We start from the raw sequence: 57671 nt of genomic DNA, 5'->3' as shown, positions 1-57671 counted from the left end.
CGGGCTTGACCTGCCGGTGCCGAAGAATGTCGGCGAGGAGATCGCCCGCGTGCTCACCATCTTCCGTGAGCTGCGCTCGGGCGCCACCGCCGACGGCAAGGTGACGCTGAAGACGCCGTCGGGCTCGCTGTCCACCGCCGAGGCGATCGCCACGATGGTCGGCGGCCTCAGTCAGGCGGCCTGGTTCGACGACGGCAAGCTTCATGCCGCGGGCCTTGCCTCGAGCCTTGTCGGCGCCATCGTCAAGGATCCGGTGCAGGACAAGGTGGTGCTGGAGGAATATCTGGAGACGGTGCTCAAGAAGCGGCCGGACTATGCCGGCTATTACGCGGCGCTCAACGCGGCCATCTGAGCGATGACTGAGGGCGGCATCAGCTATTTCGGCATTCGCCATCACGGGCCGGGCTCCGCCGAGAGCCTGGTCAAGGCGTTGCAGGAATTGCGGCCCGTCGCCGTGCTGGTCGAGGGGCCGGTGGACGCCACGCCGCTGCTGCCGCTGCTCGCCAGCCCCGACATGAAGCCGCCGGTGGCGCTGCTCTGCTATCCCGAAGATGATCCCGCGGCAACCCGGTTCTGGCCTTTCGCCGAATTCTCGCCCGAGTACCAGGCGGCGCTGTGGGCTGTAGCCAACAAAGCGGCGCTTCGCTTCATCGATCTGCCGTCGGCGGCGCGGCTGGCCGAGAAGGCGGCTGAAGGTGCGACGGACGCCGATGGGGCCGAAGCGGAGGCGACGGAAGAGCAGGGCGAGGAGGCCGAACGCATCCGAGATCCGATCGGCACCCTGGCGCGCGCCGCCGGCTACGAGGACGGCGAGAGCTGGTGGTCGGATATCATCGAGCAGAATCCTGCACCCGGCCCGATCTTCGCGGCCATTGCCGACGCGATGACGACGCTGCGCGACGGCGAAGGCGCGACCGGCAGCTTCGAGGCGATGCGCGAGGCACATATGCGTCTCGAGATCGCCGCCGCGCGAAAGGAATTCGACGGACCGTTGGCCGTCGTCTGCGGCGCGTGGCACGTGCCGGCCCTTCGGGCGGCGCACACGCAAAAGAGCGACCAGGCGCTGCTCAAGGGCATCGGCCGACGCAAGACCACGATGACCTTCGCGCCATGGACCGGACCGCGCCTCGCGCTGGGCTATGGCTATGGCGCGGGCGTCGTCGCTCCCGGCTGGTGTAAGCATCTGTGGGCGACGCGCGGGCGCGATGATGCCTCGGTCCTTTGGCTGGGGCGGATCGCCGCGGTGCTCAGGGGTAAGGGCCATATGGTTTCCACGGCCTCTCTGATCGAGGCAGAGCGCTTGGCTCGCGCGCTCGCCGCCATCCGCGACAGGCCGAAGCCCGGCTTCGAGGAATTGCGCGACGCCTCGGTCTCAGCGCTCTTCAACGGCGAGGCTTTGCTGTGGAAGATGGTCGAGGCCGAGCTGCTGCTCGGCGCCGATGTCGGCGAGATTCCACCCGACACGCCGCTTGCCCCACTGATCGATGATCTGCAGCGCAACCAGAAGGCGGCCCGGCTGAAGCCCGAAGCCCTTGAGCGGGAACTTTCCGTAGACTTGCGCAGCGAGAGCGGGCTCTTCCGCTCGACATTGCTGCACCGGCTGAATGTGCTTGGCGTCAACTGGGGCCGGTTGACGGATGCCGGTCGCAGTCGCGGCACGTTCCGCGAGCGCTGGATGTTGGCCTGGCAACCGGAATATGCGGTTCGCCTGGTCGAGAACCTGGTCTATGGACCGACCATCGAGAAGGCCGCCAATGGCCGTCTGATCCAGATGATCGGCGCGGCCGCGACACTGGATACGCTCGCCACACTCGTGCAAAACGCGATCACGGCGGGGCTGAGCGAGGCGTCCGCCGCCGGGCTCGCGGCGCTGGAGGAAAAGGCGGCGCACAGCAGCGAGTGCCTGGAGCTGCTGGCCTCGGTGCCGCCGCTGGCCGACATCATCCGCTACGGCGAGGCGCGCAAAACCGAGACCGAACGCCTCGCCGGCCTCTTGGAACGGCTGATCATCGAAGGATCGATCGCGCTGCCTTATGCGGCGCGCGACCTCGACGCGCAGGCCGCCGCGGAGTTGATGGCCGCGTTGCGCAAGGCCGACGAGGCGATCAGGCTGGTCGAGCCGGACGAGCATGTCCTGGAGGCCTGGCGCAACGGTCTGGCTGCCGTGCTCGATTCATCGCGCTCAACGGCGCTCGTCGCCGGTGGCGCCGCGCATCTGCTCTACGAGCACGGCCGGCTCTCCGCCGAAGCAACCGCCAATCTGCTCGCAAAACGTCTGTCGCCGGGAACGCCCGTTGCCGATGCCGCGGCATTCTTCGAAGGCTTTTTCAGCGGCGCCGGCCAGAGGCTGATCTATGACGAGGGGTTGCGCGGCGCCGTCGATGCCTGGTTGGCCTCGCTGGAAGAGGAAGCTTTCGTGGCGCATCTGCCGCTGCTGCGCCGCGTCTTTTCCAACCTCGACAGCATGGAGCGCCGGCGCCTGATCGAGGCCGTGCTTGGCAAGAGGGCGAGCCTGCCCACCGGGCTGACGCCGGCGCCGGACGGCGGCGAGGCTTGGCGCAGGCATTTTGCCCTTCTTGGAAAGCTGCTCGCAGGGGAGCCCCGCCATGGCTGACGAAGCGACTGGGCCGGAGCTCGATCAGACGCTGGACAATCGGGAGCGTCGCTGGCGGCTGGCGATCGGCGCCGACGAGGAGACATCGTCGGCGCTCTCGGCCGAGGATCGGCGGCTGTCTGCGGCGCTCGACGCGCTCTATGGCGACGGCAGCGGCGACACCGCCGGCGATCCGCGTAAGCGGCGTGGCGGGCTTGGCCGCTCGGCGCCGCGCGTCGCTCAATGGATGGGCGACATCCGCTCCTTCTTCCCCGAGCCGGTCGTGCAAGTCGTGCAGAAGGATGCCTTCGAGCGGTTGAACCTGAAGCAGATGCTGATGGAGCCGGAATTCCTCAAGGCGATCGAGGCCGACGTCAATCTCGTCGCCGACCTGATCTCGCTGCGCTCGGCAATGCCGGACAAGACCAAGGACATCGCGCGCTCGATCATTACCGATATTGTCGCGAAGCTGATGCAGCGTCTGGAGCAGAAGACCGCGGAGGCGATCCGTGGCGCGCTCGATAAGTCGCGGCGCACCAACCGCCCGCGCCAGCGCGACATCGACTGGCCGCGCACTATTACGGCGAACCTTCGCCACTACCAGCCGGACCACAAGACCGTCGTGCCGGAAAAGCTGGTCGGCTTCATGCGCCGCCAGCGGCGGCTGGTCGATCTCGACGAGGTAACGCTCTGCGTCGACCAGTCCGGCTCGATGGCAAGCTCGGTCATCTACGCCTCGATTTTTGCCGCCGTGATGGCGTCACTGCCAGTCGTGCGCACCAAGCTCGTATGTTTCGACACCGCCATCGTCGATCTGACGGAAGAGCTCAGCGATCCGGTCGAGGTGCTGTTCGGCGTCCAGCTCGGCGGCGGCACCGATATCAACCAGGCCGTCGCCTATTGCGCCGAGCGCATCGAGCGGCCGGCCAAGGCGCATTTCATCTTGATCACCGATCTCTACGAGGGCGGCAACGGCAAGGAGCTTCTGCGAAGGCTGGCGACGCTGGTGCGGTCGGGCGTCAACGTGGTCGTGCTGCTCGCGCTTACCGACCAGGGCCGCCCCGGCTACGACCCTTCCATGGCCGGCTCGGTCGCGGCGCTGGGCATTCCGGTCTTTGCCTGCACGCCGGATCACTTCCCCGACATGATGGCGGCGGCGCTGCGTCGCGAGGACATCGGCGCCTGGGCAGCAGGGGTCGACATCAAGCTCGTTCGCGCCGACGCGGAAGAGCCAAAAACGGATGCGTGAGGCACGCGCCTGGCTTTAGACTCTATTTGTTCGTGCGCATTTTTTGCCGCGGATTGATGCCGCCGCTGGCCGTTGTGTCGTTCTCGACGTCGCCTTCGGTCGTGTTCTCGCCGAGCTCGAGATCATCGCCTTCCTTGATGCTGCCCTTTGACGTTCCGATGCCTGGATTGTTTTCCAGATCGGCGTCGCTCGGTTTGCGCGATTTGAGATGCTTGGTGCTCATGGCAGGCTCCTTCCAAGATTTGCTGGATGAGGAACTGATTGGCCGAAGCGAATGTTCCGAGCGCGTTTGGCCGCCGCCCCGTTTCGAAACTCCGACTTCGTCAAAGTCCGAACGGATAGGTTTCGGGTACACCGGTCCTGGCATGCTCCGGCCCAAGCGGCGTCACCGCTTTCGTCTTGTCGAACCAGACGAAGGCGTCGAACTGCCTTGGCAGCGAGGCATCGGCATAGTGGCTGCGCAGTTCGGTTTCCGGCCTGTAGATCACGCCGATGAAGCGCTCCAGCCGCCGCTCCAGTAGGCGATGCCTCAGTGCGGCGTCGCGGTCCATATCGAGCAGGAACCGCGACACCCCGCTGTCGTGGCAGAGCCGTTCGTAGCTGTCCGCATGCGAAGGGCGCACCCGCATGACCTGCATCGGATCGTCCCAATCGGAAGCCGCGGCCACGGTTCCGGAATGGGTGCCGAAGCCGATCAGCGCCACTTGGTCGCCAAAGCGCTCGCGGCAGAGCTGGCCGATGTTCAACTCCTGCCTGATCGTTCCCATCTCGGTGAAACGGGCATCGCCGATATGCGAGTTGTGGGCCCAGACGACGGCCTTTGACTCCGAGCCGCGCGCCTCGAGTAGATGCTCTAGCGTCTCGAACATGTGCGTGTCGCGGAGATTCCAGGATTCCGCCCCGCCGTAATACATGATGCGATAGTAGCGTTCAGCGGCTGCGATCAGCCTTGCGTTCTGCGTGGCATCGAGAAAGTCGGCGCCGTCCTGTCGAGCGTAGTCGAGCTGTCTTGCAAGCAGCTCCTGACATTGCTCCAGCACGGCTTGTTCGCATTTGCGATAGCCGGCGGTGAGCACGGCGCGCCCGTATGTGGAAGGCTCTTTCTGCCACGGGGTCAGGCAGCCATAGCGTTGCCGCGCAGCGGCGGCGGCTTCCGGATCGACCTGGTCGAGATAGCGCAGGACGGCCGCAATCGACGCGCTCATATTGTAGATGTCGAGACCGTAAAAGCCGGCCCGGCGGTTTACATCGTCGAGGCCTCCATTGTGATCCCGCATCCAGCCGACGAATGCGTCGACATCGGTGTTGCGCCACATCCATGTGGGAAAGCGCTGGAACGGCGGCTCTGCGGCCGCGCGCGGCGGCCGATGGCGGACATGGCGGTCAATGGCCGCAGCATCCGGCCAGTCCGCTTCAACCGCGACGATGCTGAAGCCATGCTTTTCGATGAGCCGGCGCGTGATCGCGCCGCGCGCCGTGTAGAATTCGGAGGTGCCGTGACTGGCCTCGCCGAGAAGGACAACACGCCGGTCCGCGAAGCGGTCGAACAAATCGCCGAAGGCCGGGTCTTCGAAATCCGGCAGCGGCTCGGCGGCGGCCGCGATCATCTCCGGCAGGCTTCTTTCGCGCGGCTGCGGCGTGACCACAGCCGGTCGATCGGCTCCATATCGAGGCCGTTCCGCCCAGCCTTGTTCGCCGATGAGCGGAACGAACTGCACGCCACCGAGGTCTTCTTCCTCGTAGGTCGTTGCGCCGGTTCGGGTGACCTTCAGCAGCCGCTGGTCGTCGACCTCCTTGCCGACGGGGATCACCAGACGGCCACCGACATCGAGCTGTTCCTGAAGCGCCAGCGGCGCGCCGGGACCGGCTGCGGCCACCAATATGGCATCGAACGGAGCGGCGTCGCTCCATCCCTTGGTGCCGTCGCCGGCGCGAACCTCGATATTGTCGTAACCGAGGCGTTCGAACCGCTGCCGGGCGATTTCGGCGAGCATCGCATGGCGCTCTATCGTGTAGACGCGGGCCGCAACACGACTCATCACCGCCGCCGCGTAGCCCGAGCCCGTCCCAACCTCGAGAACGCGGTCGCCAGGATCGATCTCAGCGGCTTCGATCATATAGGCGACCATGAAGGGTTGCGAGATCGTCTGACCCTTGCCGATCGGCAGAGGGGTGTCCTCATAGGCGAATTCCTCGAAATCGGGGTCGACAAAGACCTCGCGTGGAACCTCCCGCATGGCCTCCAGAACCCGGCGGTCATGAATTCCACGCTGGGCGATCTGGACATCGACCATCCGGCCGCGCGTCAGAGAAAGTTCGGCCATCAATGCCTACCGATCATGGACAAGTACCATCTTGCCCAGAACCATCTGCGGGCGGGAAAGTTTCATGTCCGGGACGATTTCAAGCATCCTCCGTTACGACACTAGAACGGCTTCTCGCTGATCACCTCGAAGCGCTCGACCGCGCAATGCTCGCCGACAAGCGTCAGCACGTCGGTCGAAGGTGGAATAGCGTCGGGCTGCTTCCACAGAATGTTGAAGGAATAAACAAAGCGCTCACGGTCTGCGTCGTGCTCCATGCCGACGAAGCGGGCACTGTAGCCAAGCGGCCGTACCATTTCCTGGAGGTCGGGCGGCGCGTTTTTCGGCCAGGAGACCGAAAGGATTGCCTTGTGATCGCGCCGGATCTTGAGGTCGACCCATTTCAACGCCTGCAGTGTCACCAGCGTCAGCACGGTTGCGATCGCGCCGAGGCCGTACTGACCGCCGCCGAAGGCAAGGCCGATCATGGTCATGATCCACATCGTGGCGGCGGTGGTGACGCCGGTGACCAGATCGCCGCGCCGCAAGATAGCGCCGCCGCCGATGAAGCCGACACCGGTGAGCACGCCGAGCGCAAGACGCATCACATCCATGCGTACGAAGGAGTCTGGTCCTTTGCCCGAGACACCGAGCAGCATGTTGGCCTGGACCATTGCGACGCAGGCCGCAAGGCCGACCAGGATGGTCGTCCGCAACCCGGCGGAATGACCGCGGGCCTCGCGGTTCAGGCCAATGAGGAAGCCTGCAAGCACCGTGACCAGCAGCCGCGCGACGAGGTCCGGCCAGGTCGGATGAAGCGGCATGTCGCAGCAAAGCGGCGTGAGCATGGTCCGTCGGGGCAGCCTAAGCGCACCCTCCGTTGCGTCTGGAATGCTCAACTAGGCTTGGCCGCTGATGGTTCCCTGGCCGCTACTCCATCATGCGCGAATCGCCTCACCGGACGGCAATGCTCAGCACCAGCGCCAGCACGACGATGCCGACCAGTCCGGCGATGAAGATGATGCGACGGGTGCGCGTGCGCAGGATGATTTCGCCCTGTCGCGCATCCTGCCCGGAAAACACCGGACCTTCGCTGTCGCGGTCCTTGCTCATGGTTGTCTCCTTCCCTGTGAGCGGGCACGGGAAGCGTCAGAGCAGGAACCGTTTTGGCCGGCATGAAGTTCCGCCACGCGGATGCTGAGGCGAGGGCAGGGCCGGCTACCGCGACCGGCCGAAAACCGGCCGCGGGAAAGTTGGCTCAGCCGAATTTCGGGTCGAGGCTGCCCGATTTGTAGCGCTTGGCCATGTCGGCCAGCGGGATCGGCTTGATCTTCGAGGCATTGCCGGCGGTGCCAAACTGCTCGAAGCGCTCCTTGCAGAGCTTCTTCATCGCGGCCATGGCCGGCGTCAGATATTTGCGCGGATCGAACTCGCTGGGGTTCTCGGTCAGCACCTTGCGGATCGCGCCGGTCAGCGCCATGCGGTTGTCGGTGTCGATGTTGATCTTGCGCACGCCATGCTTGATGCCGCGCTGGATCTCCTCCACCGGCACGCCCCAGGTCGGCTTCATCTGGCCGCCATATTTGTTGATGATCTCCTGCAGTTCCTCCGGCACCGACGACGAGCCGTGCATGACCAGATGCATGTTGGGCAGGCGGCGATGGATCTCCTCGATCACGTTCATCGCCAGCACCGCGCCATCCGGCTTGCGCGAGAATTTATAGGCGCCGTGGCTGGTGCCCATGGCGACGGCCAGCGCGTCGACATGCGTGTCGCGCACGAACTGCTCGGCCTGCACCGGATCGGTCAAAAGCTGGTCATGGCTGATCGCGCCCTCGACGCCGTGGCCGTCTTCTTGCTCGCCGCCGCCGCTCTCCAGCGAGCCCAGCACGCCGATCTCGCCTTCCACCGAGACGCCGCCCCAATGCGCCATGTCGACGACGCGGCGCGTAATGCCGGAATTATAGGCGTAGTCGGCAGGCGACTTGCCGTCCTCCTTCAGGGAGCCGTCCATCATCACCGAGGTGAAGCCGTACTGGATCGCGGTGACGCAGGTCGCTTCGTTGTTGCCGTGGTCGAGATGCATGCAGACCGGGATGTCGGGATGGATCTCGACCAGCGCGTCGATCAGCTTGGCCAGCACCACGTCATTGGCATAGGCGCGCGCGCCGCGGCTGGCCTGCAGGATGACCGGCGACTTGGTCTCCTCCGCCGCCTCCATGATGGCGAGGCCCTGTTCCATATTGTTCATGTTGAAGGCAGGCACGCCATAGCCATGTTCGGCGGCATGGTCGAGCAATTGTCTCAGTGTGATGCGAGCCAACGAATAGTCTCCCGTATCTGGTTCGAGCCCGTGTTTGAAAAGGCCGCCCGGGCGTCGGACGGCCCCTTTGCTTCTGGCCGGATTTCGGGCCTGCCGCAACCGTTTGAACCCTTTTCGGCCGCAATTCTTGTTGCAGTGCTGAAATCAGGCGCTTTCGGACTTAGGCCGCGATCTTTGCGCGCGCGGCGAGGATTTCGACGCAGGCTCTCGCGGCTTCCTTGCCCTTCACGATGAAATGCTCATGGAAGAAGCGGTGATGCTCGGCGCTGTCATGGTAGTTGTGCGGCGTCAGGACGGCCGACAGCACGGGCACGCCGGTCGCGAGCTGCACATTCATCATGCCGTCGATGACGGCGCTCGCCACGAAGTCGTGCCGGTAGATGCCGCCATTGACGACGAAGGCGGTGCCGAGGATCGCGGCGTAACGGCCGGTCTCGGCAAGCGTCTTGGCGTGCAGCGGAATCTCGTAAGCGCCCGGCACGTCGAAGACCTCGACGGCAAAGCCGCCGAGGGCGGCAAGCTCCGTCTCGAACGCCGTCACGCATTGGTCGACGATATCGGCATGCCAGCGCGCCCGGATGACGGCGACATGACGGACAGTATGGTCTTTAAGGAAATGCTGATTCATGGGTCCTTCCTTCCGTTTCGAACCAGAATCAGGACGCACGACGCAAAAACCCGGCCCGCGCCAGCGAGCCGTCTTGCGTACGTTCTCTTCCATCCGGACTGTAACCGTCGGCTCCGGAATCGCACCGGATCTGCTGACCTTTCCGTTTACGCGGAAAGCGCTCGCGGGCTTGGGTCGAAACCCTTACCGCCGGTGGGGACTTTCACCCCGCCCTGAGAACATTAACGCAGGTTTTATGAGAGAGCAGGGTGGCGCTGTCAATTGGCGACTAGCTAATCTCCCCCCTCGAGGCGGAGATGCCCGGCAGGGCAGAGGGGGCGCGAAAGATCGCGGCGGGACAGGATCAAGGTTCCTCGCCCCACGAATGTGGGGAGAGGTGGCTCGGCGAAGCCGAGACGGAGAGGGGAGCGCCCTACGAAGGCCCCTCTCCGTCCGCTTCGCGGCCACCTCTCCCCGCCTTTGGCGGGGCGAGGAACCCAAGCATAGATACGTCGGCGGACAGTGCCCCCACCTGTCCTGCCGGACATCTGCCCACGAGGGAAAAGATCAGCTAGTCACCCACGCTCCGGGAACATCGCTTTCAGCCCCTCGCGCGAGGCCTTCGCCACGCCGCGCTCTGTAATGAGCCCTGTCACCAGCCGCGCCGGCGTCACGTCGAAGGCTGGGTTCGCCGCCGGTGTCGCATCCGGTGAGACACGCACCTGCGCGACCTTTCCGTCGGCCGTCTTTCCCCAGACCAGCGATACCTCGTCGCCCGAGCGCTGCTCGATCGGGATTTCGGCGAGCCCGTCGGCCACTGTCCAGTCGATGGTGGGCGAGGGCAGCGCGACATAGAAGGGCACGTCGTTGTCGGCGGCCGCGAGTGCCTTGAGATAGGTGCCGATCTTGTTGCAGACGTCGCCATTGGCCGTGGTGCGGTCGGTGCCGACGATCACCATGTCGATGTCGCCGCGCTGCATCAGGTGGCCTCCCGCATTGTCGACGATCAGCGTGTGCGGCACGCCGTGCCCAGCCATCTCCCAGGCGGTCAGCTGGGCGCCCTGGTTGCGGGGCCTGGTCTCGTCGACATAGACATGCACCGGAATGCCGGCTTCCGTCGCGAGGTAAATCGGCGCGGTGGCGGTGCCGTAGTCGACCGTCGCCAGCCAGCCGGCATTGCAATGGGTGAGGATGTTGACGCTCTCGCCCGGCTTCTTCTTCGCCGCGATCTGTCTGATGATCGCAAGCCCGTTCTCGCCGATGGCGCGGTTCAGCCCGACATCCTCATCGGCGATCTCGGCGGCCCGTCTGTAGGCCGCTTCGGCACGCTCTGCAGGCGCGAGCGGCTTGAGGTGCCGGCGCATCTCGTCCAACGCCCAGCGCAGATTGATCGCCGTCGGCCGTGTCCTATGCAGCGTCTCCCACACCGCGTCGAGCGCTTCGTCCGATGGGTCGTCCATCATTTGGATGGCGACGCCATAGGCCGCGGTGACGCCGATCAGCGGCGCGCCGCGCACCCACATGTCGCGGATCGCGGTGGCGATGCCGGTGACGCTTCCGATCTTCTCGATGCGGAATTCATGCGGCAGCCAGCGCTGGTCGATGATCTCGACCGAGCACTTGTCGTCACTGAGCCAGATGGTGCGATAGTGGCGTTCGCCGACGTTCAAAGGCTCTTCTCCTGTTCGATCAGCGCGGCCAGCTTGTTGACCTCGTCGATGCTGTGGATCTGGCGCCGGTTGACGGCGATATGGCGGCCGAAGCGCAAAGCCTTGGCTTCACATCTGGCGCGCAGGTCTTGATCGGCAATGGTCTCGAAATCGGCATTGTGGGCGAGACCCAGGATGCGCCGGTGCACCTCGATGCCGGCAAAGCCGAGCAGGTCAGTCCAGATGGAGTGCAGCATGTGGTCGAGCGCCTGCTCGGAGCCGAGCAGATCGCCCTGATCCTCGAACAGGCTCCTCTGGTAGAGGATACCGGTGCGCTCGGTCCGCCACAGATGCGAGAACTCGGCGCGGAAGGTCGCCCAGGTCTCGGCCGTGACGCCGAGCAGATAGGCGCGCATGGAGTCGCGGCTACCTTTTTCCTCGTGGCCGCGCTGCGAGAAGAAGGCCATCCAGAAATTGGCAAGCAGCATGCCGACATCGAAGGCGATCGGGCCGTAGAAGGCGAATTCCGGATCGATCATCCGGGTCTCGCTGTCGGTCACCATGATCGAGCCGGAATGCAGGTCGCCATGCAGCAGCGTCTCGGCATTGGCGGCGAACAGATGCTTCAGCCGCTGCGCCTCGACCTTGAGGTCGCGGTCGGCGCGCAGCTCGGCGACCAGGCCGTCGAGCTGGGGTGAGGTATGCCGGTTCATCTTGGCGTCGAAATAGGGATCGGAGAACACCAGGTTCTCGGTGATGTCGCACAGCTCGACATTGTCGGCGAACAGCGCAAGATCGGCCTTGCGCTCTTTCGTCACCATCGACAGGTCGGAGCCGCGGAACAGTGTGCGCGCCATGAACAGGCCGATGTCGCGTGCGATGTTCGGCAGTTCGCGGCCGTCGATCAGCGCCCGCCTGAGGATGATGTGCGGCGGCGCCAGATACTCCATGACGATCAGCGCCTGGGTCTCGTCGAAATGGTAGATCGCCGGTACCGAGCCGGGCGCACGGCGCTCCTGCCTGGTCAGCGCATGATATTCGAAGAAGGAGCGTTTGAGCGGCAACGGCCAGCTGTCGCCGACCAGCCGCACATAGGGCAGCGCCTGCTTGACCACCGCGGCACCCTTGTCGCCTTCGACGATGAAGACGAGGTTGAGATTGCCGTCGCCGACCTCCTGTACCTTCCAGCGGCTAGTGTCCTTGCCGATGCGCTCGGTCAGCGCCGCGGTCTCGCCAAGGCGCTTCGGCAGCGTTTCCGCCGACAATGCTTCGAAGTTCCCGGTCATGCTCTCCCTCCTGCGCGTGGTTTCCGACGATAGCGGAGCCACAGCGGCGGGGCCAAGCTAGGAAGCGCTCTGGCAAATGTCAATCGTGTTGACAATTGCCGAATGAGCCCATAGCGTCACGATCCGGGAGGAATGGATGGGCGCAGATGCCGTGTTCCATGTGGAGGGCCTGAGGAAATCCTTCGGCCAGAACGAGGTGCTTGGCGGCATCTCGCTCGACCTCTTTGCGGGCGAGGTGACCGTGCTCATGGGCGCCAACGGCGCCGGCAAATCCACGCTGGTCAAGATCGTCAGCGGCGTCTACGAACACGGCGCAGGCTCGATGCGGCTTGCCGGCAAGGCCTTCGACCCGCAGACACCCGCCGAAGCCATCCGCGCCGGTGTCGTCACCGTGCACCAGAACATCAATGACGGCGTCGTCGCCGACCTCGACGTCGCCACCAATCTGACGCTCGACCGGCTAAGCGGCAAAGGCGCGTCGTTGCTTTTCAAGCCTGCCAATGTCCGCGCCGAGGCGAGAGCCGTCGCCGACCGCATGGGACTTGCCATCGACCTCAAGGCGCGCGTCAGCGACTTGTCGTTGGCGGATCGGCAGATGGTGGCCATCGCCCGCGCCATGGCGCATCGGCCCAAGGTGCTGATCCTGGACGAGCCGACCTCCTCGCTGTCGAGCGCCGAGGCCGACCGGCTGTTCTCGCTGATCGACCGGCTGCGCGGGCAAGGTGTCGCCATCCTCTATATCTCGCACCGCATGTCCGACATCAGGCGTCTCGCCGACCGCATCGTGTCGATGCGCGACGGCATCGTCTCCGGCGTCTTCGACCGGAAGCCGCTCGACTATGAGGGCGCGGTCAACGCCATGCTCGGCCGCAAGATCCATCTCGACAAGGTGGTTGCAAGAAGCTCGGCCCGAGCCGTCTTCACCGCCGAAGGCCTGCGGCTGGCGCAAGGTTCGCGGCCGATCTCGATGACGCTCGGCGCCGGGGAGGTGGTGGCGATCACCGGCCTGGTCGGCGTCGGCAAGACGGCTTTGGCGGAAACGCTGTTCGGCGTGCGCAGGCCGCTCGCCGGCACCATGCATATGGACGGCAAGCCCTACGCGCCGGGCTCGGCGCGCGAGGCGATCGCCGCCGGCGTCTTCCTGGTCGCCAAGGACCGCGCCGCGAGCGGCATCGTCGGCGGCTTCAACATCGAACGCAACATCAGCCTGCCGTTCCTCAAACGCATGTCGGACCTCGGCGTCATGAAGAAGCGCGCCGAGCGCATCGCCGCCCGCCGCCAGATCGACGAGCTAGGTATCGTCTGCCGCTCGGAGAAGGACGAGCTGTCGGCGCTCTCCGGCGGCAACCAGCAAAAGGTGATGGTGGCGCGCTGGATGTCGCAGGCCTCGCGCCTCTTCATCCTCGATGAGCCTTTCCAGGGTGTCGACATTTCGGCGCGTCGCGACATCGCCGCCAAGCTGAGGGCAAGCGCCGACGGCCGCGCGACGCTGATCTTCGTTACCGAGCTCGACGAGGCGCTGGAGACCGCCGACCGCATCCTGGTGATGTCGGAACACACGATCGTCGGCGAGCACCGCAACGATGACATCGATCTCGACCGGCTGCTGGCGGAAGTGGCCGGCGGACCGCTCACCAGCGCAGCGTGAGATCGCAGGATGACGAGACTCGGGAGTGCAGGCATGAGTTCCAGTTTGGCGGGCAAGGCAACGGCGCGGGAGCGTTCGATGACATTGCGCGATTACGCCATCCGCTACGGCTTCATCGTCCTGCTGGTCGGGCTGATCGCCTATTTCGCGGTCGCCGCCGACGGCTTCGCTTCGCCGCAAAGCGCCGTCTTCATCTTCCAGTCGGTGGCCATCACCGGCGTTCTGGCGCTCGGTGTCACGGCGACGCTCGTCGTCGGCGGCTTTGATCTCTCGATCGGCTCGGTCGCCACCAGCGCCATGATGGCGGCCTCCTACGCCATGGTCGTGCTGGAGCAGAACGCGATCGTCGCCGTCATCACTTGCCTTGTCATCGGCGTCATCGTCGGCCTGATCAATGGCTGGCTGATCGTCTATATGCGCGTGCCCGATCTTCTGGCCACGCTCGGCATGATGTTCCTGCTGCTCGGCCTGCAGCGCATCCCGACGGAGGGCCGCTCGATCGCCACCGGCATGACCATGCCCGACGGGTCGGTCGCCAACGGCAGGTTCTCCGAGGCGTTCCTGGCGCTCGGCCGCCACCGCATCGACTTCTTCATCCCGAACCTGATCCCGGTCTCGGTCGTCGTGCTCGTCGTGCTCGCGCTGCTTATCTGGTTCTTCCTCGAATACACCCGCTTCGGCCGCATGATGTATGCCGTCGGCAGCAATGAGAGGGCGGCCGAACTCGCCGGCGCGCCTGTCAAGGCATACAAAATCTGGGCTTATGTCATATCGGGAGTTTTTGCCTCGATCGGCGGGATTTTGCTCGCCGCCCGGCTTGGACGCGGCGACATCGCCTCGGGTAATAATCTGTTGCTCGACGCTGTCGCCGCCGCGCTTATCGGCTACGCGGTGCTCGGCGCCGCCAAGCCCAACGCCTTCGGCACGGCCGTCGGTGCGGTGTTCGTCGGCGTTCTGCTGCAAGGCCTGACGATGATGAACGCGCCTTACTACACGCAGGATTTCGTCAAGGGCGCGGTGCTTGTCGTCGCCCTTGTCTTCACCTTCGCCCTTTCCGGCAGGGGCAAGAGATAGTTTCGACCGGGGCATAACAAATGGAGGAAAACGAAGTGAACATCACAAGAAGACTTTTGGGGAAGGCGGCACTCGGCCTCGCCAGCGCGGCGCTGCTGATGCAGGGAACGGCGCTTGCCGCGGACCGTCCGGCGCCGTTCGACAAGCCCGGCGTCAAGATCGCGCTGGTGCGCTATCTGTCGACAGGCGACTTCTTCCAGGCCTATCTCTCCGGCGTCGAGGCGCAGGCCAAGGCGCTCGGCGTCGACCTGCGCGTGCTGGACAGCCGCCAGGACGCAGCGCTCCAGGCCGACATGGTCGACCAGGCGATCGCGCTTGGCGTGCAGGGCATCATCATCCAGCACGGCCTGACGGAATCGATGAAGGACGCCGCCCAGCGCGCGGTCGATGCCGGCATCAAGGTCGTCGCCTTCGACGTCAATGTCGAGAACCCGAAGATCCCGCAGATCGAGCAGTCGGACAAAGACCTCGCAAAGCTGGCGCTCGAGCAGGCGGTCAAGGACAATGGCGAGAGCTGGAAGGCCGGCTATGTCTATGTTGCCGGCATCGCTCCGCTCGACCGCCGCAACGAGACCTGGGTGGAGGTGAAGAAGAAATATTCGGGCATCAGCGAGGTCGCGCAATTCGGCACGCTCGACAATCCGATCGCCAACTCCGTCGCCAATCAGGCGCGCTCGGTGCTGCAGGCGCATCCCGATATCAAGGTGATGTTCGCGCCCTATGACGAGTTCGCCAAGGGCGTGAAGATCGCCGTCGACGAGGCGGGGCTGAACAAGGCCATCAAGATCTATTCGGCCGACATCTCGACCTCGGACATCGCCGCCATGCGCGAGCCGGACAGCGCCTGGGCGGCGACCGCCGCCACCAACCCGGCCGTCGTCGGCCAGGTCTCGGTGCGCGCGCTGGCGCAGCTGCTCGCAGGTGAAGATCCCGGCCACAACGTCATCGTGCCGCCGACGCTGATCACCCAGAAGGAGCTGATCGACAAGGACATCAAGAACATGGAAGACCTGTCGGCCAAGCTGCCGCAGTTCGCCCATGCCGATGTTGCGATGCCGGCCTGGATGCCGAACCCGAACGCCAAGTAAGGTTCGGACGGTCGCAAATGAAGAGGGCGGTCCAACGGGCCGCTCTCTGCCCTTTCAGCCCGCCCAAGGCGGTCTATCGCTGCCAGAAGGGCAGCTTGGCGATCTCCGCCTCGACCTCTTTTCTCGTCAGCCCGATGTCGTCGATCAGATGCGGATTGTCCGTCGCCATGCGCTTGAGCTCGAAGCGGAAATAGGCCTGCTTGCGCCGCTCGGCGATAAGGCTGCGCAAGGCCGCCAGGCTGAAACGCCCGCGCCTTGAGTGCATTGCCGGTGCCGCCGCCAGACACATAGAGGGCGTGAAGCTATCGTTCATGGCAACCTCCATCGAATGAGGGGTTTTGAAAACCCTCGACCTGATTGAGATTGCAGTGTGCCGCAGCCGGCCGACGGCGTAATTAAGCCGCCCCAAATAGTTCTCAAAACTTCCAAATCGGCTAGAGCGGTTCACCGTTTCACGAAAACGGCGAACCGCTCTATCCCTTTGTTTTTACGCAATTCCGGACGGAAAACCGCTTCACACTTTTCCTGGAATTGCTCTATAGATCGCCGCATGCAGGGATCGCGCTTTGCTTTCGGACCGTTCGTGCTTGATCCGGGCGCGGGAACGCTGCTCCGGGGCGATGTTCCCGTCGCCGCCAGCCATCGCGGGCTGAAGCTGCTGGAGGCGCTCGTCGCGCGTCCGGGCGAAATCCTGGCCAAGGCCGAGCTGATGGATGCGGCCTGGCCTGGCATGGCAGTCGAGGAAGGCAATCTCACCGTCCAGATCGCGCAGCTCAGGAAGCTGCTTGGTCCGGCGACCGGTGGCGGTGAATGGATCGCCACCGTGCCGCGCGTCGGCTACCGCTTCACCGGCACCGTCGAACGGCCCGATGCCCCACGCAAACCCTTGCCGCTGCCCGACAAGCCGTCGATTGCCGTGCTGCCCTTCGTCAATCTGAGCAGCGATCCCGAGCAGGACTCTTTCGCCGACGGCCTGACCGAAGACCTGATCACCGATCTCTCCCGGATACCGGGCCTCTTTGTCATCGCGCGCAACTCGGTCTTTGCCTACAAGGGCAAGGCCATGGATGTGCGCGCCATCGCCGGGGAGCTCGGCGTGCGATACCTGGTGGAAGGCAGCGCCAGACGCGCCGTGGGGCGGGTGCGCATCAATGCCCAGCTGATCGATGCGCTGAGCGGCGAGCATCTCTGGGCGGAGCGTTTCGATCGCAGCCTTGAGGACATTTTCGCCGTCCAGGACGAGGCGACGGCCAAGATCGTCGAGGCGCTGCTCGGGCGGCTGCGTGCATTGCCGGAGCGCAACCGGCCGAAGAGCCTCGAAGCCTATGATCTCGTCGTGCGGGCGCGAAAACTGTTCGACGAGTCGCCGCAAATGGCGCGCGAAGCGCATCTGATGCTGACGCGCGCGGTCTCGCTCGATCCGGACTACGCCGAAGCCTATCGCTGGCTCGCCATGAACCATTGGATGGGCTGGGTGCATTGGGGCGAGCCGTTCGAGCCCGCCCGCAGCACGGCCCTGGAACTGGCGCGCAAGGCGGTGGCGATCGATCCCAACGATGCCGGTTGCCGCTGGGTCTTGGCGAACCTTCTTGCCTATGAACGCGATTTCGAACGGTCCGAGGCGGAATTCGCCAAGGCGATCGAGCTCGATCCGAACGAGGCCGATATCTGGGCGACATTGTCCGATATCGACGTGCTGGGCGGGCGGATAGACGAGGGCCTGGCGCACATCCGCAAGGCGTTCCGGCTGAACCCGTTTCCGCCGAGCTGGTATTATCTGACGCTCGGCCAGGCGCAATATGCGGCCCGTGACTATGAGGCCGCCGTCGAGACGCTGCGTCGCGACGAGACCTACCGCACGAGTTCGCGCCGCTTTCTGGCGGCAAGCCTGGCGCAGCTCGGCCGTCTCGACGAGGCGCGCACCGAGGTCGCGCTGTTCCTCGTCGGCAATCCGCATTTCTCCACGCAGCGCTGGGTCGAGACGGAGCCGTTCCGCGACGACGCGATGCTTGAGCATTTCGTCGACGGCTTCCGCAAGGCCGGCCTGCCGGAGTGATGTGGCGACATGGCCAACTGGCCGCTGCCGGGATTTCGTATCCTCAGGTCTTTTTCACCGGCCAGCGCGCGCCAGCCCATGCGCCACCAGACGGTCGATGACCTCCGGATAGCTGACGCCGCTCGCCGCCATGGCCTTGGCGTACATGCTGATGTTGGTGAAGCCGGGAATGGTGTTGAGTTCGTTGATCAGGAAGTTCATGTCCGGCATCAAGAAGAAGTCGACGCGGGCCATGCCGTCGCAGCCGAGCGCCCTGAACGCCCTTGCAGCCGCGTCGCGCATGGCATCCTCGACCTTCTGCGGCAGCTCGGCTGGCACGATCAGTGCCGCGCCATTCTCGTCGATATATTTGGCGTTGTAGTTGTAGAAACCGTGGCTCTCCGCGGGCACGATCTCGCCCGGCCGCGAAACGAAGAGTTCGCCCGCGGGGCTCTCCAGCACGCTGTATTCGATCTCTCGGCCACGGACGAATTCCTCTGCCAGCAGCTTGCGGTCGTGCCGGAATGCTTCCGTCAGCGCGTGGTCGAATTCCTGGCTGGCATTGACCTTCGCGACGCCGACCGACGAGCCCTGCCGCGCCGGCTTGATGAACAGCGGCAGGCCGAGCTGGTCTTCCAGTTCGGCGAGCGGAGGCGCGGCACCTTCATTGATCGTCACCGAGCGCGCCACAGGCAGTCCGGCCGCTTTCAGCAGCCGCTTGGCGATGTCCTTGTCGAGCGCCGTGGCGGAGCCGAGGATGCCGCAGCCGGCGAGCGGCACGCGTGCCACCTCGGCCACGCCCTGCACCGCGCCGTCCTCGCCATGCAGGCCGTGCAGGACCGGAAACAGGATATCGATGGGAGGCAGGTCGTGGGGCACACCGCCGGCAGGGATCGCCAGCACCCGTCCATGGCCGCCCGGCACCAGGCAGAGCTGCGTGCCGGCCGACGGCGTCGCCAGCGCGCCGCCCTCGAAGCGGCTCAGCAGCCATTGCCCTTCGCGGGTGACGAAGATCGGCACGGCATCGTATTTCGCCGGGTTTAAGGCAGCCATGACGTTGGTTGCTGAAAGCAGCGACACTTCATGCTCGGCGGAGCGCCCGCCAAAGAGCACGCCAATACGAAGTCTTTTCGCCGCCATCTGGAGTTCCACCAATGATCAGGGTTGGAGCCCCGCATGCGAACACGAGGCGCCCTTAAACTGGCTGACCAATACGCGAAGGATTGGTGTGGATTTTGACGGGTTCGAGCAGTTCTTCAGCAGAAGCGTCAAAGGCCTTCGGTTCAAACTGCGTCAAGACAAGGGGACATGGAGCGGCTCGTCGTTTCGCGAAAACGATGAACCGCCTTTACATCCTCAGCGTAGCGCAGCCGCGATGTTGCCGCCGTCCACCGTTGTCACATTCGCCGTGGTGCGCTCGGCCAGCGCCTGGTGCAGGAAGGCCTGCGCGACGTCGTCGGCCGTCACTTCCTGTCCCAGCAGATTGCCGGACATGTACTCTTTCTCCGAGACGCCGCGCGCGCCGGAACGGCTGGCGATCATCGCGTCGGTCAAGAGACCCGAGCGGATGCGGTCGGCATTGACCGCATTGGAGCGGATGCCATAGGCGCCGTAGTCAAGCGCATACTGCCGCGACAGGAACAATGTCGCGGCTTTCGGGATGCCGTAGGCGCCGAATTTCGGGCCGGGATTGATCGCTTGCTTGGAGGTGTTGAAGAGGAGCACGCCGCCCGTACCCTGTTCCAGCATGATGCGTACCGCATTCTGCGCCGCCGACTGGTGGGCGAAGAAATTGAGCTCGAAGCTTTTGCGCAGCGTCGCGTCGTCCAATTCGCCGATGCGGCCTTCCCAGGCTGCACCCGCATTCGAGACCAGGATGTCGACGCCACCATAGATGGCGACCGCCTTGTCGAAGGCGGCGCGCATCTCGGCCGGCTTGGTGATATCGGCGCCGACGCCGATCGAGTTGTTGCCGGCCGCCTTCGCCGCTTCCGCTGCCTTGGCTGGGTCGAGATCGACGATCACGGCATGCGCGCCGTTGGCCGCGAACAGTTTTGCCGTCGCGGCGCCGATGGCGCCGGCGCCGCCGGTGATCAGCACCACCTGGCCGGTCAGCGGCTTCGGCTTGTTCGAAGCGAGCTTGGCCTGCTCGAGCGACCAGTATTCGAGCGGGAAGAGGTCGGCCTTGGAGAGCGGATGGAAATTGCCGATCGCTTCCGCGCCGCGCACCGCCTCGATCCACATCTCGCCGACATCAGACGCGATTTTGGCCTCCTTCAGCGTGCGGCCATGGCCGAACATGCCCAGCCCCGGCACCAGTGTCAGGCGCGGCATCGGGTCGAGCATGGTACGCTTGACATCGTCCAGCGCGTCATTGGTCTCGAAATAGGCGGTGTAGTCCTTGACGAAGGCATCGACATGGCTGCGGACGGCGGCCTTGTAGTCGCCGAGCTTGTCCATGTCGGGCGCCGGTACCGCCATCGGTCCGGTCTTGATGCGGATCGACAGGTCCGGCGTCGAAACGCCGCGCCCGGCCAGCTCGGCGATCTTGGCGGAATTGATGAAGTCGACGATCGCGTCCGAGGTGCGGAAGTCGCTGATCATGCGGTCGAAGCGGCCTTCGCCGCGCGCTACGGCAACGGCGCCGCGCAGCGTCGGCGCGATGTCGCTGGGCTTGGCGAGCTTTGCCGGCAATGCTGCCTTGGCCGTCTGCGGCTTGCCGTTCTTGGCCACATAATCCTCGGCCATGGTCACATAGTGGATCATGCGGTCGTAGGCCTGTTTGGCATCGTCGCCGAAGGTGAAGATGCCATGCTTGTCGAGGATCAGGCCCTCGACTTTTCGGTCGGCGTCGAAGATTTCCGCCGCAGCCTTGGCGAGGTCGAAGCCAGGTTTGATGTAGGGCACGTAACCCATCTTGTCGCCGAACACCTTTTTCACAAGTGCCTTGCTGTCTGCCTGGTCTACGATGGCGAGGATCGCTGTCGAATGCGTGTGGTCGACGAACTTGTGCGGCAGGAAGGCATGAAGCAGCGTTTCGACCGACGGGTTGGGCGAGGACGGATCGATGAGGTTGGAGCGCTGCAGCGCCACCATGTCCTCGTCGGAGAGCTTGTCCAAAGAGCGCGCCTTGAGCAGCGCGCCCATTTTCACCGCCGGCAGGCCTTGCGGCTCGATGACCGCCATGTCCCAGCCGCTGCCCTTGACGCAGAGCACGTCCCATTCGTCGCCGACGAGATCGGTGGCTTTGGTCTTGCAGGAGGTGTTGCCGCCGCCATGCAGCACCAGGCGCGGCTCGCCGCCGAGCAGGCGGGTCGTGTAGACGCGCAGCGCAAGGTCGCGGCCGACGCCCTTCCTGGCATAGTCGGCAACCATCTTTTCCGCGTCGGCGTCATTCCAAAGGTTCTGCATGTCGATCCGTCCGATTCCGTCTTTTCTTGCTCATGAACAGAAGGCCGCGACGTCGTGATGACAGAAGCGGCGAGGGTGGTTTTCTACGAGGCCTTTTTCGTTGCCGCGCCGGCGTGCTGAAGCAGGCGCTCGGCCATATGCGCGCCGACCACCAGATGCGTGCACAGCCCGCCGGCGATGGCCGCAAGCAACGGCTCGAACTTGGTGTCTTCCTGCACCACCATCAGCCGCTTCTCGATGGCGCGCAGCGAGGCGAGCTCGGCGGAGATGACGCGCCTATTGTAGCTGCAGTCGAGCACTTCGCCGCCGGCGTCGATGATCTGTCCGGCGATGACGCCGGCCGCACCCTGGCGCCGCAACGTTTCCATCTCGGCCGCCGACAGCGCGCCGCATTTCACCAGATGGCTGTCGGCGTCGACCGCGCCGACGGAATAGAGCGCCAGATCGCAATCGGCGATGCCGGCCAACTGGTCGCGGATCACCGGCTCGGCACGCAAACCTTGCGCCAGGCCTTCCGTCGACAGAACCAGCGGCGCGTAGAAGTTGAGGCCCTTGGCATTCAGCCGTCGCGCGATCTCCATCGTGCACTGGTCGGGCCGGTAGGAATAGGGCGCGCCGAGATTGCCGCAGAGCTGCACCACGGTGACGTCCTGCAGGTCGGCATAGGACATGATGTCGGCGATAGTGTAGACGGTGCGGCCCCAGGCGACGCCGATGCGGTCGCCTTTCTTCACCAGCTCGAGAAAGACGCTCGCCGCCAGCACGGCGATATCGGTCGAGGGATCGGCGAGGTAGGCATTTTCCGGCGCGATCCAGACGGCGTCGAGATCGAACGCATCTTCCAGCCGTCGCGCCATGACGTCGTCGGTGAAGAGCTGGGTCGAGGTCGAGATGTTGACGATGCCGGTCTCGCGCGCCTTGCGCAGATACATGGCGACCGAGGCGCGAGAAATGTTGAGCTGGCTCGCCACTTCGTCCTGACGCAGGCCATGCGCATAGTAAAGCCAGGCGGCCTTGTGGATGAGCTGTTCTGCCGGTCTGATAGCCATGCCGCCTCCTCGGCTGACATTAGTCACGGCTCTCGACAAAAGTCAAATTTGCCTGCGCGAGCTGCGATCGTCTCGCGGCGCGGCCCAATCCGGATCGCCGTTCCACCAAGCCGGCGCAGCATAGCATTTTCAGCCGCGGAAGGGGGATAGCGTGACGGCGGGCCTAAGGTTAGAAAGCTCGAAAAGAACATCGGGGAGAACGGGATGGCCAATCCTTACGAACAGGATCTCGACAGGAACGCTGCCAACCACCAGCCGCTGACGCCGCTCACCTATCTTGAGCGCGCGGCCAAGACCTATCCCGACCACATCGCCATCATTCATGGCAACCAGCGCATCACCTATCGCGATTTCTGGCGCCGGTCGCTGAAGCTTGCCTCGGCGCTCGCGAAGCACGGCGTCGGCAAGGGCGATACGGTGACGGTGATGTTGTCCAACACGCCGCCGATGCTGGAAGCCCATTTCGGCGTGCCGATGGTGAAGGCGGTGCTGCATTCGCTGAACACCCGCCTCGACGCCGCCGTCATCGCGTTCCAGCTCGACCATGCCGACAGCAAGGTGCTGATCGTCGACCGCGAGTTCTCGGGCGTCGTCAAGGACGCGCTGGCCTTGGCCAAGGTGAAGCCATTGGTCATCGACTATGACGATCGGGACTATGCCGCCGACGCACCCTATCCGAAGGGCGAACGGATCGGCTCAGCTGACTACGAGGAGTTCGTCGCCGCCGGCGACGAGACCTTTGTCTGGTCGATGCCCGATGACGAGTGGGACGCCATCTCGCTCAACTACACCTCCGGCACCACGGGCAATCCGAAGGGCGTCGTCTATCACCATCGCGGCGCGGCGCTGATGGCCTACACCAACACCATCCATGCCGGCATGGCCAAGCACGCGGTTTATCTCTGGACGCTGCCGATGTTCCATTGCAACGGCTGGTGCTTCCCCTGGACCTTGGCCGTGCAGGCCGGCACCCATGTCTGCCTGCGCTGGGTGCGGGCGAAGCCGATATACGACGCCATCGCCGACCACGGCGTCACCCATCTGTGCGGCGCCCCGATCGTCATGTCGGTGCTGATCAACGCGAAGGATGAGGACAAGCGGCAGTTCGCGCAGACCGTCACCTTCAACACCGCCGCAGCGCCCCCGCCGGAGGCCGTGCTGTCCGGCATGGCCGATGCCGGGTTTGCCGTCACCCATCTCTATGGCCTGACCGAAACCTACGGCCCGGCCGTCGTCAACGAATGGCACAATGAGTGGGACGCGCTGGAGAAGGGACCGAGGACGCAGAAGAAGGCGCGCCAGGGCGTGCGCTATGCAGCGCTCGAAGGTCTTGCGGTGATGGATCCCGGGACGATGATGGAGACGCCGGCCGACGGCGAGACCATCGGCGAGGTCATGTTCCGCGGCAACATCGTCATGAAGGGCTATCTGAAGAACCGCAAGGCCACCGACGAGGCCTTCGCCGGCGGCTGGTTCCATTCCGGCGATCTCGGCGTCATGCATCCCGACGGTTACATCCAGCTCAAGGATCGCTCGAAGGACATCATCATCTCGGGCGGCGAGAACATTTCGTCCATCGAGGTCGAGGACGCTCTCTACAGGCATCCGTCGGTTGCCTCGTGCGGTGTGGTTGCCCGCGCCGATGACAAATGGGGCGAGGTCCCGGTCGCCTATGTCGAGCTGAAGCCCGGCAAGAGCGCGACCGAGGCCGAGATCATCGAGCACTGCCGAGGGCTGCTGGCGCGTTTCAAGGTGCCGAAGGCGGTGGTGTTTGCCGAAATCCCGAAGACCTCGACGGGGAAGATCCAGAAGTTCCGGCTACGGGAGATGGCGAAGGGGATGTGAGCGCAGCCCCAGCGTTGGCAACTAGCATTTGGCCCCTGCGCGGTCGTCATCCACGGGCGAAGCAAGGAGCGTAGCGACGCGCGCAGACCCGAGGATCCATTCCGTGACATCAGTCGAAGAACGAAGCCGGATCAAGAAGTTACGCTGATATCCGCCCAACAATCGCTAGCGGCTATTCTCGACCCGTTGGAGCACGGCCGCATGGTCACGGAATGGATCCTAGGGTTTCCGCGACGTCGCTTCGCGACTGCTCCACCCTAGGATGACGACCTCACAGGTGCCGGCGAAAATTGTCGGAGTCGCCAGCCACCGATCTCGCAACTGTCACCATCTGTCACCAAATTATACGCGTACGTCGATTTCGCGTTGACTCCTCGCCGCTTTCGTTTTACGACTGATGAAAATTGAAATTCGTCACTCATCAAAACGAAAGCGCTATGTCAGAAGCCGCCAACATCGTGGCAGACCCCGCCAGACAGGAGAATGTGACCCGCATTCTCGACTGCGCCGAGCGCCTGTTCCGCCACTATGGCTACGGTAAGACCAATGTTGCCGACATCGCTCGCGAGCTCGGCATGTCGCCCGCCAACATCTACCGCTTCTTTGCCTCCAAGGTCGAAATCCACCAGGCCGTGTGCGGCCGCATGCTCGGCGCCAGCTACAACATGGCCTACGAGATCATGCATCTCCCGATCAGCGCCGAGGAGCGGCTGCGCCGCTACATCCATGCCCAGTACAAGATGACGCTCGAGACCATGCTGGACGAGCAGAAGGTGCATGAGATGGTTATCGTCGCGCTGGAGCGCGACTGGTCCGTCATCGACAAGCATGTCAACAGTATCCACGACCTGTTCGCCGAGGTGATCCGCGAGGGCATCGAGGCAGGCGAGTTCAGGCAGCAGGATCCTGAAACCGCCGCGCGCTGCTTCGGCGCCGCCACCGTCATTCTGTGCCACCCGCAGATGGTGGCGCAGTGCCTTGCCAAGACCAACCGGGCAATGCCCGACGAACTTATCGACTACGCCATCAGAGCCTTGAAATAGAAGCCGTCCGCCGCGTGCGGTCGGCAGATCATCTCCAGTTCGGGAGTGCTAAAGTGTCTTTGTCCAGTTCCATCCTCCGCAGGCTGCCGGCCGCCGGCCTTCCCGCCATCGGCGTCGTCGTCGCCGCGCTTGCCCTTGCCGGCTGCAGCCAGGAAAAGGCCGAGGTCGTTCAGGAAGTCGTCCGGCCGGTGAAGGTGGTCGAGATCGGCGAGGCGCGGACCACTCGCCAGCTCGACTATTCCGGTTCGGTGCGCGCCCGCACCGAGATGAATCTCGGCTTTCGCATCGCCGGCAAGGTCACCGAGCGTCTGGTCGATATCGGCCAGCATGTGAATGAAGGCGACGTGCTCGCCCGCGTCGATCCGTCCGACTACGAGCTGTCGGTGAAGAGCGCGCAGGCCAGCCTGGACGCCGCCGAACGCCAGGTCGAGACCGTCGATCTCGCCAGGAAGCGCGCCGAGCAGCTCTATGCCAAGAACTTCGCGCCGAAGTCGCAGCTCGATCAGGCGCGGCTGGCCTACGACCAGGCCGTGGCGACGCGCGATGCCGCCCACTCGACGCTGGCCCAAGCGCAGAACCAGGTTCAATACGCCGATCTGAAAGCCAGCAAGAATGGCATCGTCACCGCTATCTCCGCCGATGTCGGCCAGGTGGTCGGCGCCGGCACGCCGTTCATGACGGTCGCGGTGGACGGCGAGAAGGAAGTTTCGATCGCCGTGCCGGAGATGGATATTGCAGGGTTCAAGCCCGGCAAGGAAGTCAAGGCAAGCTTCTGGTCGGACGAAGGGCTGACGCTTGACGGCAGGGTCCGCGAGGTCGCCGGCAGCGCCGATCCGCAGTCACGTACCTTCGCTGTCCGGGTTTCGCTGCCCAACGATCCGCGCGTGCTGCTCGGCATGACGGCTAATGTCGAGGCAACCGTCGGCAGCAAGGCGCAGCTCGTGTCGATCCCGCTCACCGCGATGACCGAGAAGGATGGCAAGCAGATCGTCTGGACGGTCGACCGCGCCTCCGAAACAGTCCATCCGCGCCCGATCAAGGTCGCCAACTTCACTGCCGACGGTGTCGCCGTGGCGGACGGCCTCAAACAGGGCGACGTCGTGGTGGCGGCCGGCACACAGTTCATGACCGAGAACCTGAAGGTCAAGCTTGCAAGCGACGCCCAGCAATCCGCCTCGGCGGAGGACGACGTCGCGACCACCAGCAGCCTGCACTGATGCTTGTCGCCCAAAAGTGCGAAGCGGTTTTGGGACAACGACATGCATCGAACTAGAATCTGAAGTCAGGCGTAACGAACGCCTTTCCCGCTCTCGCTGCTTGCGCCGCGGGCCGGGGAAAGCATGGGTTCCGGGCGGCGAACGCCCCGATCGTGAGATGCCGGCATGTTGGCTCCCCCGCAGCAGTGCCGCGTCGAGCGCGATTTGCGAGCTCTCTCCGCTTGAGGGGTCTCGCCGCCCGGAAGCCCACCGAACTGGAAGCGGCATGCCAAGCGAGCGTGCCTTGCCGATCAATTGGACTGGACGTGTGCCATGACCACCAGCGACAGCAGCACTGAAAAACGGCCCTTCAATCTTTCGCGTTGGGCGATCGGACATCCAAGCATCGCGCGCTTCCTGTTCGGGCTGATCATCCTTGCCGGCGCGCTCGGCCTGATGCGCATGGGCCAGAAGGAAGACCCCGACTTCACCTTCCGCGTCATGGTGGTGCAGGCGATCTGGCCCGGCGCCTCGATCCAGGACATGGAGGATCAGGTCGTCAACAAGATCGAGCGCAAACTGCAGGAAACGCCGCATCTCGATTTCGTCCGTTCCTACACCCGCGCCGGCAGTGCCATCATCACCTTGCAGGTCAAGGGCGACACCAACACCGAGGAAGTGAAGGACGCCTTCTACCAGGTGCGCAAGAAGGTCGGCGACATCTCCAATGAATTGCCCCAGGGGCTGCTCGGCCCCTATTTCAACGACGAGTTCGGCGACACCTTCATCACGCTGCATTCGATCAGCGGTGACGGCTTCACTTATCCGGAGCTGAAGAAGTTCGCCATCCAGGCGCGCGACATGCTGTTGACGACGCCGGGCGTCGAGAAGGCCGTCATCATCGGCGACCAGCCTGAGAAGATCTATATCGATGTCTCGTCCAAGGCGCTGGCCGAGCGCGGCCTGACCATCCTTGACCTGCAAAACGCCGTGAAAGGCCAGAACGCCGTCGATCCGGCGGGCTCGGTCGACACCGGCCTGCGCTCGGTGCGCATCTCGGTCGAGGGCGATGTCACCAAGGCCGCGGATATCCGCGAGCTCAGGCTGCGTTCGGGCAACCAGGTGACGCGCCTCGGCGACATCGCCACGGTCTCTTCCGGCCTCCAGGATCCTTACGACAACAAATACCTCTTCAACGGCCATCAGAGCGTCCAGCTCGGCGTCGTCATGGCCAAGGGTTTTAACGTCAGGGATGTCGGCAAGGATGTCGAGGCGACCTATCAGCGTTTCGAGGCAGGGCTGCCCTATGGCGTGTCGGTCGATCAGATCTCCGACCAGCCCCAGGTCGTCAAGGACGCGGTGAGCGAGTTCATGGAGGCGCTCGGCGAGGCGCTGCTCATCGTGCTTGCAGTCTCGCTGCTGTCGATCGGTTGGCGCTCGGGCCTGGTGATCGCCATCGCCATCCCGCTCGTCTTGGCCGCCACCTTCGCCATCATGTACGAGATCGGCATCGACCTGCAGCGCATTTCGCTCGGCGCGCTCATCATTGCGCTCGGCCTTTTGGTTGACGACGCCATGATCGTCGTCGAGATGATGGAGCGAAAGCTGGAGGAGGGGCTGGTCAAGATCGAGGCGGCGAGCTTCGCCTACACCTCGACCGCTTTCCCGATGCTGACCGGCACGCTGATCACCACGGCCGGCTTCATCCCGGTCGGCTTCGCCGCCTCTACCGCCGGCGAATATGTGCGCACGCTATTCTATGTCGTCGGCATCGCGCTGGTCGTGTCGTGGTTCGTCGCGGTCTATTTCACGCCGTGGCTGGGCTACATGATCCTCAAGCAGCGCAAGCATGCCGGCACTCATCACGATGTCTTCGATACCGGCTTCTATCGCCGGCTGCGCGCGACGGTCACCTGGGCCGTGCGCCACCGCATCATCGTTTTGGTGATGACGCTGGTTACTTTTGCCACCAGCCTGTGGGCCTTCCAGTTCATCCCGCAGAACTTCTTTCCGCAATCCTCGCGCCCGGAAATCCTGGTCGACCTGTGGCTGCCGGAAGGCACCTCGATCAAGGATGTCGAAAACCAGGCCAAGTCGTTTGAGGGCAAGATGGCGGACGATCCGGACAAGCGCTTCATCGCCACCTATATCGGCGAAGGCGCGCCGCGCTTCTTCCTGCCGCTCGATCAGCAGCTCCGTAACCCGAACTTCGCCCAACTCCTGGTGATGGCCAAGGACGAGCCGGCGCGCGAGCGGCTGATCGTCAAGATGCGCAAGATCCTGGCGCAGGACTTCCCCTCGATCCGCGGCAAGGTCGACCGCCTCTTCCTCGGTCCGCCGACCGGCTGGCCGGTGCAGATGCGCGTCATGGGCCCGGAACGCAAGGAGGTGCGCCGTATCGCCGACGAGGTGAAAGCGAGGTTCCAGGCCAATCCGCTGCTCGGCGCCATCCATGACGACTGGCTGGAACCGGTGCCGGCGATGAAGCTGGTGATCGACCAGGATCGTGCCCGCGCCCTCGGGGTCACCTCGCAGCGCATCCGCCAGATGCTGCAGGCCACCATGTCCGGCGCGCCGCTAGACGACTTCCGCGACGGCGAGGAGACGGTCTCGATCGTCGCCCGCGAGCCGGAGGCAACCCGTCACCTGCTCTCTTCGGTCGACTCGGTCTATATCCCGACCGACTTCGGCGGATCGGTGCCGCTCTCGCAAGTGGCCAAGGTCGTGCCGGTGATGGAGCAGGGCGTCGAATGGCGGCGCGACCGCCTGCCGACGATCAGCGTGCGCGCCACGCTACCGGACGGCGTGCAGTCCAACGACGTCGTCACCAAGATATACAACGACATGAAGGATCTGCGCGCCGGTCTCGCACCCGGCTACAACGTCGAGATCCAGGGCGGCGCCGAGGACTCGGCCGAAAGCCAGGCCTCGATCGCAGCCAAGGCGCCGATCATGCTCGCCGTCATCGTCGTGCTGCTGATGGTCCAGCTGCAGCATTTCGGCAAGTCGATGCTGGTGCTGGCCACGGGACCGCTCGGCATCATCGGCGCCGCAGCGGCGCTGCTGATCAGCGGCGCGCCGTTCGGCTTCGTCGCCATCCTCGGCGTCATCGCGCTGCTCGGCATCATCATGCGCAACTCGATCATCCTGGTCGATCAGATAGACCAGGATATCGCCGCCGGCATGGAGCGATCGGAAGCGATCGTGGGTGCAGCCGTGCGCCGCTTCCGGCCGATCATGCTGACGGCGCTGACCGCGGTCCTGGCGCTGATCCCGATCTCGCGCGGCGTTTTCTGGGGGCCGCTGGCCTACGCCATGATGGGCGGCATCCTCGTCGCCACCGTGCTCACCATCCTGGTGCTGCCGGCCGGCTACGCCCTGTTCTTCGGCCGCGCGCCGAAGAAGGCCAAGACCGACGAGCAGGCGCACGAGCCGGAGAACGTCGAAGGCATCGAAAGACCGCAGCTGGCCTTGGCTGCGGAATAAAAGGTGGCAACCTTGGATCATCCGCCATCGGCGAAAGCCGGTGGCGGATGACCCGCGTCAAGGTCCGCGGGGCGGAAAAATGTGCTGTGGCAAGGCTTCCGCAAAACAGAATTCTTTCTCAGCAACGTCATAAAGGTTCGACGTTGCGCGAGAATCTCGGCCTGAAGCGTCCAGAAAATCGGCTCTTTGTAAGCGAGGCGGTCCGAAAGGCCGGCTGATGCCGGGACGGGGGGATCGGCAAAAAAGAAGGGCGCGCCGAGGCGCGCCCGTCTGTTTTCAAGGCTGCCGCGTCAGATGACGAACACCCAGTTGGCGATCAGCATCACCACCACGCCGGCAATCAGCGTCAGGTAAGGCAGCATGCCCGCTTTCTTGACCGAGAGGTCGGCTCCCGCCATGCCGAGGTCTGCCAGCATGTGTTCGGGGAACTTGCCCTTGTCCTGGACGTAGTGGCGGAAGCAGAACACCGGGATGATCAAGGCAGCGGTGATCAGGCCGGCCCACAGCGCCATCGGGTTCCACACCTTGGCGCCGGCGCCCATGAAGATGGCGTTCACATAGGCGAAGATCGCGCCGATGCCGAGCAGCCAGGTCGGCGCCTTCCAGGGGCGGTTGATGTGGCCATTGTCGATGCGATGGATCCAGCCGGCGTTGAGGTTGAGGAAGTTGAAGATGATGTAGCCGCAATTCGACACGGCGAGGATGAAGAAGAAGCTCGTCGCGTCGGCCGAGGCGATGGCCAGCACGATCAGGTTGAAGCAGAGGTCGGTCCACATCGCCCGCGTCGGCGCGCCATGCTCGTTGACGTGGCTGAGATAGCGCGGCAGCCAGCCGTCGACCGAACCCTGGTAGAGCGTGCGCGAGGAGCCGGCCATCGCCGTCATGATGCAGAGCACCAGGGCCAGGATCATCAGCATGACCAGCAGGCTGTGGATGATCTTGCCGCCGCCGACCATGCCGGCCAGCGCGTCGGCGACGCCCGAGCCGTCGACGATCGGCGTCGCCAGCATGCCGTTCAGGCCGAGCACGCCCTGGAAGGTGAAGGGCACCAGGATGAACAGCAGCATGCAGAGCAGGCCGGAATAGAAGATCGCCTTGAACGTGTCGGTGCCGGGGTTCTTGAACTCCGACGTGTAGCAGACGGCCGTCTCGAAGCCGTAGGTCGACCATGCCGCGATGAACATGCCGCCCAGCACCAGCGTCCAGCCGGCGATGTTCCATGAACCCGGATCGGGCGCGTAGGCGGCCGCCAACGGCACCAGCGGCGAGAAGTTCGCCCAGTCGATCTGGCCGGTGAAGATCGGCACGACGCCGACGATCAGCATCGGGATGATGACCAGCAGGCCGATATATTTCTGCACATTGGCCGTGCCGAGGATGCCGCGATGCTGGATCGCGAAGATGATCAGCATCAGCACCGCGCCGATGAAGAAGGTGGCGTTGAAGGTGAAGGACACTGGACCCAGCGTATGGCTGAACAGCGACCAGGTGCGGATCGCGGGCGTGGCGGCAGCCGCCACCGCGGCGATGGCGTCGGCGGGCGCCGTTCCGGCATGCGCGGCGATGTAGGCGACGACTTCCGGCGATGTCTCGGTGAAGGCCGGGATCGGCGCCAGCGCATTGAGGATGTAGGCGGCGGCGATCGAGCAGCCGAGCGACAGCACCGGCGACCAGGCGAACCAGTTGCACCACACCGATAGCGGCGCGATGAACTTGGAATAGCGCAGCCATGCCGTGGCGCCGTAGATCGAGGCACCGCCGGATTTGTTCGGGAACAGGCCGGCGATCTCGGCATAGGTGAAGGATTGCAGGAAACCCATGATCATGGATACCGTCCAGATCAGGAAGGCCAGTGTTCCGGTCGTGCCGGCGATGCCGCCGATCGAGAACAGGACCAGCGCTGGAACACCGCTTGCCACCCAGAAGGCGCCACGCCAGTCGATATGCCTGAGCAGCTTGCTTTCGACAGGCTGCTCGAGGGCCGTGCTTATCGTGCTCATATCTTGTGTCTTCCCCTTTTTGTTGTTCCCCGCCAGCGATGCTTCGGCTCTTGCGAAGCTTGCTCCCCGGCAAATCGACGTCGGCCTGTCGTGTTTCCACTCAGTCGTATTTTTTTCTTAAGAGTGAAGATTGATCCGACGCGCTTTCGCGTCAAGCGTTTTGTGGATGTCATGCACATCGCGCTTGCGAAACATGCTCTTTCCTTCTCCCCTTTGTGGGAGAAGGTGAATCGGCGCGTAGCGCCGAGACGGATGAGGGATGTTCCAGCGAAATGAGCGGCTAGTGTCTTCTGGAACACCCCTCATCCGACCGAACTTCGCTCGGCCACCTACTCCCACAACGGAAGAAGGCAAGGGTTGCCGCTATCAGGAACGCGGCCTGGTCTTCTGCGGATCGTAATGGGCGAAGCCCACGACACGCGCCGGCAGCCGCTTGGCGTGGCCGTCGAGCTTGCCGATCTCGACCTCCGTGCCGATCTCGGCGTGAGTGACGTCGAGCCGTGCCAGCGCGATGGTCTTGCCGAGCACCGGCGAGCGCATGCCGGAGGTGACGACGCCGATCTGGGCGCGGCCGACATGGACGCAGTCGCCGTGGCCGACGGCGATATTGGCATGGATGTCGAGGCCGACGAGCTTGTGTTGCGGATGCTCCTTGCGCCGGATCAGCGCATCGCGGCCGATGAAGTCGTCGGCCTTGGTCTTGAGCGGTACGGTGAAGCCGATGCCGGCTTCGAACGGATCGGTCTGGTCGGAGAATTCGTAACCGGCGAAGATCAGTCCCGCCTCGATGCGCACCATATCGAGCGCCTGCAGGCCCATCGGCTTCAGCCCGTGCGGCTGGCCGGCCTCCCAGACGGCGTCGAACACTTTTTCGGCGTCGCGCGGATGGCACCAGATCTCGTAACCGAGTTCGCCGGTGTAGCCGGTGCGTGAGACGACGACGGGCACGCCATTGCCGCCGCCAATGCGCGCGACGGCGAAGCGGAACCATTCGAGCTCGCCGATCGATGGCTGCACGGGCGAGGTCCAGACCACTTCCTTCAATATGTCGCGGCTCTTCGGCCCTTGGACGGCGATGTTGTGCATCTGGTCGGTGGAGGAGCGCACCAGCACGTTGAGGCCGAGTTTTTTCGCCGTCTCGCGCAGCCATTCGCCGGAAAGATCGTCGCCGCCGACCCAGCGGAAATTATCCTTGCCGAGCCTGAGCAACGTCCCGTCGTCGATCATGCCGCCATGCTCGTAGCACATCGCCGTGTAGACGACCTGGCCGACGCCGAGCTTCTTGACGTCGCGGGTCAGCGTGTATTGCAGCAGCGCTTCGGCATCCGGGCCGGTGACCTCGAACTTGCGCAGCGGCGACAGGTCCATGATCACCGCGGTCTGCCGGCAGGCCCAGTATTCGGCGATGGGGCCTTCCTTGGCGAAGGAATTGGCGAGCCAATAGCCGCGATATTCGACGAAGTCGCGCGTGTGCTTGGCAAAGCTCGAATGAAAGGCTGTCTCGCGGGTCATCTTCGGTTCCGAGTCGGGCTTCATGCGTCTGGCGATCGCTCGCGAGAATTTGTGCTGGCCTGAATAGGCGCGCACATGGATGTCGGTGAGGTCCCAGCCATTGGCGGGCGTGGTGTCGTCCGGGCAGGCCGAGGACACACAGACGATGTCGGTCAGGGCGCGCAAGAGCACATAGTCGCCAGGTCGCGACCACGGCTCGTCCGACACCATCACGCCATGCGCGTCGATCGCCGTGTTGAAGAAGAAATTGATCGCCATCCAGCCGGCGCGGGGCGTCACGCCCTTGTCCGACAGCGCCTTGTTGAAATTCTCCGAGCAGTTGGTGTGTCCGGGATAGCCGATGTCGTCGTAATATTTGGCGGCGCAGGCAAGCGCGAAGGCGTCGTGCCGGCCGCATGTATCCTGCACGACCTCCACCAGCGGCTCCATGTCCTGGTCGTAATATTTCGAATGCAGGCCAGGCATCGGATAGGCCGAACCCATCAGCGTGCGGGTCGTCGTCACGTCGAGCGGCAGGTCGCGCCCCTTGTCCAGCTTGCGCGCGGAAAAACACTGGAAGTCGGTGCATTGCCGGCCATCGACATCGATGATCTGCAAATAGTCGCCGGCCTTGACGAAATAGGCCTCGGCGGTCGCCGACTTCACCCGAAGATCAAGCACCGGATCGGCAAGCGGATCGGGAAGCTGCGACCTGTTCTTCAGCCGGATCGTGGCGCGCCGCACCAGGACGGTGAGCGGCGTCGCGGTGTTGTGTCCGTCGACCAGCATCGGCCCGCCAGGCGCCGCGATCAGCAGCGCGCCGTCGCGCTGGATGGCAAAGCTCTGCTCCGTGCCGGCGGGCGTAGCGCCGCCGAACACGCGCACGCCTTTCGGCTGGTCGAGTTGCACATTGCGGCGCTCAAGGCTGAGGCGCAGCGCTGAGAGGCTGTCGTCGCCGTCGGCGAGCAGCGCCTTGATGCCGGCGGCGTTGCTGTTCGACCGTTCGCCGAAAATGCCGGGATCCGTCGCGCCTGATTTGTCCCAGGCCAGCAGCTCGCAGGGTTGGCCGCCCTCGACATTGCTCACGCTGACGCTGTCGCCGGCCTCGACGTCGATCAGCACCGCCCCGTTGCCCTGCACGGTGTAGCGTTCCATGCCCGGCGGCAGGCTGATCTGGCCGGGCCTAAGGATCAGGCTCGGCTTGGGCGGCCCGGACAGGACGGCGGGGTAGGGCGACTGGCTCATCTAAAACCCTCCTCCGAGCGAGAAACAAGTTTGCCTGTGTGTAAAATTATTTTCGCTGAGAGAATAGCAGGGGGAATGCGTTTGGCAAGGCGGGACTTCCCTTCTCCCCTTGTGGGAGAAGGTGGATCGGCGCGATAGCGCCGAGACGGATGAGGGGTGTTCCAGCGGAGTGAGACGCTGGCTTTCCCTGGAGCACCCCTCATCCGTCGCCTTCGGCGACACCTTCTCCCACAAGGGGAGAAGGGGTGGTGCTGCGCTACGCCAGCTCCTCGGGATGGCCGACCGTCACGCCATACTCCGCAGCCGAGTCCAGAATGGTGTGCCACAGGCTCTCGGCGAAGGTCGCGAACACCAGCAGGTTGAACACCGCCTGTCCATCCGCCAGATCCTTGCCGCGCCACAGCGTGACGCTGGTGTGATCCATCGACGTCGCGGCCGCCGCGCCCACGCCGAAAACATCGGGGTGCAGGTCGATCGAAGACAGCTTGGCGAGCATCGTGCGCGCCTTCTCTCCGGATATGCTGATCAGCACCCGCGCATGCGATTGGTCGGAAAGCGAGGCCGAACCCACCAAGGCCGGCACAAGCGCTTCGATCGTATGCTTGCCGCCTTTGGACAGCACCAGGAATTGGTCCGGTCCCGACCAGATCAGCGTCGCGTCGGCAGTATCGACCGCCTTTGGCGTTTCCGGCGCCGCCATGCCGAAGCGCGCCTGCGCGGCCTTCGCCATCTCGCCGGCCTTGCCGCGCCGCGCCATTACCTGGACGAGATCGAAATTGCGGATCTCCGTCAGCGACACGCCGGCGTCGCCTTGCGCGCCGTAGGAGCCGGCAATCAGCGGGCGGTCCAGCGGGCTGCGGACGTCCCAGGAAAACTCAGCCACGCTGGCGCCCTCCATCCGGATCGTAGAAGACGGAATTGCAGAGCTCGACATCGTAGTCCTCGCCGCGCAGCGGGTCGTGCGCGCGCACGATCTCGCCGATGCGCTCGCGGCCGCGCTCGACGAGGCCGAGACCGATCCACTGGTCGAGCACCGGCGAGAAACAGACCGAGGTGACATAGCCCTGGTCGTTGCCGGGGCCGGGGGGCTCGCCCTTTGGAATGATGTGCGCGCCGGAGCGCAGGCGGCGCGCCTTGTCGGTCGGCTTGATGCCGACGACCACCTGCCGGTTCGGCGCGACGAGCGCCTCGCGGCCGGCCATGACGCGTCCGATGAAATCCTTCTTGGTCGACATCATCTTGCCGAGGCCGAGATCGCCCGCCGTGGTAGTGCCGTTGAGTTCCGGCCCGGCGACATGACCTTTTTCGATGCGCATCACGCCAAGCGCTTCGGTGCCGTAAGGCGTCACGTCGAACGGTTTTCCCGCAATCATCAGACTGCGCGCCATCGCCTCGCCGTAGCGCGCCGGCACCGAAATCTCGAACGCCATCTCGCCGGAGAAGGAGATGCGGAACAGCCTTGCCTTCAGGCTGCCGCGCAGCTTGACCTCGCGCGCGCCCATGAACGGGAAACCTTCGTTCGACAGGTCCTCGGCCGGATCGACGATCTCTTTCAAGAGATCGCGGGTCTTCGGTCCGGCGATCGAGAACTGCGCCCATTGGTCGGAGACCGAGGTCAGCTGCACGTCGAGTTCGGGGAACAGCACCTGGCGGCAGAATTCCAGGTGCTGCATCACCAGCCCGGCCTTGGCCGTCGTGGTGGTGAGGAAGTAATGATCCTCGGCCAGCCGCGAGGTCGTGCCGTCGTCATAGACGATGCCGTCCTCGCGCAGCATCAGCCCATAGCGCGCCTTGCCGACGGCGAGGCTGGAGAAGGCGTTGATGTAGACGCGGTCGAGGAAGGCGCCTGCGTCGGGGCCGTGCACGTCGATCTTGCCGAGCGTCGAGACATCGCAGAAACCGACGCCGCTGCGCACCGCCTTGACCTCGCGGGTGACCGATTCCAGCCAGTCCTTCTCGCCGGCGCGCGGATACCACTGCGCGCGCTTCCATAGGCCGGTGTCGACAAAGACCGCGCCCTGTTCGGCCGCCCAGTGATGCGAGGGCGTCAGCCGCGTCGCATGGAAATTCTCGTCGCGATGGTGGCCGGCGAAAGCGCCGATGGCGACCGGCACGTAAGGCGGCCGATAGATCGTCGTGCCGGTCTCGGGGATCGACTTGCCGCTGACCGCCGCCATGATGGCGAGGCCGGCGACATTCGAGGTCTTGCCCTGGTCGGTTGCCATGCCGAGCGTCGTGTAGCGCTTCAGATGCTCGACCGATTGAAAACCCTCGCGCTGCGCCAGCTCGACATCGGAAGCGGTGACGTCGTGCTGCTGGTCGACAAAGGCCTTGCCCTTGCCGGCGACATGCCAGAGCGGAGTGATCGAAAAGGCCTCGTCGTCGGCGACCGGCATCGATCCGATATTGCCGCTGCGTCCGGCGTCGCGGGCCGCAGCAGCGCCGGCTTCGAACCCCTCGCGCAGGCAGGCGCCAAGTCCGAACGCGCCGTTGGCCGCGCCCGCTGCCACCATGCCGGGCGGCGCGCCATCCGGCACGAAGGCGGCGATGTCGTCGCGCCATTTCGGCCTGCCGCGATGGTAGGAGGTGAGGCCGACTGCCGGGTTCCAGCCGCCCGAGACGGCAAGCCCGTCGGCCTCGACCTCGGCGCGGGCGCCGCCGGTCAGCGAGACGGATATCTTGCGCACGCCGTCCTTGCCGCCGTCGACGCCCGCGACAGCGCCGTGCAGCACCGGAAAGCCGCCTTTGCTTGCCAGCGAGCGATGGGCCGGCGAAACGTCCGGCCGCGCATCGATCACCGCCGCAACCTGCAGTCCGGCCGTGATCACCGTTTCGGCGGTGCGCCAGCCATCCTCATTGTTGGTGAACAGCGCGATGCGCCGCGCCGGCGTGGCCGCATAGCGGTTGATGTAGCTGCGCATGGCCGATGCCATCATCACGCCCGGCGTGTCGTTGCCGGCAAAGACGATCGGGCGTTCGATCGCGCCGGCGGCGACGACGCAGCGCTTGGCCACGATCCGCCATAGCCGCTGGCGCACCTGATGCTCCGGCGGCACCGGCAGATGGTCGTTGACGCGCTCGATCGCGCCATAGGTGCCGCCGTCATAGACGCCGAACAAAGTCGTGCGCGTCATGATGCGCACATCGGGCATCGCCGAAAGCTCGGCAACCGCGCGCGCAACCCATTCGGCGGCCGGCAATCCGTCGATCATGCCGCCATCGGCGAGCAGGCGGCCGCCGAGGACGAAATCCTCCTCGCACAGGATGACGCGCGCGCCGCTGCGACCAGCGGCAAGGGCTGCGGCGAGACCGGCCGGTCCGGAACCGGCGATCACCACGTCGCAATGCGCCCAGGCCTTGTCATAGTGATCTGGATCGGAAACGCCTGCCGCGCGGCCGAGACCTGCGGCGCGGCGGATCGCCGGCTCGTAGATCGCTTCCCAGAATTTCGCCGGCCACATGAAGGTCTTGTAGTAGAAGCCGGCGACGAAGATCGGCGCGAACAGCTGGTTGACCGACATAACGTCGAAATTGAGCGACGGCCAGCGGTTTTGGCTGGCGGCTTCGAGCCCTTCATAGAGCTCGGCGGTCGTCGCCTTGGTGTTCGGCTCGCGCCTTGCGCCGCTGCGCAATTCGACCAGCGCGTTCGGCTCTTCCGAGCCAGCCGTCAGGATGCCGCGCGGGCGATGATATTTGAACGAGCGGCCGACGAGCTTGACGCCATTGGCGACCAGCGCGGAAGCCAGCGTGTCGCCCTTGAAGCCGAAGAGGGTCTTGCCGTCGAAGCGGAAGTTGAGCGCGGTCGAGCGGTCGATGAGACCGCCATTGTTCAGCCGGTTTGCCTGATCGCCGCGCATCACACACCAACCTTGGCGGCGCCTGCGCCCGCCGCCGGCTCGACGGCCGAAATCTCGTGCGTCAGCGTGTTGCGCGTGACCTTCAGCCAGGCCCGGCAGCCGCCGCCATGGTACCAGTGCTCGCTCATCGGGCCGGCAATGTTGTCGCGCAGATAGACGTAGTCGTAGACTGCGTCCTCGCCGGCATCGGCCGCCGGCCGTTGTGGCTTGGCGTCGCCGAGATAGGTGAACTCGCCGAGTTCGCGTTCGCCGCAGAAGGGACAGACTATGCGCATGACTGGGTCTTCAATGCATGATGCCAAAAAATGTGAAGCGGTTTTTGGATAACATCATGCTCTATCCCTAATGCAGGTTCGGTTGGGCGCCCTGGCCCTTCTCGTCGATCATGGCGCCGCGCTGGAAGCGGTCGAGGCGGAAAAGCGCGGCTTCCTTGTGCGATTGATCGCGGGCGATGAGATGGGCGAAGACGAAACCGGAGCCGGGCGTCGCCTTGAAGCCGCCATAGCACCAGCCGGCATTGATGTAGAGGCCGTCGACCGGGCTCTTGTCGATGATCGGCGAGCCGTCCATCGACATGTCCATGATGCCACCCCACTGGCGCAAAAGCCGCACGCGGCCGATCATCGGGATCAGCGCCATACCGCCCTCGCAGACATCCTCCACGACCGGCAGATTGCCGCGCTGGGCATAGGAATTGTAGCCGTCGATATCGCCGCCGAAGACCAGCCCGCCCTTGTCCGACTGGCTGACATAGAAGTGTCCGGCGCCGAAGGTCATGACCCCGGGGATCAGCGGCTTGATCGCTTCGGAGACGAAGGCCTGGAGCACATGGCTTTCGATCGGCAGGCGAAGACCTGCCATAGCCGCGACCCGTGACGAGGAGCCGGCCACTGCCATGCCGACCTTGCCGGCGCCGATCTTGCCGCGCGATGTCTCAACACCGGTCACCTTGCCGTTGGCGTCGCGCGTGAAGCCGGTAACCTCGCAATTCTGGATGATGTCGACGCCGAGTTCGCTCGCCGCATGCGCGTAGCCCCACACCACGGCGTCATGCCGCGCCGTGCCGCCGCGCCGCTGCAGCAGTCCGCCTTGCACGGGGAAACGCGCATTGTCGAAATTCAGGAACGGCAGCATTTTGCGCAGCGCCGCCTGGTCGAGCAGTTCCGCATCGATGCCGTTGATGCGCATGGTGTTGCCGCGCCGGGCGAAAGCATCGCGCTGCGCGTCGGAGTGATAGAGGTTGAGCACGCCGCGCTGGCTGACCATCGCGTTATAGTTGAGGTCCTGCTCCATCCGCTCCCACAGCTTCATCGACAATTCGTAGAAGCCGGTGTTGCCGGGAAGGCCGTAATTGGAGCGGATGATGGTGGTGTTGCGGCCGGCATTGCCGGAGCCGATCCACCCCTTTTCCAGCACCGCGACATTGCGGATACCGAACTCGCTGGCGAGAAACCAGGCGGTGGCGAGCCCGTGGCCGCCGCCGCCGATGATGATCACGTCATAGCGGTCCTTGGGCGCAGCATCGCGCCAGGTCGGCTGCCAGTTCTTGTGGCCGGAAAGGGCGGCGCGGGCGAGCGAGAAGATCGAATATTTCATCAGTTCATTCCGAGGTCGCTCGCACCGCTAGAGCATGATGCCGAAAAGTGTGAAGCGGTTTTCGGACGACATCATGCTCCACTACAGGACGGTCAGATATCCAGCGTGTGGTCGCGCTCCCACTGCGTGAAGTGCGAAGCATAGGAATTCCATTCCTGCTGCTTCAGCTTTAGATATGCCGACGAGAATTCCTCACCCAGCGCCGCCTTCAACGATTTGTCCTTGTCGAACTCGCGCAGCGCGTCGAGCAGGTTGAGCGGCAGTTTCGGCGCATCCGTCACGGTATGGCCGAACTGGTACATGTCGATGTCGTAGCGCTTACCGGGATCGGCCTTCGAGCGGATGCCGTCGAGGCCGGCGGCGATGATGACCGCTTGCAGCAGATAGGGATTGGCGGCGCCGTCCGGCAGGCGCAATTCGAAGCGGCCGGGTCCCGGTACGCGCACCATGTGCGTGCGGTTGTTGCCGGTCCAGGTCACCGTGTTCGGCGCCCAGGTCGCGCCCGAAATGGTGCGCGGCGCGTTGATGCGCTTGTAGGAATTCACCGTCGGGTTGGTGATAGCGGCAAGTGCCGAGGCATGCTTCATGATGCCGCCGAGGAAGTTCCTGCCCTTGGCGGACAGGCCGAGCTCTTCCGAATTGTCGGCAAAGACATTGGTCTTGCCGGTCTCGTCCCACACTGAGATATGCGCATGGCAGCCATTGCCGGTCAGGCCCTGGAAGGGCTTGGGCATGAACGTCGCGCGCAGGCCATGCTTTTCGGCGATCGACTTGACCATGAACTTGAAGAAGGAGTGTTTGTCGGCGGTCGCCAGCGCGTGATCGAACGTCCAGTTCATCTCGAACTGACCGTTGGCGTCCTCGTGGTCGTTCTGGTACGGGCCCCAGCCCAACGCCAGCATATGGTCGCAGATCTCGGCGATGACGTCGTAGCGCCGCATCACCGCCTGCTGGTCGTAGCAGGGTTTCGAGGCTGTATCGTATTCGTCGGAGATCGCCTTGCCATCTGGCGAGATCAGGAAGAACTCGGCCTCGACGCCCGTCTTGACATGCATCCCGTCGCGGGCGGCTTCGTCGATCAGCCGCTTCAGCGTGTTGCGCGGCGCCTGGTTCACCTCCTTATCGTCCATGATGCAGTTGGCGGCTACCCAGGCAACGTCCTTCTTCCACGGCAGCTGGATGACCGAAGCCGGATCCGGCACCGCCAGCATGTCGGGATGCGCCGGCGTCAGGTCGAGCCATGTCGCGAAGCCGGCAAATCCTGCACCGTCCTTCTGCATGTCGGCGATCGCCTGCGCCGGCACCAGCTTGGCACGCTGCCCGCTGAACAGGTCGGTGTAGGAGATCATGAAATATTTGACGCCGTTCTCCTTGGCGAATGCGGCGAGATCGTTCCCCATTATGTAGTTCCTCGCTTATGTGTCTTGGAAGTTTGTCCTAGAAGCCGTTCTTTCCCGGTATCCAGTTGGTGCCGGCCAAAGGCACGCCGGCCATGGCGGCGGCTTCGATCGAGAGCGCGACGAGATCCTCGGGCTCGAGATTGTGCAGGCTGTTCTTGCCGCAGGCGCGTGCGATCGTCTGGGCTTCCAGCGTCATCACCTTGAGGTAGTTCGCCAGCCGCCGTCCGGCCGCGATCGGGTCGACCCGCTTCATCAATTCGGGGTCCTGCGTGGTGATGCCGGCGGGGTCGCGGCCCTCGTGCCAGTCGTCATAGGCGCCGGCCGTTGTGCCGAGCGCACTGTACTCCGCCTCCCAGCGGGGATCGTTGTCACCCAGCGCGACCAGTGCCGCCGTGCCGATCGAGACGGCGTCGACGCCCAGCGCCAGCGCCTTGGCGACATCGGCGCCGTTGCGGATGCCGCCCGAGACGATGAGCTGCACCTTGCGATGCATGCCGAGGTCTTGCAGCGCCTGCACCGCCGGCCGGATGCAGGCAAGCGTCGGCTGGCCGACATTCTCGATGAACACTTCCTGGGTGGCAGCCGTGCCGCCCTGCATGCCGTCGACCACCACGACATCGGCGCCGGCCTTCACCGCGAGCGCGGTGTCGTAGTAGGGCCGCGCCCCGCCGACCTTGACGTAGATCGGCTTTTCCCAGTCGGTGATCTCGCGCAGCTCGAGGATCTTGATCTCGAGATCGTCCGGTCCGGTCCAGTCGGGATGGCGCGAAGCCGAGCGCTGGTCGATGCCCTTGGGCAGCGTGCGCATCTCGGCGACGCGGTCGGAAATCTTCTGGCCGAGCAGCATGCCGCCGCCGCCCGGCTTGGCGCCCTGTCCGACGACCACTTCGATGGCGTCGGCGCGGCGCAGGTCGCGCGGATTCATGCCGTAGCGCGAGGGCAGGTACTGATAGACCAGCGTCTTGGAATGACCGCGTTCTTCCTCGGTCATGCCGCCGTCACCGGTGGTGGTCGAGGTGCCGGAAAGCGTAGCGCCACGTCCCAACGCTTCCTTTGCGGGACCGGACAGCGAGCCAAAGCTCATGCCGGCGATGGTGATCGGGATCTTCAGCTCGATCGGCTTCCTGGCGTGGCGCGAGCCGAGCACCACCGAGGTGTCGCAGCGCTCGCGATAGCCTTCGAGCGGATAGCGCGAGATCGAGGCGCCGAGGAACAGCAGGTCGTCGAAATGCGGCAGCTTGCGCTTGGCGCCGGCGCCGCGGATGTCATAGATGCCGGTCGCGGCCGCGCGGCGGATTTCGGAAAGCGTGTAATCGTCGAAGGTCGCGGATTTGCGCGGCGTCGTCGGCGGGTTGCGGTAGGTCATCTTGCCTCAATACGCGTCGGCGTTATCGATGTTGAAATTGTAGAGTTTGCGGGCCGAGCCGTAGCGCTTGAACTCCGAGGCCTTGACGCCGGTCACGCCGGCCTTGTCGAGCAGGGCCTGCAGCAATTCGATATGCTCGGACCGCATCTCCTTGGCGATGCAGTCGGCGCCGAGGCTCTCCACCTTGCCGCGCACGAAGAGCCGCGCCTCGTAGATGGAATCGCCCAGCGCGTCGCCGGCATCGCCCAGCACCACGAGGTTGCCGGACTGCGCCATGAAGGCCGACATGTGGCCGATATTGCCGTGCACGACGATGTCGATGCCTTTCATCGAAATGCCGCAGCGCGACGAGGCATTGCCCTCGATGACCAGCAAGCCGCCGCGGCCGGTGGCGCCGGCATACTGGCTGGCGTCGCCCTTGATGACGATCGAGCCCGACATCATGTTCTCGCCGACGCCGGGGCCGGCCGAGCCGTGCACGGTGATCGCGGCCCCATCATTCATGCCGGCGCAGTAATAGCCGACGCTGCCGCGCACATCGATGCTGACGGGCTGATCGACGCCGACCGCCACCGAATGGCTGCCCTTGGGGTTGAGCACTTCCCAGGCGGTCTCGTTCGAGCCGGGCGTGAGCTGGTGCAGCGCCTGGTTCAACTCGCGCAGCGAATGCACGGACAGGTCAAAGACGCGTGATGCCTGACTGTGGGCATGGCCTGGCTCGCGCTCGGCCTTCGACATTGGGGTTGCCGGCATGAGCTCAATGCTCCCAGAAATAAACGGTTGCGGGCTCGGGCTCCCAGACCCGCGCATTGTCGATGCCGGGAAGCTTGGTCAGCGCGCGATATTCGGAGCCGAAGGCGACATACTGGTCGGTCTCGGCCATCACGGCCGGCTTGCAGGCGATCGGATCGCGCACCACACCGAAGCCATTCTTGGTGCCGACGACGAAGGTGAAGAAGCCGTCGAGGTCAGAGAGCGTGCCTTCCAGCGCCTCGCCGAGATTCTTGCCATGCGCCATCCGGTTGGAGAGATAGGCAGCCGCCACCTCGGTGTCGTTCTCGGTCTCGAAGGTCATGCCGTCGCGAATCAGCTCGCGGCGTACATTGTTGTGGTTGGAGAGCGAGCCATTGTGCACCAGGCACTGGTCGGCGCCGGTCGAGAAAGGATGCGCGCCCATCGTCGTCACCGCCGATTCCGTTGCCATGCGGGTGTGGCCGATACCGTGCGTGCCGGTCATCGCGCGCACGTCGAAACGGTCGACGACCGCTTCGGGCAGGCCGACTTCCTTGTAGATCTCGACTGCTTCGCCGGCGCCCATGATGCGGATGTCGGGCCGGAGCGTCTGCAGCGCCTCGCGCGCGGCGTCGACCTTGTCCGGCGTGGTCCGGATCACCGCATGCGTGGACTTGACCGCGACGCTGACCGGCGCGCTGATCGCCTTGGCGAGCTCGGCGTCGAGGCCGCGGAAATCGCGATCGGGCTTCGGCGACTGCACGGTGATCTTGGCTTCATTGCCGGTGGCTGCGCCATAGATGGCGATGCCGGCACTGTCCGGTCCGCGGTCGCTGAGCGACACCAGCATCTCCGACAGCATGGCGCCGAGCTTCGGCTCCAGCGCCTTGTCTTTCAAGAAAAGTCCGACGATTCCGCACATGCCAGCCTCCAACGTTTTTTTGGCTCTCAGATGATGTACCCAATGAGTAAGCCGAATTCAATTGGTATGAAAAAAATTTTCCTGTGATTACATATTGGACGGGGCATTGCCCTCGGCACTATCGCCGCCCGGACGCGCATTGTGAACCCAGATCGCATGGCGGATGCGCGCGATCCTATAGGCGTCGAGGATCGAGAGGGCATAGATCAGGAAACCCCCGGCATGGCGGCCGATGAAGCCGGCGTCGACCGGCGCCAGCTTGGTGGTTATCCAGCCAAGGATCACCATGAAGAACAGGAATTGCAGCCCGCGCGCCGGCACGCCGAGTATGACATGGCCGCTTGCCGGCAAGATTATCGCGGCCCCGAGCACGAGATAGGGATTCGCGGGAGCAGGGGTGGCGGTTTCGTCGCTCATGCGGCCCGTCTTTCGCGCCGGTTGATGGCTTGGCGAAGCGTCGAGGCTGCCTCGAGCAGCCGTTCGATCAAGGCCGGATCGATCCCGGCATCGCCGAAGGCGGCCTGCCGGAACACGCCGTAGCGTGCGCGCTCGGCCTCGGCCAGCAGCCAGACGATGCGCACGCCCTTTGGCGTGATCAGCAATTCCTTGGCGCGGCTTTCGGCAAAGATGTCTGTATGCGCGGCGATCAGATCTTGCGGGAAGGCGACGCCTCTGCGGTCCGTCCTGAGCACCGCGCCGGCGGGAAGGCCGAGCACCTTCGGCAGCGTGTGCGGCAGATGGTCGAAATTGGAGAATGTCGTCGCCGAATTCGGCCGCATCATCATGTCGAACGTGCCCGGCACGGCGACCGGCTCGGTGATCGAAACGCTGAGCCAGCGCGTCGGCAGCTTTCGCGTCGCCAGCGTGTCGACGATGGTCCGCACCTGGACTCGCTGACCGTTCCAGGAACCGGCCCAGGTGACGACGCCGGCCGTGCCGTCGGAAATGTCGGCGGCGTCCGCAACGACGCTGAGGACGCTCGCCATATCGGCGGCCAAGGCCGCCTTCGCCCTGTTGCGGCTGGCGCGCGCCAGCCAGACAATATGAGCGGTGACGCCCAGTGCGATCGCCCCGGTAAGCAATATTGACGTCAGCTCGGACATTTCGATACGCCACGGCCCGCCATCGAAAGGCGGGCCCTTACTCCACTCAATAACCCTGCGGCTTCGGCCACGGCATGGAGAACTGGTCGCCGCGCCGCACGAACTTGTAGCGGTAGAAGTGGAACCATAGCGAGATCAGGAAATAGAAGACGGTCATCGCGATCAGCTGCGAGCCGAAGCCGAGGAAGATGGCGAAGAAAGTCACCATGCACAGGCAGAAGAGCACGATCGCCGGCAGCGGGTGGAAGGGGTGCGTGTAGCCGCGGCGGATCGAACCCAGCGGCCACTTCTTGCGGAACATCATGATGTTGATGCTCATGAAGGTGTATTGCAACACGCCCGACAGGATCGAGAAGGTGATCGCCTGGTTGAGATCGGCGATGAAGGCGAAGGCCAGCGCGATCGGCAGCAGGAACAGGATCGAGCGATAGGGCGTGCGGTATTTCGGATGCACCGCCGAGAACCAGCTCGGCAGATAGCGGTCGCGGCCGAGCGAGAACCAGGCGCGCGCCGCGTCGTTGATGCAGCCATTGGCCGAGGCAAGCGCTGCCAGCAGCGTCGCGATGAAGAGCAGGTTTTCCAGCAGCGGGCTGCCCGTCAGCTTGCCGGCGTCCCACAGCGGATAATAGGTGATGCCGAGATATTCCCAGGGCATCAGCGAGGCGCAGACATACCAGGTCATCGCCGCGGCGATCAAAAGCGTGATCATGCCGGCCATGGTGCCGTAAGGCAGCGAGCGCGCCGGCGAGCGCACTTCCTCGGCAGCCTGTGTCGTGCCCTCGATGCCGAGATAATACCAGATGCCGAACTGGAAGGCGGCAATGACGCCGATCCAGCCATAGGGCAGCGCATTGGCGGGGGTGACCAGCTCGTTGAGCTTCAGCACCGTGCCTTGCGTCCACGGGCTGACCGAGAAGAACAGGATGACGATCGAGACGTAGGCGATCGCAGTGATGACGAAATTGACGTTGAGCGTCATCAGCACGCCGCGATAATTGAGCCAGGCGAGCACGACGATGGTGGCGGCGATGAAGGAGTTGTGCGTCAGCCCCTCGACGCCGGCCTTGGCGACGATCGTGTCGCCGAGCAGGATCGCGTCCGACACTTCCAGCATGGTGTAGGCGAACACCAGGAACAGCGCGACGTTGAAGGCCATCAGCGGCCCGACGATATGCTTGGCTTGCGCATATTGGCCGCCGGCGGCGGCGACGGTGGACGTCACCTCCGAATCGATCATGGCGACCGAGGTGTAGAGCAGTCCGACGACCCAGCAGACGATCAGCGCGGCGAGCGCGCCTCCCTTGTCGGCGGAGAAATTCCAGCCGGTGAACTCGCCGACCAGCACGATGCCGACGCCGAGCGCCCACACATGCGCCGGGCCGAGCACCCGAAGCAGCGAGACCCTGTCGCCGTGGATTGTCGTCGTTTGTGCCGTTTCAACCGCAGCCGTCATGTCAGTCCCCACTCAGATCCGGTGTTTTTCGGAAACGGCTTCAAGCTCGCCTTCACGGGAAGACGTCAAAGTCTCCTCGGAATAGGTCGTATCGACCTTGAACCAGTCGTAGAGCATCCACGCCGCAAGCACGACCGAGATGCCCCAGCAAACGTAAGACAGTCCCATCCACATGATGTCTTCCCCGGTCTCTTTGTCGTCGAAAGTCTCTTTGTCGTCGAAGTCTATTTGTCGTCGAACTTCTCGTTGATGACCTCGCGATATTCCTTATCGGAGGCGCGGAACAGGAAGACGAAATAGGCGATCAGCACGATCGCCATGATGATCAGCGTCGGCCAGTCGATGATGTAATGGAAGCGGTTCTGGATGATGTCGTGCGCCGTCTCCGGCGTGTAGCCCAGCTTCTCCCAGATCGACGCCATGGTCGCGTTCTGGCCGAGCGCGTCCCACGTCTTGGCATCGAGCGGGTCGATCGACTTCGCCGCCCCGGCAAAGCCGAGTTTCAGCGGCAGCCAGAGCGCCACGAAGATTGCGACCACCACGACCGCGATGTCGAGGATCTGTCCGGCCTTGCTCTGCTCCGGCGGGGTATAGCGAGCCATGGTTTCTCCCTTCACGATTGGCGGTTGCGGGCGGCGTCGGCGTTCTTGATGTCGAGCCCGTAGATGAAGTCCTTGTCTTCCTTGTAGTGGTTGAGCATGGCGAGGATCGCGGCGGTGTTGAAGATCAGCACCGCGGCGGCTGCAACCGCCACCACGAGCTTGATGCCGCTATGCGGAATGTATGGCCACGTCATCAGGAGGACGAAGAGGATCGTTGCCCACAGGCATACGATCAGGAGCACGGACCCACGCACGTCGGAACGGTACAGCGCTTCGATGCGCTGCTGCATGTCGGACATCGGTTTTCCCCTTCTGGCGACGTCCGGCCACACAACAGACCGGGCGTCCACTCTTTCAACAGAGTGAAATTTTTTTCATAAATTCCGCCCGATTCCCGAAATTGTCAAGCCGGATTTACGCATCGTAAACCGTTTGTCACCGGGCAAGAAATTTGCCTGACAATGAAATTATTTGCTTCAAGGGGATTGCAGGGCTTCGCCGTTTGCGGTCAATATTCGACCAAGCTCCGCCACCAAGCAGGAGCAGGGAACAGCAACGACTTAAATCGCACGGAGGACGATCGGATGACGGCATCCTGGAGATTCTCGACCCTGGCGGATCGCCATCGCGCGCTCGGCTCGAAACTCGAGGACTGGAGCGGCATGGGCACCGCCTGGACCTACGACAAGGACGCCGACGAGGAATATGTCGCGATCCGCACCAAGGCCGGGCTCATGGACGTCTCCGGTCTGAAGAAGGTTCATATCACCGGGCCGCACGCCTCGCATCTCATCGACCTCGCCACGACGCGCGATGTCGAAAAGATCTATCCCGGCAAGTCGGCCTATGCCTGCATGCTGAACGAGGCCGGCAAATTCACCGACGACTGCATCCTCTACCGCATCAGCCCGAACTCGTGGATGGTCGTGCACGGCTCCGGCACCGGCCATGAGGAGCTGCAGCGAGCGGCGATGGGTCGCGATGTCTCGCTGCGCTTCGATGACAATCTGCACGACCTGTCGCTGCAAGGCCCGACCGCGGTTGACTATCTGGCCAAGCATGTGCCAGGCATCCGCGACCTCAACTATTTTCATCATATGCAGACGCAGCTCTTCGGCTTTCCGGTGATGATCTCGCGCACCGGCTACACCGGCGAGCGCGGCTACGAGATCTTCTGCCGCGGCCAGGATGCCGGCACGATCTGGGACAGGATCCTCGAGGAGGGCAAGAGCGCCGGCATCATTCCGTGCCGCTTCACCACGCTCGATATGCTGCGCGTCGAGAGCTATCTACTCTTCTACCCTTACGACAATTCCCAAAAGTATCCGTTCGAGAACGAAGGTCCCGGCGACACGCTGTGGGAGCTCGGCCTCGACTTCACTGTCAGCCCCGGCAAGACCGGCTTCCGCGGCGCGGAGGAGCATTATCGGCTGAAGGGCAAGGAGCGCTTCAAGATCTACGGCGTGCTGCTCGACGGCAAGGAACCGGCGGACGAGGGCGCGCCCGTCTACCGCGACGGCAGACAAGTCGGCGTGGTGACCTGCGCCATGTATTCGCCGCTGGTCGAGAAATCGATGGGCATCGCGCGCCTCGATGTCGACTGCGCCGTCAAGGACACCAAGCTCGAGATTCGCAACAGGAGCGGCTCGATCAAAGCAACGGCGCAGCCCTTGCCGTTCGACGATCCCAAAAAGACCAAGCGCACGGCAAAAGGTTGAGGCATCATCAGCGGGAGGGCTTTCGGGGCACGAAGGAAAGAATGGCAGCCAAGACGATCATCAGCCGGCCCGTTTACGGAACGCTCTCTCCGCAGCCCGGCAAGCATCATCTGTTCATCGCCGACGCGGAAGGCGCGCTCGCGATAACCAACATGGCCGGCAAGGCGCCGTCCGGCTTTTTCGACGGCGCCGAGATCGTCTTTATTCCGGGGCCTGAGGGCAAGCACGTGGCAGCTCTCGAAGCGCTGAAGCCGATGCAACTTCACATCGCGCCGTCTTTCGCCAGCCTGTTGCCGCGGCTGAAGCAGACGCTGACCAACGCCCATATGGGCCTGCGCCTTTATCTTGCCGGCACCGAAGGCCTGATCGGCCAGGCCATGCAGGTGGCGCTTGAAGCCGGCATCGACCATACCTCCATTGCGACCGAGCATCGCGGCTCGCTGGCGCGGCGCATGCAATGCGTGCACTGCAAGGGCATCACCGAGAATGTAACGACGCAGCCGGCTACCTGCTCGCATTGCGGCCTGCTGCTTCTGGTGCGCGATCACTATTCGCGGCGCCTCGCGGCCTTCCAGGGCGTGTGCATCAACGCCGAGGATCGCTCCGAGATTCCTCCGATCGAGGAGGTCTTCCGATGAGCACCGGCACCACCAAGCTCGACGTCGTCGTCAGCGACGTCGTCCCGGTCAACGATCTCGTGACCCGTTTCCATTTCCGCCGTCGCGACGGCGAGCTGCTGCCGACCTTTTCCGGCGGCGCCCATGTCGTGGTCGAGATGCGTGACGGCGACCGCACCAGGCTCAACCCCTATTCGCTGATGGGCTCGCCGCTCGACACACGCGAATACACGATCTCGGTGCGCCGAGACGATGCCGGCCGCGGCGGCTCGCTGTTCATGCACCGGCAGGTCAAGCCCGGCCAGGAGATGGTGATCAGCTATCCGGTCAATCTGTTCTCGCTGGATCTCCGGGCGAAGAAGCACCTGATGCTGGCCGGCGGCATCGGCATCACGCCTTTCATGGCGCAGACGTCGCAGCTGGCAGGCGCCGGCGGCAATTTCGAATTGCACTACACCTGCCGCACGGCTTCGCTGGGCACCTATGCCGATGTCTTGCAGCAGCGCTATGGCAACCGGGTCAGGCTCTACCACGACGACCGCGAGGAGCGCATCGACCTCGACCGGCTCTTGTCCTCGCAGCCGCTCGGCACGCATCTCTATGTCTGCGGCCCGGCCGGCATGATCAACTGGGTGCGTGACCGCGCGGCTAGCCTCGGATGGCCGCCGGAGACCGTGCATTTCGAGCATTTCGCGGCACCCCAGCCCGGCGCGCCGTTCGACGTGACCTTGGCCGTCAGCGGCAAGACGATCCGCGTCGGCGAGCAGCAGAGCCTGCTCGAGGCGATCGAAGCCGCCGGCGTCGACCCGCCTTATCTCTGCCGCGGCGGCGTTTGCGGCCAGTGCGAGACCAATGTGATCTCCTCCGACGGCAAGTTCATCCACAACGATCACTGGCTGAGTGAGGAAGACCACCGTTCCGGCTGCAAGATCATGCCTTGCGTCTCGCGCTTCGAGGGCAAGTCGCTGGTCCTGGAAAGATAGGAGGCGTCAATGGGCATCACCTTTCGCAAGGAAACGTTTCGGGACGACTACACCTTCAGGAACAGCCCGGAGCATATCCGGCGCTTTCCCTTCCCATTCAACGAAGACTCCTACATGTACGCGGTCAACATCGAGCCGCATGTGGTCGGCCCGAAGGGCAGCGTGCTCGAGAACCTGATCGACGTCGACGAGCACTATGTCGCCGAGATGCAGGACCGCGCGCTGGTGCTGGCCGAGGATCCACTGCGCTGCCAGTCGCTGCCGCATATGACGCTTGCCGGCTGGGACCTGCTCGAGCTTCTGATGGAGCAGCAGGCGCTCGGCTATCCTGAGCATTTCACACTGGAGCGAAACGGCGATCGCTGGCGCTGGATCAACCGGCCGCTCGGTATCGATGACACCTTCACCTTCGGCGACACCTCGACGCTGCCTTACGGGCCGATGGAATACATCACCCGCCAGAGCCAGGGCGATTTCTGTATCCTCGACCAGCGCGACGGCAATCTGTGGATGGATGCCGGCATGGTCACCACCCAGGCCGACTGGTCGCTCGACTTCGACATCGGCATGAACTTCTTCGAATGGCACGCGCCGGTGCCGCTGGCGCATGAGAAGGGCATTTTCACCCGCGCGCTGAAATTCCTCACCAACATCCAGCAGGGCAAGCCGGCCAGGCGCCTCAACTGGACGATGACCATCAATCCGCGCCTCGACACCAGCCCCGAAAACTATCACAAATGGGGCCCGGACCGCGCCACGGTCACGCCCGAAAACGTCGGCCAGAAGGTGCATCTGCGTGTCGAGCTGCAAAGCTTCTGGCGACTGCCGCGTTCCAACGCCATCGTCTTCCCGATCCGTTGCTATCTGATCAAGATGGACGAGCTGGTCACGCAGCCGAAATGGGCGCGCCGCCTGCACCGCGTCATCCGCGACCTGCCGGAAGAGCTCGCCACCTATAAGGGCCTGACCCGATATAGGCCGACGCTGGTGGAATGGCTGTCGAAGCTCGACGACGGCAGCCCGACGTCACCAGGATTCGGGCCGGATTGAAGACTGGTTCCTCGCCCCCGCAAGGCGGGGGAGAGGTGTCCGCGAAGCGGACGGAGAGGGGGCCTTCGTATGGCGCTCCCCTCTCCGTCTCGGCTTCGCCGAGCCACCTCTCCCCACTTTCGTGGGGCGAGGAACTAGAACGTCTCACCCCGCGCTGTTTTGCGGATAGCAGATGATCGACAGATACCGCATCGGAAGCCGCGTCAGCTCTTCCGGTCCATGCGGCGCATCGGCGTCGAAGAACAGGCTGTCGCCCGGCTTCATCGGATATAGGTTGTTGCCGTGCCGGTAAACGACCTCGCCTTCGAGCATGTAGAGGAACTCCATGCCCGCATGCTGGAAGGTCGGGAACACGTCCGAATTCTCGGTCAGCGTGATGAGGTAGGGCTCGACGACGACGCCGCTGGTGTTGGCGCCGATATGTCCGAGCAGGTTGTACTGGTGGCCGGCGCGGGTGCCGCGGCGCTCGACATCGACGCCTTCACCGGCCTTGACGAAGACGGCGCTGTGCTCTTCCTCGAAACGCCGGAAGAAGGCGGTCACCGGAACGCCCAGCGCCCGCGACAGCGCCTGCAATGTCGTCAGCGATGGCGAGGTGATGCCGTTTTCGATCTTCGACAGCATGCCGAGCGAAATGTCGGTGGCGGTGGCGAGATCGGCGACGGTGATGCCGAGCTTTTTGCGGAACGCGCGCACCTCATGGCCGATCGCCACTTCCAGCACTTTCTCGCGCGTGTCGCGGATGGCGTGCGGATTTTGCGTCAGCGGCGCGCGTATCGTGCGCCCGGCCGCCGAAACGCGCTTTAGCGGTGCCTTGCCCTTCGCTGCCGCATCGGTGGACCTGGTGCCGGAATTCTTGTTCGCCATGTCGCCCCCGACTCTCGCGGATTTATTTCACTCAAGGTGAACATATTCGGTGGCGATACAAGAGCGCAACCGCGACAGCAAGCCGCTGGCGGTTGCAGGGCGCGCCTGCTTCAACGTGACGCCGCCGCCTTTGTGCGCAAAAACCGTTTCACGCAAACGCCGCCGCCGCAGATGTTTGTTGACAGCACCAAAGACCCAATTACTGTCACTGTCAGTGAAATTTGTTTCGTGGGAGCAATTCCAGGAAAAGTGTCGAACGGTTTTCCGCCCGGAATTGCGTCAAGAAAAAAGTCGAAATCAAAAGGAGGAGGCCCGCAATGAAATCTCGTGTCGCCGTCATCGGAGCCGGACCGTCAGGCCTGGCCCAGCTAAGGGCCTTCAAGTCGGCCGCCGACAAGGGCGCCGAGATCCCGGAAATCGTCTGCTTCGAGAAGCAGAGCGACTGGGGAGGCCTATGGAACTACACCTGGCGCACCGGCCTCGACGAGCATGGCGACCCGGTGCACGGCTCGATGTACCGCTATCTCTGGTCGAACGGCCCAAAGGAATGCCTCGAATTCGCCGACTACACCTTCGAGGAACATTTTGGCCGGCCGATCGCTTCCTATCCGCCGCGGGCCGTGCTGTGGGACTACATCAAGGGCCGCGTCGAGAAATCCGGCCTGCGCGAATGGGTGCGCTTCAACAGCCCGGTGCGCATGGTGACCTATTCCGACGAGACCGAGAAGTTCACCGTCACCGCACATGATCGCACCAACGACGTGACCTACTCGGAGGAATTCGACAACGTCGTGGTCGCTTCAGGCCATTTCTCGGTGCCCAACGTGCCGTTCTTCGAAGGTTTTCCCACCTTCAACGGCCGCATCCTGCACAGCCACGATTTCCGCGACGCCATGGAATTCAAGGGCAAGGACATCTTGATCATCGGGCGTTCCTATTCGGCCGAGGATATCGGTTCGCAATGCTACAAATACGGCGCCAAATCGATCACCTCCAGCTACCGCTCCAAGCCGATGGGTTTCAAATGGCCGGAGAACTGGAAGGAGGTGCCGCTGCTGCAGAAGGTCGTCGGCAAGACGGCGCATTTCAAGGACGGCACGACCAAGGACGTCGATGCCATCATCCTGTGCACCGGCTATCTGCATTCCTTCCCCTTCCTCACCGACGACCTCAAGCTCAAGACCGCCAACCGGATGTGGCCGCTCGATCTCTATGAAGGCGTCGTCTGGGAGAAGAACCCGAAGCTTTTCTACATCGGCATGCAGGACCAGTTCTACACCTTCAACATGTTCGACGCGCAGGCCTGGTACGCGCGCGACGTGATGCTTGGCCGCATCAAGCTGCCCTCCGCCGAGGCGATGGCCGAGCACAGCGCCAAGTGGCGTGCCCGGGAAGAGACCCTCGAAGACGCCGAGCAGATGATCTGGTTCCAGGGCGACTACACCAAGGAGCTGATGGACCAGACCGACTATCCGGGCTTCGACGTCGAGGCGGTCAACCGCACCTTCATGGAGTGGGAGCACCACAAGATGGAAAACATCATGACCTTCCGCGACAACGCCTACCGCTCGCTGATGACCGGCACCATGTCGCCGCTCCATCATACGCCCTGGCTGCAGGCTCTGGACGATTCCATGGAAAGCTATCTCGAGGTGAAGGGCGTGGCGGCCGAGTAGCACGGCGCGCTGGCGCCAACGTTCTCAGACTCGACCCGCCTGATCTTCATCTTCAGCCGATCTCGAAGAACGGCTTACCGAGCAGGCCAGGGTCCACGTCGATGCCAAGGCCGGGTCCGTCGGGAACGCCCATATGGCTGCCGGTCACCGGCGGTGCGTTCCTGGCCGTACGCACTGTCACCCATTCGTGGAAGGCGATGGCGTGCAGCCGGCGCTCCTGCGGCGTCGACAGCGACAGATGCGCCATGGCCGCTGTGTCGATCTCGGCGCCGCCGGTGTCCTCGACCGTGATCATGAAGCCGAGATCGACCGCGACGTCGCGGATCAGGCGGGTCTGCGTTACGCCGCCCAGTCGCGAGATCTTCAGCGTCAGCCCGTCGGCGGCGCCGCGGCGGTGGATCTCCAGCATCTCGCCCAGCGAGGTGACGGATTCGTCCAGCACCATCGGCTTGTCGAGCATGCGGCGCACCGACATGTTCTCCTCGATCGTCGTGCATGGCTGCTCGAACGTGTAGTCGATGCCGCGCGTGGCGTCGGCGAACTGGCGCGCCTGGTAAGGCGTCCAGCCGGCATTGGCGTCGCAGAAGATCACCGTGCCCTTCGGCACGGCGGCGGCCACTGCCGAGACCCGCTCGATGTCGTCGCGCACATTGCCGCCGACCTTGACCTGCAGGCGCCGGCAGCCTTCGGCGATGATCCTTTTGGCAAGCGCCGCCATCTGATCGAGCGTGCCGTGGGTGACGACCCGGTAGGTCTCCGCCATGTCGCTCTCGCGGCCGCCAAGCATGGTCACCAGCGGCACGCCGGCGGCGCGGGCGGCAAGATCCCAGCACGCCATGTCGAGCGCCGACTTGATGTAGGGGTGGCCCTTGAATACCGTGTCCATCAGCCGGCCGATGCCGGCAAGGCCGCGTGGATCCTGGCCGATGAGATGCGGCGCGATCTCCGGCACGCCCGCGCGTGTGCCTGCGGGAAACGCGGCCGAGTAGAAATTGCCGAGCGGCGCCATCTCGCCCCAGCCGGTGTCGCCTCTGTCCGACGTGATGGCGACGATCACCGCGTCGAAGCAGTCGGCGATCCGCCCCTTGGACATGCGGTAGGGTCCGTCCACGAAGGGCTGCACGACATGACAGGCCTTGATGCTCTTGATCTTCACGTTTGTGTCCGTTGCAGGTCAGGTCATATTCCGGTGAACCGGCTGCAAGACAATCAGGTTGTCGACAATCCAACAAGGGACCGTCCGTAGAAGATTGTTCCTTTCGGCGTCGGAATTGCCTGACCCCAAATAGTAAACGGCGCCCTCGACGTGGGTATCGAGGGCGCCGTCGGACCGGAAACTGATGGGGGTTATCAGCTGGCCGGTTTCGGTTGCGGCAAGGGAGAAACCGGCATTCCGGGTCCGATCTTCTGCAAATTGCCCGTGATCACCTGGTCGGTCTCCGAGATGCCGGAGGTCACGGAAATCAGGTCGCCGTCGGTGGGCCCAAGCGACACCAGCTTCTGGTCGACGGTGTTGCCCTTGCCGATGACATAGAGGTATTTGCCGAGCTGGCTGGAACCCAGCGCCACCTGCGGCACCATCAGCGTGTTGGGCTGTTCCTTCACATGCAGCCGCACCCGTACATACTGTCCAGGCAACAGCGTGAACTTGGCGTTGCCGATGGTGGCGCGCGCCGTGATCGTGCCGGTCGAATGGTCGATCGTGTTGTCGATGAAGGTCAGCTCGCCCTTCTGGCTGGGCTGGGTCTCGCCGGGCAACAGCACGTCGACGGCGATCGGACCGGCGGCCTTCGCCTGCTCGATCTGCACCAGATCGCTCTCGCTCGGATTGAAGGTCACGTAGATTGGATCGAGCTGCACCAGCGTGTTGAGCACTGTGCCGGCGACACTGACCAGCGTGCCGACCGAAGCCTGGTTGCGGCCGATGCGGCCCGAGAAGGGCGCCTTGATCTCGGCATAGCCGAGATTGAGCTCGGCCGTCCGCACCGCCGCCTGGTCGACGGCAAGGGCGGCCTGGGCCGCGCGCAGATTGCTGGTGCGCTGGTCGAAGCTGTCCTTGTCGAGATAGCCGGCCTTGGCGAGGTCGGTGCCGCGGCCGAGATTGGATTTTGCATATTCGAGCGTCGCGCTATCGCGCTGCACCTGCGCCTTCGCCTGGTCGAGCGCGGCCTGATAGTCGTCGGGCGCGATACGGTAGAGCAGGTCGCCCTGCTTGACGTCGCTGCCGTCGGCAGCCGTCTGCTCCTGCAGATAGCCCGGCACACGCGCCTGCAGCGTGATACTGCGGATCGACTCCACCCGCGCGGCGTAGTCGAGATAGATCGGCAGCGTCTTCTTCACGACATTCACCACCGGCACCGGCATCACGAAGGCCGCCGGCGCTGGCGCAGCACCCGCTGCGCCGCCGCTCAAATTGCCCATGTCGAGAAAGTGCACGCTGGCCACCGAGATCGCGCCCAGCGCGACGGCCGTTCCCAAAGCGATTTTCCATCTACGCATAATTGATCTCCAATCTTATTCGGCCGCCTGGGCGAGCGGCTGAAGCGCCGGCTCGGCGGTCGGTTCAATTTCGTCTTCCTGAGGCGCATCGTCGTGCGCCTTGGCAGGTTCCCTTTCGCCACGTTCGCGCAACTGCTCGATCACGGCGTAGAAGACAGGCACGAAGACCAGCGACAGGATCGTCGCCGCCACCATGCCGCCGAAGACGGTGGTGCCGATCGATTGCCGGCTGGCTGCACCGGCGCCCGTCGCGAACATCAGCGGCAGCACGCCGAGGATGAAGGCGAAGGCGGTCATCAGGATCGGCCGCAGCCTCAGCCGTGCCGCCTCCATCGCCGCCTCGACGATGGTCAAGCCTTCCTCGCGCCGGCGTCTGGCGAACTCGACGATCAGGATCGCGTTCTTCGCCGCCAGGCCGATCAGCATGACGAAGCCGATTTGCGAGTAGACGTCGATCTGCATGCCGCGCAGCAACAGCACGACGAAGGCACCGAACAAAGCGAGCGGCACGGCCAGCAGCACCATGAAGGGCATCGCCCAGCTTTCATACTGCGCCGCCAGGATGAGGAAGACGAAGACGATCGCCAGCCCGAAGACGACCGAAGCGAT

At 64.1% G+C, this 57671-nt stretch carries 48 protein-coding genes and 1 riboswitch (2 of these 49 only partly in view); of the genes, 16 read left to right on the top strand and 32 right to left on the bottom strand.

Going from position 1 to position 57671, the window contains the following annotated elements:
- The 3 genes in view from LB529_RS10330 to LB529_RS10320 are tightly spaced (at most 3 nt apart) and all read left to right on the top strand, a layout consistent with a single transcriptional unit that may run on beyond the window.
- Positions 1–352, top strand: partial view of an ATP-binding protein gene (locus LB529_RS10330; protein WP_140844275.1) — the 3' end only. It extends 728 nt beyond the left edge of the window; only the last 352 of its 1080 coding nucleotides appear in the window; its start codon lies beyond the left edge, outside the window; it ends in the stop codon at positions 350–352.
- A 3-nt stretch (positions 353–355) separates the two neighbouring features.
- Positions 356–2614, top strand: a complete 2259-nt coding sequence (locus LB529_RS10325) for a DUF5682 family protein (RefSeq protein WP_224711005.1) — start codon at positions 356–358, stop codon at positions 2612–2614.
- Positions 2607–3842, top strand: a complete 1236-nt coding sequence (locus tag LB529_RS10320; protein ID WP_224711004.1) for a VWA domain-containing protein — start codon at positions 2607–2609, stop codon at positions 3840–3842. The genes LB529_RS10325 and LB529_RS10320 overlap by 8 nt, the downstream gene beginning before the upstream one ends.
- A 22-nt stretch (positions 3843–3864) precedes the next feature.
- Here LB529_RS10320 and LB529_RS10315 read toward each other — a convergent pair whose 3' ends face one another.
- The 8 genes from LB529_RS10315 to mtnK all read right to left on the bottom strand — a co-directional run bounded on the left by LB529_RS10315 (position 3865) and on the right by mtnK (position 12010).
- Positions 3865–4065 carry a hypothetical protein gene (locus tag LB529_RS10315; protein ID WP_095768799.1) on the bottom strand — a complete coding sequence of 67 codons (201 nt, stop codon included), beginning with the start codon at positions 4063–4065 and terminating at the stop codon, positions 3865–3867.
- A 100-nt stretch (positions 4066–4165) separates the two neighbouring features.
- The gene (locus LB529_RS10310; protein WP_224711003.1) at positions 4166–6166 is read right to left on the bottom strand and encodes a protein-L-isoaspartate(D-aspartate) O-methyltransferase; all 2001 of its coding nucleotides are present in this window, start codon (positions 6164–6166) and stop codon (positions 4166–4168) included.
- A 101-nt stretch (positions 6167–6267) separates the two neighbouring features.
- Positions 6268–6993 carry an MgtC/SapB family protein gene (locus LB529_RS10305; protein WP_095768797.1) on the bottom strand — a complete coding sequence of 242 codons (726 nt, stop codon included), beginning with the start codon at positions 6991–6993 and terminating at the stop codon, positions 6268–6270.
- 106 nt (positions 6994–7099) lie between these two features.
- Positions 7100–7258 carry a peptide ABC transporter permease gene (locus LB529_RS10300; RefSeq protein WP_140634712.1) on the bottom strand — a complete coding sequence of 53 codons (159 nt, stop codon included), beginning with the start codon at positions 7256–7258 and terminating at the stop codon, positions 7100–7102.
- Positions 7259–7403: 145 nt separating this feature from the next.
- Entirely contained in the window at positions 7404–8468 is a 1065-nt protein-coding gene (gene fba, locus LB529_RS10295; protein ID WP_095768796.1) for a class II fructose-bisphosphate aldolase, read from the bottom strand.
- Positions 8469–8628: 160 nt separating this feature from the next.
- Positions 8629–9096 carry a 6,7-dimethyl-8-ribityllumazine synthase gene (locus tag LB529_RS10290; protein WP_224707319.1) on the bottom strand — a complete coding sequence of 156 codons (468 nt, stop codon included), beginning with the start codon at positions 9094–9096 and terminating at the stop codon, positions 8629–8631.
- 77 nt (positions 9097–9173) lie between these two features.
- A riboswitch (FMN riboswitch) is annotated at positions 9174–9320 on the bottom strand.
- Between the two features lie 330 nt (positions 9321–9650).
- Positions 9651–10745 carry an S-methyl-5-thioribose-1-phosphate isomerase gene (mtnA, locus tag LB529_RS10285; protein WP_224711002.1) on the bottom strand — a complete coding sequence of 365 codons (1095 nt, stop codon included), beginning with the start codon at positions 10743–10745 and terminating at the stop codon, positions 9651–9653.
- Positions 10742–12010, bottom strand: a complete 1269-nt coding sequence (mtnK, locus tag LB529_RS10280; RefSeq protein ID WP_224711001.1) for an S-methyl-5-thioribose kinase — start codon at positions 12008–12010, stop codon at positions 10742–10744. The genes mtnA and mtnK overlap by 4 nt, the downstream gene beginning before the upstream one ends.
- 136 nt (positions 12011–12146) lie before the next feature.
- On the opposite strand from mtnK, the gene LB529_RS10275 reads away from it, so the two are divergent.
- The 3 genes from LB529_RS10275 to LB529_RS10265 all read left to right on the top strand — a co-directional run bounded on the left by LB529_RS10275 (position 12147) and on the right by LB529_RS10265 (position 15820).
- Positions 12147–13658, top strand: a complete 1512-nt coding sequence (locus LB529_RS10275; protein ID WP_224711000.1) for a sugar ABC transporter ATP-binding protein — start codon at positions 12147–12149, stop codon at positions 13656–13658.
- A gap of 78 nt (positions 13659–13736) precedes the next feature.
- A complete protein-coding gene (locus tag LB529_RS10270; RefSeq protein WP_224711076.1) occupies positions 13737–14732 on the top strand; it encodes an ABC transporter permease in 996 nt (331 codons plus the stop codon).
- A 35-nt stretch (positions 14733–14767) separates the two neighbouring features.
- Positions 14768–15820: a substrate-binding domain-containing protein gene (locus LB529_RS10265; RefSeq protein WP_224710999.1), complete on the top strand. Its 1053-nt coding sequence runs from the start codon at positions 14768–14770 to the stop codon at positions 15818–15820.
- A 73-nt stretch (positions 15821–15893) separates the two neighbouring features.
- Here the strand turns inward: LB529_RS10265 and LB529_RS10260 are convergent, their stop codons facing one another.
- The gene (locus tag LB529_RS10260; protein WP_411962473.1) at positions 15894–16133 is read right to left on the bottom strand and encodes a DUF1127 domain-containing protein; all 240 of its coding nucleotides are present in this window, start codon (positions 16131–16133) and stop codon (positions 15894–15896) included.
- 237 nt (positions 16134–16370) lie between these two features.
- On the opposite strand from LB529_RS10260, the gene LB529_RS10255 reads away from it, so the two are divergent.
- Positions 16371–17876, top strand: coding sequence for a winged helix-turn-helix domain-containing tetratricopeptide repeat protein (locus tag LB529_RS10255; protein WP_224710998.1), 1506 nt, complete (start codon positions 16371–16373; stop codon positions 17874–17876).
- Positions 17877–17930: 54 nt separating this feature from the next.
- On the opposite strand, the gene LB529_RS10250 is transcribed toward LB529_RS10255, so the two are convergent.
- The 3 genes from LB529_RS10250 to LB529_RS10240 all read right to left on the bottom strand — a co-directional run bounded on the left by LB529_RS10250 (position 17931) and on the right by LB529_RS10240 (position 22315).
- A complete protein-coding gene (locus LB529_RS10250; protein WP_224710997.1) occupies positions 17931–18995 on the bottom strand; it encodes a D-alanine--D-alanine ligase family protein in 1065 nt (354 codons plus the stop codon).
- Between the two features lie 216 nt (positions 18996–19211).
- Positions 19212–21266 carry a bifunctional aldolase/short-chain dehydrogenase gene (locus LB529_RS10245; protein WP_224710996.1) on the bottom strand — a complete coding sequence of 685 codons (2055 nt, stop codon included), beginning with the start codon at positions 21264–21266 and terminating at the stop codon, positions 19212–19214.
- Positions 21267–21349: 83 nt separating this feature from the next.
- Positions 21350–22315 (bottom strand): sugar-binding transcriptional regulator, encoded by a 966-nt coding sequence (locus LB529_RS10240; protein WP_224629368.1) that lies wholly within the window; start codon positions 22313–22315, stop codon positions 21350–21352.
- Between the two features lie 204 nt (positions 22316–22519).
- On the opposite strand from LB529_RS10240, the gene LB529_RS10235 reads away from it, so the two are divergent.
- The 4 genes from LB529_RS10235 to LB529_RS10220 all read left to right on the top strand — a co-directional run bounded on the left by LB529_RS10235 (position 22520) and on the right by LB529_RS10220 (position 29885).
- A complete protein-coding gene (locus tag LB529_RS10235; protein WP_224710995.1) occupies positions 22520–24160 on the top strand; it encodes an acyl-CoA synthetase in 1641 nt (546 codons plus the stop codon).
- Positions 24161–24597: 437 nt separating this feature from the next.
- Positions 24598–25203, top strand: a complete 606-nt coding sequence (locus LB529_RS10230; protein WP_224710994.1) for a TetR family transcriptional regulator — start codon at positions 24598–24600, stop codon at positions 25201–25203.
- 83 nt (positions 25204–25286) lie between these two features.
- On the top strand, positions 25287–26420 hold the full coding sequence (locus LB529_RS10225) for an efflux RND transporter periplasmic adaptor subunit (protein ID WP_224711075.1): 1134 nt from the start codon (positions 25287–25289) through the stop codon (positions 26418–26420).
- Between the two features lie 312 nt (positions 26421–26732).
- Positions 26733–29885, top strand: coding sequence for an efflux RND transporter permease subunit (locus LB529_RS10220; RefSeq protein WP_224526657.1), 3153 nt, complete (start codon positions 26733–26735; stop codon positions 29883–29885).
- Positions 29886–30175: 290 nt separating this feature from the next.
- On the opposite strand, the gene LB529_RS10215 is transcribed toward LB529_RS10220, so the two are convergent.
- From LB529_RS10215 to LB529_RS10140, 16 genes are all read right to left on the bottom strand, one after another.
- The gene (locus LB529_RS10215) at positions 30176–31885 is read right to left on the bottom strand and encodes an APC family permease (protein ID WP_224526654.1); all 1710 of its coding nucleotides are present in this window, start codon (positions 31883–31885) and stop codon (positions 30176–30178) included.
- Between the two features lie 366 nt (positions 31886–32251).
- Complete coding sequence (locus LB529_RS10210) at positions 32252–34621, bottom strand: DUF1989 domain-containing protein (protein WP_224710993.1); 2370 nt, start codon at positions 34619–34621, stop codon at positions 32252–32254.
- A gap of 256 nt (positions 34622–34877) precedes the next feature.
- Positions 34878–35504, bottom strand: coding sequence for a sarcosine oxidase subunit gamma (locus tag LB529_RS10205; protein ID WP_224710992.1), 627 nt, complete (start codon positions 35502–35504; stop codon positions 34878–34880).
- Complete coding sequence (locus LB529_RS10200; protein ID WP_224710991.1) at positions 35497–38478, bottom strand: sarcosine oxidase subunit alpha; 2982 nt, start codon at positions 38476–38478, stop codon at positions 35497–35499. The genes LB529_RS10205 and LB529_RS10200 overlap by 8 nt, the downstream gene beginning before the upstream one ends.
- The gene (locus tag LB529_RS10195; protein ID WP_224515831.1) at positions 38478–38753 is read right to left on the bottom strand and encodes a sarcosine oxidase subunit delta; all 276 of its coding nucleotides are present in this window, start codon (positions 38751–38753) and stop codon (positions 38478–38480) included. The genes LB529_RS10200 and LB529_RS10195 overlap by 1 nt, the downstream gene beginning before the upstream one ends.
- A 67-nt stretch (positions 38754–38820) precedes the next feature.
- Positions 38821–40074, bottom strand: coding sequence for a sarcosine oxidase subunit beta family protein (locus tag LB529_RS10190; RefSeq protein ID WP_095768777.1), 1254 nt, complete (start codon positions 40072–40074; stop codon positions 38821–38823).
- Between the two features lie 92 nt (positions 40075–40166).
- On the bottom strand, positions 40167–41474 hold the full coding sequence (glnT, locus tag LB529_RS10185) for a type III glutamate--ammonia ligase (RefSeq protein ID WP_224710990.1): 1308 nt from the start codon (positions 41472–41474) through the stop codon (positions 40167–40169).
- A gap of 37 nt (positions 41475–41511) precedes the next feature.
- Positions 41512–42840: an FMN-binding glutamate synthase family protein gene (locus LB529_RS10180; RefSeq protein ID WP_140544190.1), complete on the bottom strand. Its 1329-nt coding sequence runs from the start codon at positions 42838–42840 to the stop codon at positions 41512–41514.
- A 6-nt stretch (positions 42841–42846) separates the two neighbouring features.
- Positions 42847–43593 carry a GXGXG domain-containing protein gene (locus LB529_RS10175; RefSeq protein WP_224605413.1) on the bottom strand — a complete coding sequence of 249 codons (747 nt, stop codon included), beginning with the start codon at positions 43591–43593 and terminating at the stop codon, positions 42847–42849.
- A 4-nt stretch (positions 43594–43597) separates the two neighbouring features.
- The gene (locus LB529_RS10170) at positions 43598–44494 is read right to left on the bottom strand and encodes a class II glutamine amidotransferase (RefSeq protein ID WP_224629357.1); all 897 of its coding nucleotides are present in this window, start codon (positions 44492–44494) and stop codon (positions 43598–43600) included.
- A gap of 87 nt (positions 44495–44581) precedes the next feature.
- Positions 44582–44911: a hypothetical protein gene (locus tag LB529_RS10165; protein ID WP_224710989.1), complete on the bottom strand. Its 330-nt coding sequence runs from the start codon at positions 44909–44911 to the stop codon at positions 44582–44584.
- Positions 44908–45597 carry a hypothetical protein gene (locus LB529_RS10160; protein WP_224710988.1) on the bottom strand — a complete coding sequence of 230 codons (690 nt, stop codon included), beginning with the start codon at positions 45595–45597 and terminating at the stop codon, positions 44908–44910. Before LB529_RS10160 ends, LB529_RS10165 begins: the two co-directional genes overlap by 4 nt.
- A gap of 46 nt (positions 45598–45643) precedes the next feature.
- Positions 45644–47050 (bottom strand): APC family permease, encoded by a 1407-nt coding sequence (locus LB529_RS10155; protein ID WP_224632514.1) that lies wholly within the window; start codon positions 47048–47050, stop codon positions 45644–45646.
- Positions 47051–47062: 12 nt separating this feature from the next.
- On the bottom strand, positions 47063–47224 hold the full coding sequence (locus tag LB529_RS10150; protein WP_095768770.1) for a hypothetical protein: 162 nt from the start codon (positions 47222–47224) through the stop codon (positions 47063–47065).
- Between the two features lie 50 nt (positions 47225–47274).
- Positions 47275–47652 carry a hypothetical protein gene (locus tag LB529_RS10145; RefSeq protein ID WP_095768769.1) on the bottom strand — a complete coding sequence of 126 codons (378 nt, stop codon included), beginning with the start codon at positions 47650–47652 and terminating at the stop codon, positions 47275–47277.
- 11 nt (positions 47653–47663) lie between these two features.
- Positions 47664–47951 (bottom strand): hypothetical protein, encoded by a 288-nt coding sequence (locus LB529_RS10140; RefSeq protein ID WP_095768768.1) that lies wholly within the window; start codon positions 47949–47951, stop codon positions 47664–47666.
- A gap of 285 nt (positions 47952–48236) precedes the next feature.
- On the opposite strand from LB529_RS10140, the gene LB529_RS10135 reads away from it, so the two are divergent.
- Genes LB529_RS10135 through LB529_RS10120 form a run of 4 tightly spaced genes read left to right on the top strand, consistent with a single transcriptional unit; the run spans position 48237 to position 52020 of the window.
- Positions 48237–49370 carry an aminomethyltransferase family protein gene (locus LB529_RS10135; protein WP_224526625.1) on the top strand — a complete coding sequence of 378 codons (1134 nt, stop codon included), beginning with the start codon at positions 48237–48239 and terminating at the stop codon, positions 49368–49370.
- 41 nt (positions 49371–49411) lie between these two features.
- Entirely contained in the window at positions 49412–50008 is a 597-nt protein-coding gene (locus LB529_RS10130; RefSeq protein ID WP_224710987.1) for a dimethylamine monooxygenase subunit DmmA family protein, read from the top strand.
- Entirely contained in the window at positions 50005–50970 is a 966-nt protein-coding gene (locus LB529_RS10125; protein ID WP_224710986.1) for a PDR/VanB family oxidoreductase, read from the top strand. Before LB529_RS10130 ends, LB529_RS10125 begins: the two co-directional genes overlap by 4 nt.
- 9 nt (positions 50971–50979) lie before the next feature.
- The gene (locus LB529_RS10120) at positions 50980–52020 is read left to right on the top strand and encodes a heme-dependent oxidative N-demethylase family protein (RefSeq protein ID WP_140747989.1); all 1041 of its coding nucleotides are present in this window, start codon (positions 50980–50982) and stop codon (positions 52018–52020) included.
- A gap of 144 nt (positions 52021–52164) precedes the next feature.
- On the opposite strand, the gene LB529_RS10115 is transcribed toward LB529_RS10120, so the two are convergent.
- Positions 52165–52887, bottom strand: coding sequence for a helix-turn-helix domain-containing protein (locus tag LB529_RS10115; RefSeq protein ID WP_095768763.1), 723 nt, complete (start codon positions 52885–52887; stop codon positions 52165–52167).
- A 317-nt stretch (positions 52888–53204) separates the two neighbouring features.
- Here LB529_RS10115 and LB529_RS10110 point away from each other — a divergent pair, with 317 nt between their 5' ends.
- A complete protein-coding gene (locus LB529_RS10110; RefSeq protein ID WP_140844220.1) occupies positions 53205–54563 on the top strand; it encodes an NAD(P)-binding domain-containing protein in 1359 nt (452 codons plus the stop codon).
- Positions 54564–54615: 52 nt separating this feature from the next.
- On the opposite strand, the gene LB529_RS10105 is transcribed toward LB529_RS10110, so the two are convergent.
- The 3 genes from LB529_RS10105 to LB529_RS10095 form a co-directional block, all read right to left on the bottom strand.
- Positions 54616–55719, bottom strand: coding sequence for a mandelate racemase/muconate lactonizing enzyme family protein (locus tag LB529_RS10105; protein ID WP_224710985.1), 1104 nt, complete (start codon positions 55717–55719; stop codon positions 54616–54618).
- A gap of 194 nt (positions 55720–55913) precedes the next feature.
- The gene (locus tag LB529_RS10100) at positions 55914–57062 is read right to left on the bottom strand and encodes an efflux RND transporter periplasmic adaptor subunit (RefSeq protein WP_140844218.1); all 1149 of its coding nucleotides are present in this window, start codon (positions 57060–57062) and stop codon (positions 55914–55916) included.
- A 15-nt stretch (positions 57063–57077) separates the two neighbouring features.
- Positions 57078–57671, bottom strand: partial view of an efflux RND transporter permease subunit gene (locus LB529_RS10095; RefSeq protein WP_224710984.1) — the end only. 2604 nt of this gene lie beyond the right edge of the window; only the last 594 of its 3198 coding nucleotides appear in the window; its start codon lies beyond the right edge, outside the window; its stop codon occupies positions 57078–57080.

This window comes from Mesorhizobium sp. CA5 (assembly GCF_020165105.1).
GTDB lineage: Bacteria > Pseudomonadota > Alphaproteobacteria > Rhizobiales > Rhizobiaceae > Mesorhizobium.
The sequence above is the reverse complement of the archived record's forward strand: the minus strand, read 5'-3'. Positions and strand labels throughout refer to the sequence as shown.

Bases quoted from the DNA above. Each gene is read 5' to 3' on its own strand.
- LB529_RS10180 (WP_140544190.1), bottom strand. From the start codon at position 42,840: ATGACCTACCGCAACCCGCCGACGACGCCGCGCAAATCCGCGACCTTC.
- LB529_RS10130 (WP_224710987.1), top strand. From the start codon at position 49,412: ATGGCAGCCAAGACGATCATCAGCCGGCCCGTTTACGGAACGCTCTCT.
- LB529_RS10310 (WP_224711003.1), bottom strand. From the start codon at position 6,166: ATGGCCGAACTTTCTCTGACGCGCGGCCGGATGGTCGATGTCCAGATC.
- LB529_RS10290 (WP_224707319.1), bottom strand. From the start codon at position 9,096: ATGAATCAGCATTTCCTTAAAGACCATACTGTCCGTCATGTCGCCGTC.
- LB529_RS10175 (WP_224605413.1), bottom strand. From the start codon at position 43,593: ATGCCGGCAACCCCAATGTCGAAGGCCGAGCGCGAGCCAGGCCATGCC.
- LB529_RS10235 (WP_224710995.1), top strand. From the start codon at position 22,520: ATGGCCAATCCTTACGAACAGGATCTCGACAGGAACGCTGCCAACCAC.
- mtnK (WP_224711001.1), bottom strand. From the start codon at position 12,010: ATGACCGGGAACTTCGAAGCATTGTCGGCGGAAACGCTGCCGAAGCGC.
- LB529_RS10160 (WP_224710988.1), bottom strand. From the start codon at position 45,597: ATGTCCGAGCTGACGTCAATATTGCTTACCGGGGCGATCGCACTGGGC.
- LB529_RS10125 (WP_224710986.1), top strand. From the start codon at position 50,005: ATGAGCACCGGCACCACCAAGCTCGACGTCGTCGTCAGCGACGTCGTC.
- LB529_RS10260 (WP_411962473.1), bottom strand. From the start codon at position 16,133: ATGAACGATAGCTTCACGCCCTCTATGTGTCTGGCGGCGGCACCGGCA.
- LB529_RS10170 (WP_224629357.1), bottom strand. From the start codon at position 44,494: ATGTGCGGAATCGTCGGACTTTTCTTGAAAGACAAGGCGCTGGAGCCG.
- LB529_RS10145 (WP_095768769.1), bottom strand. From the start codon at position 47,652: ATGGCTCGCTATACCCCGCCGGAGCAGAGCAAGGCCGGACAGATCCTC.
- glnT (WP_224710990.1), bottom strand. From the start codon at position 41,474: ATGGGGAACGATCTCGCCGCATTCGCCAAGGAGAACGGCGTCAAATAT.
- LB529_RS10220 (WP_224526657.1), top strand. From the start codon at position 26,733: ATGACCACCAGCGACAGCAGCACTGAAAAACGGCCCTTCAATCTTTCG.
- LB529_RS10190 (WP_095768777.1), bottom strand. From the start codon at position 40,074: ATGAAATATTCGATCTTCTCGCTCGCCCGCGCCGCCCTTTCCGGCCAC.
- LB529_RS10140 (WP_095768768.1), bottom strand. From the start codon at position 47,951: ATGTCCGACATGCAGCAGCGCATCGAAGCGCTGTACCGTTCCGACGTG.
- LB529_RS10110 (WP_140844220.1), top strand. From the start codon at position 53,205: ATGAAATCTCGTGTCGCCGTCATCGGAGCCGGACCGTCAGGCCTGGCC.
- LB529_RS10195 (WP_224515831.1), bottom strand. From the start codon at position 38,753: ATGCGCATAGTCTGTCCCTTCTGCGGCGAACGCGAACTCGGCGAGTTC.
- LB529_RS10250 (WP_224710997.1), bottom strand. From the start codon at position 18,995: ATGGCGGCGAAAAGACTTCGTATTGGCGTGCTCTTTGGCGGGCGCTCC.
- LB529_RS10305 (WP_095768797.1), bottom strand. From the start codon at position 6,993: ATGCTCACGCCGCTTTGCTGCGACATGCCGCTTCATCCGACCTGGCCG.
- LB529_RS10100 (WP_140844218.1), bottom strand. From the start codon at position 57,062: ATGCGTAGATGGAAAATCGCTTTGGGAACGGCCGTCGCGCTGGGCGCG.
- LB529_RS10120 (WP_140747989.1), top strand. From the start codon at position 50,980: ATGGGCATCACCTTTCGCAAGGAAACGTTTCGGGACGACTACACCTTC.
- LB529_RS10135 (WP_224526625.1), top strand. From the start codon at position 48,237: ATGACGGCATCCTGGAGATTCTCGACCCTGGCGGATCGCCATCGCGCG.
- LB529_RS10165 (WP_224710989.1), bottom strand. From the start codon at position 44,911: ATGAGCGACGAAACCGCCACCCCTGCTCCCGCGAATCCCTATCTCGTG.
- LB529_RS10215 (WP_224526654.1), bottom strand. From the start codon at position 31,885: ATGAGCACGATAAGCACGGCCCTCGAGCAGCCTGTCGAAAGCAAGCTG.
- LB529_RS10255 (WP_224710998.1), top strand. From the start codon at position 16,371: ATGCAGGGATCGCGCTTTGCTTTCGGACCGTTCGTGCTTGATCCGGGC.
- LB529_RS10115 (WP_095768763.1), bottom strand. From the start codon at position 52,887: ATGGCGAACAAGAATTCCGGCACCAGGTCCACCGATGCGGCAGCGAAG.
- LB529_RS10315 (WP_095768799.1), bottom strand. From the start codon at position 4,065: ATGAGCACCAAGCATCTCAAATCGCGCAAACCGAGCGACGCCGATCTG.
- LB529_RS10245 (WP_224710996.1), bottom strand. From the start codon at position 21,266: ATGCAGAACCTTTGGAATGACGCCGACGCGGAAAAGATGGTTGCCGAC.
- LB529_RS10275 (WP_224711000.1), top strand. From the start codon at position 12,147: ATGGGCGCAGATGCCGTGTTCCATGTGGAGGGCCTGAGGAAATCCTTC.
- LB529_RS10155 (WP_224632514.1), bottom strand. From the start codon at position 47,050: ATGACGGCTGCGGTTGAAACGGCACAAACGACGACAATCCACGGCGAC.
- LB529_RS10230 (WP_224710994.1), top strand. From the start codon at position 24,598: ATGTCAGAAGCCGCCAACATCGTGGCAGACCCCGCCAGACAGGAGAAT.
- LB529_RS10240 (WP_224629368.1), bottom strand. From the start codon at position 22,315: ATGGCTATCAGACCGGCAGAACAGCTCATCCACAAGGCCGCCTGGCTT.
- LB529_RS10210 (WP_224710993.1), bottom strand. From the start codon at position 34,621: ATGAGCCAGTCGCCCTACCCCGCCGTCCTGTCCGGGCCGCCCAAGCCG.
- LB529_RS10325 (WP_224711005.1), top strand. From the start codon at position 356: ATGACTGAGGGCGGCATCAGCTATTTCGGCATTCGCCATCACGGGCCG.
- LB529_RS10200 (WP_224710991.1), bottom strand. From the start codon at position 38,478: ATGCGCGGCGATCAGGCAAACCGGCTGAACAATGGCGGTCTCATCGAC.
- LB529_RS10300 (WP_140634712.1), bottom strand. From the start codon at position 7,258: ATGAGCAAGGACCGCGACAGCGAAGGTCCGGTGTTTTCCGGGCAGGAT.
- LB529_RS10150 (WP_095768770.1), bottom strand. From the start codon at position 47,224: ATGTGGATGGGACTGTCTTACGTTTGCTGGGGCATCTCGGTCGTGCTT.
- LB529_RS10320 (WP_224711004.1), top strand. From the start codon at position 2,607: ATGGCTGACGAAGCGACTGGGCCGGAGCTCGATCAGACGCTGGACAAT.
- LB529_RS10270 (WP_224711076.1), top strand. From the start codon at position 13,737: ATGACATTGCGCGATTACGCCATCCGCTACGGCTTCATCGTCCTGCTG.